Source organism: Sphingomonas aerophila (assembly GCF_014199305.1).
Lineage (GTDB): Bacteria > Pseudomonadota > Alphaproteobacteria > Sphingomonadales > Sphingomonadaceae > Sphingomonas > Sphingomonas aerophila.
Genome location: NZ_JACIJK010000002.1, coordinates 283,543 through 339,390, shown reverse-complemented (window position 1 = coordinate 339,390; position 55,848 = coordinate 283,543). Strand labels below are relative to the sequence as shown.

54 protein-coding genes and 1 tRNA gene (2 of these 55 cut by a window edge) are annotated in these 55,848 nt (G+C 65.8%); 27 read left to right on the top strand and 28 right to left on the bottom strand.

What is annotated here, in order from left to right; genetic code table 11:
- Positions 1–605, top strand: partial view of an acyl-CoA dehydrogenase C-terminal domain-containing protein gene (locus tag FHS94_RS04375; protein WP_184055043.1) — the 3' end only. The gene continues 1,198 nt to the left of window position 1, outside the view; only the last 605 of its 1,803 coding nucleotides appear in the window; the start codon falls outside the window, past its left edge; the stop codon is at positions 603–605.
- 18 nt (positions 606–623) lie between these two features.
- Here FHS94_RS04375 and FHS94_RS04370 read toward each other — a convergent pair whose 3' ends face one another.
- From FHS94_RS04370 to FHS94_RS04360, 3 genes are read right to left on the bottom strand one after another with little or no spacing between them, the layout of a single operon-like run.
- Positions 624–1,940: a cell wall hydrolase gene (locus FHS94_RS04370; protein WP_184055042.1), complete on the bottom strand. Its 1,317-nt coding sequence runs from the start codon at positions 1,938–1,940 to the stop codon at positions 624–626.
- A gap of 34 nt (positions 1,941–1,974) precedes the next feature.
- On the bottom strand, positions 1,975–2,895 hold the full coding sequence (gene cysK / locus FHS94_RS04365) for a cysteine synthase A (protein WP_184055040.1): 921 nt from the start codon (positions 2,893–2,895) through the stop codon (positions 1,975–1,977).
- Complete coding sequence (locus tag FHS94_RS04360; protein WP_184055038.1) at positions 2,892–4,244, bottom strand: MFS transporter; 1,353 nt, start codon at positions 4,242–4,244, stop codon at positions 2,892–2,894. The genes cysK and FHS94_RS04360 overlap by 4 nt, the downstream gene beginning before the upstream one ends.
- Before the next feature lie 205 nt (positions 4,245–4,449).
- Here FHS94_RS04360 and pdhA point away from each other — a divergent pair, with 205 nt between their 5' ends.
- Both pdhA and FHS94_RS04350 read left to right on the top strand, forming a co-directional pair.
- Entirely contained in the window at positions 4,450–5,493 is a 1,044-nt protein-coding gene (gene pdhA / locus FHS94_RS04355) for a pyruvate dehydrogenase (acetyl-transferring) E1 component subunit alpha (protein ID WP_184055036.1), read from the top strand.
- Position 5,494: 1 nt separating this feature from the next.
- A complete protein-coding gene (locus FHS94_RS04350; RefSeq protein WP_184055034.1) occupies positions 5,495–6,913 on the top strand; it encodes a pyruvate dehydrogenase complex E1 component subunit beta in 1,419 nt (472 codons plus the stop codon).
- Positions 6,914–6,937: 24 nt separating this feature from the next.
- Here FHS94_RS04350 and FHS94_RS04345 read toward each other — a convergent pair whose 3' ends face one another.
- From FHS94_RS04345 to FHS94_RS04335, 3 genes are read right to left on the bottom strand one after another with little or no spacing between them, the layout of a single operon-like run.
- A complete protein-coding gene (locus FHS94_RS04345; RefSeq protein WP_184055032.1) occupies positions 6,938–7,639 on the bottom strand; it encodes a TadE/TadG family type IV pilus assembly protein in 702 nt (233 codons plus the stop codon).
- Positions 7,636–8,244 (bottom strand): TadE/TadG family type IV pilus assembly protein, encoded by a 609-nt coding sequence (locus FHS94_RS04340; RefSeq protein WP_184055030.1) that lies wholly within the window; start codon positions 8,242–8,244, stop codon positions 7,636–7,638. Before FHS94_RS04340 ends, FHS94_RS04345 begins: the two co-directional genes overlap by 4 nt.
- Positions 8,241–10,211, bottom strand: a complete 1,971-nt coding sequence (locus FHS94_RS04335; protein WP_221234532.1) for a TadE/TadG family type IV pilus assembly protein — start codon at positions 10,209–10,211, stop codon at positions 8,241–8,243. Before FHS94_RS04335 ends, FHS94_RS04340 begins: the two co-directional genes overlap by 4 nt.
- A gap of 69 nt (positions 10,212–10,280) precedes the next feature.
- On the opposite strand from FHS94_RS04335, the gene FHS94_RS04330 reads away from it, so the two are divergent.
- A complete protein-coding gene (locus tag FHS94_RS04330; RefSeq protein ID WP_184055026.1) occupies positions 10,281–10,970 on the top strand; it encodes a squalene/phytoene synthase family protein in 690 nt (229 codons plus the stop codon).
- Here the strand turns inward: FHS94_RS04330 and FHS94_RS04325 are convergent.
- Genes FHS94_RS04325 through FHS94_RS04315 form a run of 3 tightly spaced genes read right to left on the bottom strand, consistent with a single transcriptional unit; the run spans position 10,967 to position 12,597 of the window.
- Entirely contained in the window at positions 10,967–11,416 is a 450-nt protein-coding gene (locus FHS94_RS04325) for a cytidine deaminase (RefSeq protein WP_184055024.1), read from the bottom strand. The two genes, FHS94_RS04330 and FHS94_RS04325, sit on opposite strands and share 4 nt — an antisense overlap.
- 16 nt (positions 11,417–11,432) lie before the next feature.
- Complete coding sequence (locus FHS94_RS04320; protein ID WP_184055022.1) at positions 11,433–12,110, bottom strand: GH25 family lysozyme; 678 nt, start codon at positions 12,108–12,110, stop codon at positions 11,433–11,435.
- 4 nt (positions 12,111–12,114) lie between these two features.
- Positions 12,115–12,597 (bottom strand): UPF0262 family protein, encoded by a 483-nt coding sequence (locus FHS94_RS04315; RefSeq protein WP_184055021.1) that lies wholly within the window; start codon positions 12,595–12,597, stop codon positions 12,115–12,117.
- 90 nt (positions 12,598–12,687) lie between these two features.
- Between FHS94_RS04315 and FHS94_RS04310 the strand changes: the two genes are divergently transcribed.
- Genes FHS94_RS04310 through FHS94_RS04300 form a run of 3 tightly spaced genes read left to right on the top strand, consistent with a single transcriptional unit; the run spans position 12,688 to position 15,338 of the window.
- A complete protein-coding gene (locus FHS94_RS04310; RefSeq protein WP_184055019.1) occupies positions 12,688–14,187 on the top strand; it encodes a replicative DNA helicase in 1,500 nt (499 codons plus the stop codon).
- Positions 14,188–14,245: 58 nt separating this feature from the next.
- Positions 14,246–15,001, top strand: coding sequence for a TonB family protein (locus tag FHS94_RS04305; protein ID WP_184055017.1), 756 nt, complete (start codon positions 14,246–14,248; stop codon positions 14,999–15,001).
- Positions 15,002–15,017: 16 nt separating this feature from the next.
- Positions 15,018–15,338, top strand: coding sequence for a hypothetical protein (locus FHS94_RS04300; protein ID WP_184055015.1), 321 nt, complete (start codon positions 15,018–15,020; stop codon positions 15,336–15,338).
- A gap of 89 nt (positions 15,339–15,427) precedes the next feature.
- Here FHS94_RS04300 and FHS94_RS04295 read toward each other — a convergent pair whose 3' ends face one another.
- From FHS94_RS04295 to FHS94_RS04255, 9 genes are all read right to left on the bottom strand, one after another.
- Complete coding sequence (locus FHS94_RS04295; RefSeq protein ID WP_184055013.1) at positions 15,428–16,426, bottom strand: SDR family oxidoreductase; 999 nt, start codon at positions 16,424–16,426, stop codon at positions 15,428–15,430.
- A 57-nt stretch (positions 16,427–16,483) separates the two neighbouring features.
- Complete coding sequence (locus FHS94_RS04290) at positions 16,484–17,230, bottom strand: phosphoadenylyl-sulfate reductase (protein ID WP_184055011.1); 747 nt, start codon at positions 17,228–17,230, stop codon at positions 16,484–16,486.
- Positions 17,223–17,681 carry a DUF934 domain-containing protein gene (locus FHS94_RS04285; protein ID WP_184055009.1) on the bottom strand — a complete coding sequence of 153 codons (459 nt, stop codon included), beginning with the start codon at positions 17,679–17,681 and terminating at the stop codon, positions 17,223–17,225. Before FHS94_RS04285 ends, FHS94_RS04290 begins: the two co-directional genes overlap by 8 nt.
- Positions 17,674–19,305, bottom strand: coding sequence for a nitrite/sulfite reductase (locus tag FHS94_RS04280; RefSeq protein WP_184055008.1), 1,632 nt, complete (start codon positions 19,303–19,305; stop codon positions 17,674–17,676). The genes FHS94_RS04285 and FHS94_RS04280 overlap by 8 nt, the downstream gene beginning before the upstream one ends.
- Positions 19,305–19,601, bottom strand: a complete 297-nt coding sequence (locus FHS94_RS04275; protein ID WP_184055006.1) for a DUF2849 domain-containing protein — start codon at positions 19,599–19,601, stop codon at positions 19,305–19,307. The genes FHS94_RS04280 and FHS94_RS04275 overlap by 1 nt, the downstream gene beginning before the upstream one ends.
- Positions 19,598–20,389, bottom strand: coding sequence for a uroporphyrinogen-III C-methyltransferase (cobA, locus tag FHS94_RS04270; protein WP_184055004.1), 792 nt, complete (start codon positions 20,387–20,389; stop codon positions 19,598–19,600). Before cobA ends, FHS94_RS04275 begins: the two co-directional genes overlap by 4 nt.
- A gap of 121 nt (positions 20,390–20,510) precedes the next feature.
- Positions 20,511–21,836 (bottom strand): glycoside hydrolase 5 family protein, encoded by a 1,326-nt coding sequence (locus tag FHS94_RS04265; RefSeq protein WP_221234531.1) that lies wholly within the window; start codon positions 21,834–21,836, stop codon positions 20,511–20,513.
- Between the two features lie 22 nt (positions 21,837–21,858).
- Positions 21,859–23,268, bottom strand: coding sequence for a succinylglutamate-semialdehyde dehydrogenase (gene astD / locus FHS94_RS04260; RefSeq protein ID WP_184055000.1), 1,410 nt, complete (start codon positions 23,266–23,268; stop codon positions 21,859–21,861).
- Positions 23,269–23,313: 45 nt separating this feature from the next.
- Positions 23,314–24,672: a protein adenylyltransferase SelO family protein gene (locus FHS94_RS04255; protein ID WP_184054998.1), complete on the bottom strand. Its 1,359-nt coding sequence runs from the start codon at positions 24,670–24,672 to the stop codon at positions 23,314–23,316.
- 41 nt (positions 24,673–24,713) lie between these two features.
- On the opposite strand from FHS94_RS04255, the gene FHS94_RS04250 reads away from it, so the two are divergent.
- The 4 genes from FHS94_RS04250 to FHS94_RS04235 all read left to right on the top strand — a co-directional run bounded on the left by FHS94_RS04250 (position 24,714) and on the right by FHS94_RS04235 (position 28,587).
- A complete protein-coding gene (locus tag FHS94_RS04250; RefSeq protein ID WP_184054996.1) occupies positions 24,714–25,565 on the top strand; it encodes an alpha/beta fold hydrolase in 852 nt (283 codons plus the stop codon).
- A gap of 5 nt (positions 25,566–25,570) precedes the next feature.
- Positions 25,571–26,707, top strand: a complete 1,137-nt coding sequence (locus FHS94_RS04245) for a glycosyltransferase (protein WP_184054994.1) — start codon at positions 25,571–25,573, stop codon at positions 26,705–26,707.
- A gap of 73 nt (positions 26,708–26,780) precedes the next feature.
- Positions 26,781–28,184, top strand: coding sequence for a nitronate monooxygenase (locus FHS94_RS04240; protein ID WP_184054992.1), 1,404 nt, complete (start codon positions 26,781–26,783; stop codon positions 28,182–28,184).
- Between the two features lie 100 nt (positions 28,185–28,284).
- Complete coding sequence (locus FHS94_RS04235; protein ID WP_221234529.1) at positions 28,285–28,587, top strand: PilZ domain-containing protein; 303 nt, start codon at positions 28,285–28,287, stop codon at positions 28,585–28,587.
- A gap of 27 nt (positions 28,588–28,614) precedes the next feature.
- On the opposite strand, the gene FHS94_RS04230 is transcribed toward FHS94_RS04235, so the two are convergent.
- On the bottom strand, positions 28,615–28,893 hold the full coding sequence (locus FHS94_RS04230; protein ID WP_184054988.1) for a hypothetical protein: 279 nt from the start codon (positions 28,891–28,893) through the stop codon (positions 28,615–28,617).
- Between the two features lie 279 nt (positions 28,894–29,172).
- Here FHS94_RS04230 and FHS94_RS04225 point away from each other — a divergent pair, with 279 nt between their 5' ends.
- On the top strand, positions 29,173–29,661 hold the full coding sequence (locus tag FHS94_RS04225) for an SH3 domain-containing protein (RefSeq protein ID WP_184054986.1): 489 nt from the start codon (positions 29,173–29,175) through the stop codon (positions 29,659–29,661).
- Between the two features lie 42 nt (positions 29,662–29,703).
- Here FHS94_RS04225 and FHS94_RS04220 read toward each other — a convergent pair whose 3' ends face one another.
- Positions 29,704–30,894, bottom strand: a complete 1,191-nt coding sequence (locus tag FHS94_RS04220; protein WP_184054984.1) for an acetyl-CoA C-acyltransferase — start codon at positions 30,892–30,894, stop codon at positions 29,704–29,706.
- 125 nt (positions 30,895–31,019) lie between these two features.
- Between FHS94_RS04220 and FHS94_RS04215 the strand changes: the two genes are divergently transcribed.
- From FHS94_RS04215 to FHS94_RS04175, 9 genes are all read left to right on the top strand, one after another.
- Complete coding sequence (locus tag FHS94_RS04215) at positions 31,020–31,793, top strand: prepilin peptidase (RefSeq protein WP_184054982.1); 774 nt, start codon at positions 31,020–31,022, stop codon at positions 31,791–31,793.
- Positions 31,790–32,206, top strand: coding sequence for a hypothetical protein (locus FHS94_RS04210; RefSeq protein WP_184054980.1), 417 nt, complete (start codon positions 31,790–31,792; stop codon positions 32,204–32,206). The genes FHS94_RS04215 and FHS94_RS04210 overlap by 4 nt, the downstream gene beginning before the upstream one ends.
- 134 nt (positions 32,207–32,340) lie before the next feature.
- The gene (locus FHS94_RS04205; RefSeq protein ID WP_343055156.1) at positions 32,341–34,485 is read left to right on the top strand and encodes an autotransporter assembly complex protein TamA; all 2,145 of its coding nucleotides are present in this window, start codon (positions 32,341–32,343) and stop codon (positions 34,483–34,485) included.
- Entirely contained in the window at positions 34,485–38,732 is a 4,248-nt protein-coding gene (locus FHS94_RS04200) for a translocation/assembly module TamB domain-containing protein (RefSeq protein ID WP_184054976.1), read from the top strand. The genes FHS94_RS04205 and FHS94_RS04200 overlap by 1 nt, the downstream gene beginning before the upstream one ends.
- Positions 38,733–38,790: 58 nt before the next feature.
- Positions 38,791–40,284, top strand: a complete 1,494-nt coding sequence (locus FHS94_RS04195; RefSeq protein ID WP_184054974.1) for an NAD(P)-binding protein — start codon at positions 38,791–38,793, stop codon at positions 40,282–40,284.
- Positions 40,285–40,305: 21 nt separating this feature from the next.
- A complete protein-coding gene (locus FHS94_RS04190) occupies positions 40,306–41,514 on the top strand; it encodes an HlyD family secretion protein (protein WP_246348340.1) in 1,209 nt (402 codons plus the stop codon).
- Positions 41,514–43,118 (top strand): DHA2 family efflux MFS transporter permease subunit, encoded by a 1,605-nt coding sequence (locus FHS94_RS04185; RefSeq protein ID WP_184054970.1) that lies wholly within the window; start codon positions 41,514–41,516, stop codon positions 43,116–43,118. The genes FHS94_RS04190 and FHS94_RS04185 overlap by 1 nt, the downstream gene beginning before the upstream one ends.
- Positions 43,118–44,662: an efflux transporter outer membrane subunit gene (locus FHS94_RS04180; protein ID WP_184054968.1), complete on the top strand. Its 1,545-nt coding sequence runs from the start codon at positions 43,118–43,120 to the stop codon at positions 44,660–44,662. Before FHS94_RS04185 ends, FHS94_RS04180 begins: the two co-directional genes overlap by 1 nt.
- Positions 44,663–44,763: 101 nt before the next feature.
- Positions 44,764–45,114 (top strand): response regulator transcription factor, encoded by a 351-nt coding sequence (locus FHS94_RS04175; RefSeq protein ID WP_184054966.1) that lies wholly within the window; start codon positions 44,764–44,766, stop codon positions 45,112–45,114.
- Here the strand turns inward: FHS94_RS04175 and FHS94_RS04170 are convergent.
- A complete protein-coding gene (locus FHS94_RS04170; protein ID WP_184054964.1) occupies positions 45,111–45,938 on the bottom strand; it encodes a methyltransferase domain-containing protein in 828 nt (275 codons plus the stop codon). The two genes, FHS94_RS04175 and FHS94_RS04170, sit on opposite strands and share 4 nt — an antisense overlap.
- On the opposite strand from FHS94_RS04170, the gene FHS94_RS04165 reads away from it, so the two are divergent.
- From FHS94_RS04165 to FHS94_RS04145, 5 genes are all read left to right on the top strand, one after another.
- Positions 45,937–46,707 carry a ComF family protein gene (locus tag FHS94_RS04165; protein ID WP_184054962.1) on the top strand — a complete coding sequence of 257 codons (771 nt, stop codon included), beginning with the start codon at positions 45,937–45,939 and terminating at the stop codon, positions 46,705–46,707. The genes FHS94_RS04170 and FHS94_RS04165 overlap by 2 nt on opposite strands.
- A gap of 31 nt (positions 46,708–46,738) precedes the next feature.
- The gene (grxC, locus tag FHS94_RS04160) at positions 46,739–46,996 is read left to right on the top strand and encodes a glutaredoxin 3 (RefSeq protein WP_184054960.1); all 258 of its coding nucleotides are present in this window, start codon (positions 46,739–46,741) and stop codon (positions 46,994–46,996) included.
- Positions 46,993–47,814 carry a nitrilase-related carbon-nitrogen hydrolase gene (locus FHS94_RS04155; protein ID WP_184054958.1) on the top strand — a complete coding sequence of 274 codons (822 nt, stop codon included), beginning with the start codon at positions 46,993–46,995 and terminating at the stop codon, positions 47,812–47,814. Before grxC ends, FHS94_RS04155 begins: the two co-directional genes overlap by 4 nt.
- Positions 47,811–48,245: a DUF1178 family protein gene (locus FHS94_RS04150; protein ID WP_184054956.1), complete on the top strand. Its 435-nt coding sequence runs from the start codon at positions 47,811–47,813 to the stop codon at positions 48,243–48,245. Before FHS94_RS04155 ends, FHS94_RS04150 begins: the two co-directional genes overlap by 4 nt.
- Positions 48,246–48,293: 48 nt before the next feature.
- Positions 48,294–48,370, top strand: a tRNA-Arg gene (locus FHS94_RS04145).
- An 8-nt stretch (positions 48,371–48,378) separates the two neighbouring features.
- On the opposite strand, the gene FHS94_RS04140 is transcribed toward FHS94_RS04145, so the two are convergent.
- The 4 genes from FHS94_RS04140 to FHS94_RS04125 form a co-directional block, all read right to left on the bottom strand.
- Positions 48,379–49,707: a sensor histidine kinase gene (locus FHS94_RS04140; protein WP_184055291.1), complete on the bottom strand. Its 1,329-nt coding sequence runs from the start codon at positions 49,705–49,707 to the stop codon at positions 48,379–48,381.
- A 43-nt stretch (positions 49,708–49,750) separates the two neighbouring features.
- On the bottom strand, positions 49,751–50,470 hold the full coding sequence (locus FHS94_RS04135) for a response regulator (protein WP_184055289.1): 720 nt from the start codon (positions 50,468–50,470) through the stop codon (positions 49,751–49,753).
- Between the two features lie 71 nt (positions 50,471–50,541).
- The gene (locus FHS94_RS04130; protein WP_184054954.1) at positions 50,542–51,018 is read right to left on the bottom strand and encodes an EF-hand domain-containing protein; all 477 of its coding nucleotides are present in this window, start codon (positions 51,016–51,018) and stop codon (positions 50,542–50,544) included.
- 117 nt (positions 51,019–51,135) lie between these two features.
- The gene (locus tag FHS94_RS04125) at positions 51,136–51,909 is read right to left on the bottom strand and encodes a thioesterase family protein (RefSeq protein WP_184054952.1); all 774 of its coding nucleotides are present in this window, start codon (positions 51,907–51,909) and stop codon (positions 51,136–51,138) included.
- Positions 51,910–52,102: 193 nt separating this feature from the next.
- Here FHS94_RS04125 and FHS94_RS04120 point away from each other — a divergent pair, with 193 nt between their 5' ends.
- A complete protein-coding gene (locus FHS94_RS04120; protein WP_184054950.1) occupies positions 52,103–53,206 on the top strand; it encodes a hypothetical protein in 1,104 nt (367 codons plus the stop codon).
- Between the two features lie 6 nt (positions 53,207–53,212).
- On the opposite strand, the gene FHS94_RS04115 is transcribed toward FHS94_RS04120, so the two are convergent.
- The 3 genes from FHS94_RS04115 to FHS94_RS04105 all read right to left on the bottom strand — a co-directional run.
- Positions 53,213–53,914, bottom strand: a complete 702-nt coding sequence (locus FHS94_RS04115) for a glutathione binding-like protein (protein WP_184054948.1) — start codon at positions 53,912–53,914, stop codon at positions 53,213–53,215.
- The gene (locus FHS94_RS04110; protein WP_184054946.1) at positions 53,911–55,128 is read right to left on the bottom strand and encodes a TCR/Tet family MFS transporter; all 1,218 of its coding nucleotides are present in this window, start codon (positions 55,126–55,128) and stop codon (positions 53,911–53,913) included. The genes FHS94_RS04115 and FHS94_RS04110 overlap by 4 nt, the downstream gene beginning before the upstream one ends.
- Positions 55,129–55,304: 176 nt before the next feature.
- Positions 55,305–55,848 carry the 3' portion of a TetR/AcrR family transcriptional regulator gene (locus tag FHS94_RS04105; protein ID WP_184054944.1) on the bottom strand. The gene runs 686 nt beyond the window's last position, so the window shows 544 of its 1,230 coding nt (coding positions 687–1,230); the start codon falls outside the window, past its right edge — the gene reads right to left on this strand; the stop codon is at positions 55,305–55,307.

Below are 55,848 nucleotides of genomic sequence, written 5' to 3'. Positions count from 1 at the left end.
ATGGCACCGATATGGGCTACAAGATCGCGACCGACGCGCAGCAGGTCTATGGCGGGCATGGCTACATCCAGGAATGGGGCATGGAGCAGTATGTTCGCGACGCCCGTATCGCCCAGATCTATGAAGGGACGAACGGCATCCAGGCGATGGACCTGGTCGGGCGCAAGCTGGCGCAGAATGGCGGACGGGCGATCCAGGCGTTTGGCCGCATCGTTGCCGAGGAGGTAGCGGCGGCGAAGGCGATCGACGCGACCGCAGACCTTGCGACCCGCCTGGAGAAGGCGCTGGGCGACCTTCAGGCCGCGACCATGTGGTTCCTGGCGAACGGTATGCGCAATCCGAACAACATCGGTGCGGGCGCTGTGCCCTATATGCACCTGCTGGGCATCGTAGCGACGGGGCTGATGTGGCTGCGGATGAGCACCGCGGCAGCCCGGCTGCGTGACGGTGGCGAGGGCGATTCGGCGTTCCTGGACGCAAAGCTGGTCACGGCCAGGTTCTTCGGCGAACGCATCCTGCCCGAAACCGGCGCCCTGCGCCGCAAGATCGAGGGCGGCGCAGAGACGGTGATGGCATTGGCGCCGGAGATGTTCCTGGCCGCCTGAACGGTGACGCCCCGGGGCTTAGGTTTGGGGCGTTGCCAAGGAGCTTGGGGAAGGCGCCGGCGCAGGCGTGCGGCGCCGAACTCCGGGCAGGTCCTCGGGAACGCGGGCCTGTCCGCCTGCGGCCGGAACAGCCCCGTCGTTCTTGGTGCCGGTTCCCGCGACCGGTGGAATGGTCAGTGCCACCTGCTGCTTCATGCAATCGCGTGGGTCCGCGCGCTTGAACTGGCGGCAATTGTACAACGCCTTCTCGAAGCCGCTTGCCCGATCGCGCAGATAGCTGAACGACATGAAATTCATCTGGTCGGGCGTGACCGCGTCGGCCGACTTGGGCACCTGCTGAGCGCTGACCCAGCCCAGGAACTTGCAATGCGGTCGGTCGCCGCAGGTCTGCTCGGCGGTCGCGCGGAACGTATCGGAAGGCGCGCGCGCATCCAGGACCGCGACAAAGCCATCCGCATCGGGGCCGGCATTGGAAGGGGTGCCCACGACCGCGGCAGCAAGGCTGGCGATCGCCGCCTCGCCCAGTGCGGCATCAGCCTCCGCCAGCGCCGCGCCCGTGCGGTGTGCGTCCGACAGAACGGCGAGCTCGGTTATGGTCGGCTCCGCGCCTGACTGGCTGCGGTTGAAGGCAGGCGGTGTGCCCCACCAGCCGGACCACCGGAAGAAAAGGTGGGTGTGAACCGCCGTGATCTTGTCCAGGCTCGCCTGCCAATAGGGGACCACCCAATCGGTATGGTAGTGGGTCGCGTAGCCGACCGGCTTGTACACGCTGCCCGCGAGCGCCGCGGCCGCGACTTCGCGCGCCCGGCGCCAGGCGGCCTCGTTCGGGGTCCAGCGGGTCAACGCATGATCACAGGTGAAGGTGAACTGACACCCGGTGGTCCGCTCGGCACCCTCGAACACCACGCCGCAGACCGTTTTCGGGAAGGCGGGATGGCGCAAACGGTTGAGGATCACCTGAGCGACCGCTCGCTCGCCGACCGCATCGTCCCCGGCCTCGTACACCACTGCTGCGGCAAGGCAGTCGGTAGCGCGCGCTCTTTCCTCGGGCTTGCCCAGGAAGCGGAACGGGCGTGCGGGCGGATTGGGCGCCGTCGAGAACGGCACGGTGGCGTTGAATGCGCGTGCCTCATCCGCGGGAAGGTCGACGAACTTGATCGGCTCGACCGGAGGCAGCTCCGTCGGTGCGACGACATGCTGGCGCAACCGGGCGAGTGCGGCCGGCCTGGCGCGGGCAGGCTCGATCCGCGGCGGATGCGACACGACCCAGGCAGGCACCGTGACCGCAAAGGTCGCGATGCCTGCCAGTGCGAGCAGGAGTGGGCGGGATGTCATTGCGCCCGATGGCCTGGCGTAAAGATCGGCAAGGTCAGCTTTCGGGCAGGAAGTCGGGCACCGACAGGTATCGCTCGCCCGTGTCGTAGTTGAAGCCGAGCACGCGTGCGTTGTCGGGGAGGTCGGGCAGCTTTTGCAAGATGGCCGCGAGGGTCGCGCCCGAGGAGATGCCGACCAACATGCCCTCTTCGCGTGCGGCGCGACGGGCCATGTCCTTCGCCACCGCGGCGTCGACCTCGATCACGCCGTCGATCGCATCGGTATGGAGGTTCCGGGGAATGAATCCGGCGCCGATCCCCTGGATCGGATGGGGCCCAGGCTGGCCGCCGCCGATCACGGGCGACGCCGACGGCTCAACCGCGAATACCTTCAGGTTCGGCCACTCCTTCTTCAGCGTTTCGGCAACGCCGGTGATGTGGCCACCGGTGCCGACACCCGTGATGATCACGTCGATGGGGCTGTCGCGAAAGTCGTCCAGGATTTCCTGCGCGGTGGTGCGCGTGTGAACCTCGACATTCGCCGGGTTCTCGAACTGTTGGCACAGCCAGGCCCCGGGCGTCTGGTCCACGATTTCCATCGCGCGTTCGATCGCGCCCTTCATGCCCTTTTCACGCGGGGTGAGGTCAAACGTCGCTCCATAGGCAAGCATCAGGCGCCGTCGTTCGAGCGACATCGACTCGGGCATGACGAGGACAATCTTGTAGCCCTTCACCGCGGCGACCATGGCAAGGCCGATGCCGGTGTTGCCGCTGGTCGGCTCCACAATGGTGCCGCCGGGCTTCAGCCGCCCGTCGCGCTCCGCCGCTTCGACCATGGCAAGCGCGATACGGTCCTTGATCGAGCCGCCGGGGTTTGACCTTTCAGACTTGATCCAGACTTCCGAGCCGGGGAACAGCCGCTGGACGCGGATGTGCGGCGTCTGTCCAATGGTGTCGAGGATGGTATTCGCCTTCATGGCTTGGCTTCTCCGTGCTGCGGTTCGATTGCGAGCATGTCGGGGGGATCAAAGGTCCGCGCCGCTCCAAGTTCCGGAAACAGTCGCGCCCAGCCCAGCGTGACGGCGATCGCTCCAACACCGCCGAACACCACTGCGCCGACCGGGCCCAGCACTGAGGCGAGCACGCCGCTTTCAAACTCACCCAGTTCATTGGAGGCGGAAATGGTCAACTGCGACACCGCGCTGACCCGGCCGCGCATCGCGTCAGGTGTATGGAGCTGGATAAGCGATTGCCGGACATAGACGGACACCATGTCCGCGCCGCCCGCGATGATCAGGGCGATCAGGCTGAGCAGGAAGGCGGGAGCGACGGAGAATGTCTCGCCGAACAGGTCAATCCTGCCGGGATAGAGCCCGAGTGCGTTGGTGATGGGCGTGGCAACGCCAAAGGTCAGAATGCCGAGCCCGAAGATGACGACGGAAATCAGCATTTTCACCCCGACATTGGTCGACATGGGCCGGAACGAGAAAAAGATGGCGGTAATCGCCGCGCCGATGCCCATTCCCGCCGCCAGCACACCCAGACCCTGCGATCCGACCTTGAGAATGTCGCGGGCATAGACCGGCAGCAGCGAGGTCGCACCGGCGAGAAGCACGGCGAAAAGGTCCAGCGTGATGGTAGCAAGGACCAGCCGGTTGCGGCGGACGTAGCGAAAGCCCTCCGCTATGCGCGCAAGCGGGCGATGGTCCGTTTGCGCCGGCGGTTGAGGCACCGGGCCAATCAGGAACATGAACAGCAGCGCGATCAGAAATAGCACGGTCGCAGTACCGTAGGCGACATCCGGATGGATCGCGTACAGTAGCCCGCCGACACTCGGCCCGGCGATGGTGCCGACTTGCCACGCGATAGAGCTGACCGCGATGGCGGTGGGAAGGCTTTCGCGGGGCACCAGATTGGGGGCCAGCGCCGAATAGGCCGGGCCTGAAAAGGCGCGCGCAACGCCAAACGCGACAGCGGCGGAAAACAGCGCGGAGAGGGTCAACTGGTCCGACCAGGTGAGGTAACCCAGGGTCGCGGCGGTCACGACCAGCAGTGTCGTGGTCGCGCGCACGATCCAGCGGCGGTCCACGCTGTCGGCAACCAGTCCCACGATGGGCGTCAGCAGGAACAAGGGCACGAACTGGGCAAAGCCGATCATGCCAAGCAGAAACGCTGCTTCGTTAACCCCCATGCTCAGCCGGGCGATGTTGTACACCTGCCAGCCGATCACGATCGACATGGCGCTGACGGCGATCGTGCCGGAGAAGCGCGACAACCAATAAGCGCGGAAGTTGTGGATCGTCAGCGGGTGTGGAGGTGCGGCCATCACGCGCGGCTTTGCCGGGCGGCGCGCGATCGAGCAAGTAATTGCGCCTTTGCCCCCGCCATGCCCAGCTGTGTGCCGTTCCGGGAATCGCATGGTCGGGGCGTTGTGATACAAAGCATGGCTGTGGCGGGGGGAATTGCCCTTTCTGGCGGCGGGCCTATACGCGACCCACTTCCCTTCCCGGATCAAACGAGGTTCGTTACCCGTGGCAAAACCCCCCGCCAGCGCTGCCGCAGAGCCGGCGATTCCCAATCGCGAACGCCCGGCAGAGCCGCAGCCCTATCAGGCGTCCAAGGATGAGCTGCTGCAGTTCTACAAGGACATGCTGCTCATCCGCCGCTTCGAAGAAAAGGCAGGGCAGCTCTATGGCCTGGGCCTGATCGGCGGCTTCTGCCACTTGTATATCGGCCAGGAGGCGGTTGCGGTCGGGCTCCAGTCCGCGCTCAGCGACAAGGACTCGGTGATCACCGGCTATCGCGACCATGGCCACATGCTGTTGTGCGGGATCGAACCGCGCGACGTGATGGCCGAACTGACCGGCCGCGCGTCGGGCATCAGCAAGGGCAAGGGCGGCTCGATGCACATGTTCAGCGTCGAGCATAAGTTCTACGGCGGCCACGGCATCGTCGGCGCGCAGGTGTCGCTCGGCACGGGCCTCGCCTTTGGCCACAAATACAGCGAAGACGGCGGGGTCTGCCTTGCCTATTTCGGTGATGGTGCTGCCAATCAGGGCCAGGTGTACGAAAGCTTCAACATGGCGCAGCTGTGGGGCCTTCCCATCATCTACGTCATCGAGAACAACCAGTACGCGATGGGCACTTCGGTCAGCCGTGCGAGCTCCGAGGACCAGTTCTACAAGCGCGGCGAAAGCTTCCGCATTCCCGGCATCCAGGTGGACGGCATGGATGTGCTCGCCTGCCGTGGCGCCGCGGAAGAAGCGCTTGCCTGGGTGCGCGCCGGCAAGGGGCCGATCATCCTGGAGATGAAGACCTATCGCTACCGCGGTCACTCCATGTCCGACCCGGCCAAATATCGTTCGCGCGATGAGGTCCAGGCCGTGCGCGACAAGTCCGACCCGATCGAATTCGTCAAGCGGTTGCTGGGCGAGCAGGGGGTCGGCGAGGACCAGCTCAAAACCGTCGAGCAAGAGATCAGGAAAACCGTGAACGAAAGCGCCGACTTCGCCGAAAGCACGCCCGAGCCGCAGCTGGGCGAACTCTACACCGACGTGCTGGTGGAGAGCTACTGAGATGGCGATTGAGATCAAGATGCCCGCGCTGTCCCCTACCATGGAAGAGGGCACGCTGGCCAAGTGGCTGGTCAAGGAAGGCGATCAGGTAAAATCCGGCGACATCATGGCCGAGATCGAGACCGACAAGGCGACGATGGAATTCGAGGCGGTTGACGAAGGCACCGTGGCGAAGATCCTGGTTGCCGAGGGTACCGACAACGTAAAGGTCGGCACCGTGATCATGCAGCTCACCGGCGAGGGCGAAGAGCCCGTCGCGACCGGCGAGGGCAAGTCCGAGGCCGAAGCACCCCGCATCGAGCAGGGCGAGGCGGCTGACCAGAAGGGTGAAGCGACCCCTGAGCCCAAGCAGGTTGAGACTGGCGCGCGTCAGCTGTTCGAGGCGGCAAGCCACACAGCTGAGGTCGACAGCCCGGAGGTGCCGGCCGGCACCGAAATGGTGAAGCTCACCCTTCGCGAGGCTCTGCGCGATGCCATGGCCGAGGAAATGCGCAAGGATCCGCGCGTCTTCGTCATGGGCGAAGAGGTTGCGCAGTATCAGGGCGCTTACAAGGTCACCCAGGGCCTGCTGGACGAGTTCGGCGACAAGCGGGTGATCGACACCCCGATCACCGAATACGGCTTCGCGGGCGTCGGCACGGGCGCGGCGATGGGCGGCCTTCGCCCGATCGTCGAGTTCATGACCTTCAATTTCGCCATGCAGGCGATCGACCACATCATCAACTCGGCCGCCAAGACCAACTACATGTCGGGTGGCCAGATGCGCTGTCCCATCGTGTTCCGTGGTCCGAACGGCGCGGCAAGCCGCGTGGGCGCGCAGCACTCACAGAACTTCGGCCCTTGGTACGCCAGCGTTCCCGGCCTGATCGTGATCGCACCTTATGATGCGCAGGACGCCAAGGGGCTGCTCAAGGCGGCAATCCAGACCGAGGATCCCGTCGTGTTCCTCGAGAACGAGCTGCTCTACGGTCGCACGTTTGAAGTGCCCAAGCTCGACGACTTCGTTCTGCCGATCGGCAAGGCGCGAGTGATGCGGGCGGGCAAGGACGTGACAATCGTGTCCTACTCGATTGGCGTGGGCGTGAGCCTGGAAGCGGCCGAGACGCTGGCGGCCGAGGGTATCGATGCGGAGGTCATCGACCTGCGCACGCTGCGCCCGCTCGATCGCAAGACGGTGCTGAAGAGCCTGGCGAAGACCAATCGCCTCGTCGTGGTGGAAGAGGGTTGGCCGACCTGCTCGATCGCGTCCGAAGTCGCGGCGTTCGTGATGGAAGAAGGCTTCGACGACCTCGACGCGCCGGTGCTGCGTGTCACGGACGAGGACGTGCCGCTGCCCTACGCCGCAAATCTCGAGAAGGAAGCGCTCATCAACGCGGACAAGGTCGTCCGCGCGGTGAAGAAGGTTTGCTACCGCCAGTAAGGCGGTAGCGGCCCATATGCTTTGTCAGCAGGTCGCGGGGGTGACCCCTGCGACCTTGTAAACGCCATCGGGATGCGTTGCGGCCGAGCCGGCACTGGAATCGCTGGTCAGGTCGCGGCGGTCGCGGACCGACATGGACGCGACCTCGGTTATGTTCTTCTCCGCGATCCACTTACCGGCGATCAGCGGCTGGTATTTGTAGAACACCTCAACGAACATGGTGGCGCCATCCTGAAGCGCGATCGTTTGTGTGTAGCCGCTGGCCAAGGCGGTGCTAGGTCCGACGCCCACAAGGTTCGTGTCGCCCGACCGCCCGAACGCAGACGCATGCGAGGTCTGATCGCCAAAGCAACGTTGCCAGCCGATCCTGTAGGTCGAGTTGGTGGAGGTGTTTGCGACGGGTTCGACGTCCGACAAGATCACGCGGCCGTTCTTCTTGAGATCGAGCCCCTTATCGCCACCCGACTCCATCTGGGCGCCCTGGAACAGGTCGTTGATGTCGACATCGGTGATCTTCTTTGCCGAGAGCTTCGAGCCGTTGCCCATCCGTGCTGCGTTGTCGGCGATCTGCAGCGCGATCTGGCTGATACGCATTCGCACCGTGATATAGTTGGCGAGCTCCGATCCGCCGAGTATCATCGTGATGAAGATCGGCGCCATCAGGGCGAACTCGATCAACGCCACGCCACGGTGCTGATCGCGCAGCCGGGCAAGCAAGCGAGTCATAGGCAGTTCCGGACGGTCTTGGTGACAGTGTAGGAGCCCTGGTCGGTATAGGGCTGGTTCTGGAGTACCGATTCCGCGACCACGGTCTGCGTCGCCGGAAGGCTGGGGACGAACTTGTGCAGCGGTAGCATGCGCGGGTAGGTGACCGTGACGGTGTACACGGTCTTGTCCTTGGCGCCGCCCTGACCGGCGTCGCCGCCGTCGTCGTCCCATGTGCTGTTGTTGTTCGTGTCGGTATACGGCTCTCCGGCGTCGCAACGGCCGTTGCCGTTGGTATCCGTCCAATCTTCCGCTCGAGCGGCCGCCGCGTCCGTAAAGCTGCGGTAGAACCGGCGCTCGAACTTGATGTCCGAATTGTTGACCAAGGCGCGAACCTGCGCGCGCACCTTGTTATCGATCAGTGCCTGGCGGTCCTCGTCTGAGTTCGCCTCCAGTCCGCTGTCACGCGACGTTTTCTGCACGACGCCCTGCAGGGTGGCACGCAGATAGAGGCTATGCGCAATGTCGAAGCCGCCGATCAGCATGCAGCAGAACACGGGCGCCATGATGCCGAACTCGATCACCGTGGCACCGCGTTCGTCGCGGGACAGCAAACCGCGCATCATTGCGTGAGCCTTAGCTGGGAGATCTGGTTCGCGATCGACGCGAATGTCGCCTGGATCTCCGCCGCATTGTTGGCGCTATAATAGCGGCCTGAGGTGGCGCACGCCGTAAGACGCGTCACCGTTGTTGGGTCGACATAGCCAAAGGTGATCACCCACAGAGTGATGTTCTTGTTCTTAATGGCATTGCAGACGGCGGTGGTGCGTGCGTTCACTTGCTGTGTTAGCACGCCGTTGTTGGTACAGCCTTCACTTGGAACGGTGCCGCTGTCCGTCTGTCGCCGATCGTACCAAGCAATACCATAGGCCTGGTAATTGGAACTGTCCGTGCACGTGTCGCCATCGGTCATGAAGATCATGTGCCGGTCGATCTCGCCGCCCTGTGGTGTGTACTTGTTCTCCGACGCGAACAGACCTCCGTTGCCGTTATTATCGCCGGCTGACATCAATCTGCCGCCCCAACTCAGGCCAATGTCATGGTATGTGTTTGGCCCCGCCGTCATTGAGTCGACATAGCCGCCGAAAAGGCCTGCATCGGGCCATGATTGCAGCTTCTTCGCTGCGAGCGGACAGCCGTAAACTGACCCATCCTTCGGCGTATCCCTGTTGTAGCGATCGGACATGGTAAAATTTCCGGCGTCATCACGGCGCGTGTAGATCATGCCAGGTAGGAGTGGCCCCCAAAGGCTGCCCGCATCGCCAGCGGTTGGGACAGAATCCAAATCAAGGTCGCGAGCTCCCGCCGGAATGGGGGAGTAGCTCGCCTGCTTGACTGTGGCGCGCTCCTCTACGCAGCCATCCCAGTTCATTGGCTTCTTCGTACCGTTATTGCCGATCCAGGCCGAAAGGCCCGTGTTGAAGCTGCTACCGTTCTTAAGGGCTGAAACCCTCTGGAAGAATTGGGAGTAGCGCCAGTCCCACCATTCGTCGCCCGCCGCTGGGTCCTCAAGCTCGGTCAGCGTGAACTCGTTATCCGTGACGGTTTGATCCGTGGAGCAGGTACTCTTTCCGTTGTTGAAATTCCAAGTGTAATTGCTGAGTTGCTCACTGTGAGTGGTTCTCTTGGTGCCGGTCGGGTACCATTGGTAAGACGTAGTCGACACGGACTCAGTGAACTTGTTGTATTTGTACAATGTTGCAGTGCTGTCATTGCACATCAATGACGGAACACCATCAACGCTGATCTTGGTAGTCTTGGCCTTAGCCTTGCTGGGGTCAATGTCCCACCAGCGACCGCGGCGGGACTGATAGGGCCAGGTGTCGGCAAGCCACTCGGGTTTGAGAAGGCCACCGACATTGACGTTGGTAGCGTAGGGCACAAACCCGAAGCGAATTTGTACCTGGTTACCAGTCCCGCCCGACGGCGTACCGGTCGTGCAATTTGCATCCGTATCGAGCCGCGCCACGATCTCGTAGAAGCACTTCACGGCGACCTTCAGGCTTTGCAGCTTGGTTTGCGTGTCGCCCGATGGGCGCTCGTTCATCGACCCGGTGTTGTCGAGCACGAACATGATATCCGTATTCGGCAGCCGCATCTCCGCGTCGCAACTGACGCTGAGTGTCTCCTGCTTGCGGCCAAGGACACGCATCAGCGTCATTGGCACCGTGGCACTGGCGCTACCGGTTACCTTGCCAGCATTCTCGGTGAATTCGCGGGTCAGGGCATTGGTGCCATACGCACCGGTCCGGTAGTTCGCGTTGAAGAAGCGGTTTGCGGCGGTCAGGTCGTCGGAGCCCCAGGTTCCCGATCCCATCTGCTTGCGGCCGGCAAGCGCGCCCGCGTCACATGCGTGCTGCAGCCGTGTCTTGGCGATGTACATGCGCGCAATGTCGACCCCACCGCCGACCATGCCGCAGAATGGAATTATGGCGATGCACATCCAGGCAAGGGCCGCGGCGCGCACGTCGCGGACGAGCCGCGCCAATACGCCGCCCCCGCTCTGGCCCCTGTTCACGACTGCCCTGGTCATCCGTTCTGCCCGCACCTTACAATTCCGGTCGGATATGGACCCGGCCCCGCTAAGGGCGTTTGAAGCGTCATGATTAAATCCGAGATAACCGCTGCCGAGGGGAGTGCAGCAGAGCAGGGCCTCGCCCTGCGCTATGTCCCTGCGGACCGGCGTGAGGGGATGGCAGCCCTGTTGGCGCTAGACCGGACGCTGGGCGGGATCCTGCGCTCCACGCGTGAGCCGATCGTGGGGCAGATGCGGCTGGTTTGGTGGCGCGATGCTCTTGAGGCACTCGACCGGTCCCCGCCGCCTGCCGAGCCGGTGCTGGCGGCACTGGCGGCGAAGGTGCTCCCTCATGGTGTCAGCGGAGCGCAGCTGGCGGCCGTGGTTGAGGGTTGGGAAGCGCTACTCGCGCCCGTGCTCGACGATGTGGCCGTGGACGAACACGCCCGCGCGCGTGGCGGTGGGCTGTTCACGGCGGCGGCGCGGATGCTGGGTGACGTTAGCTCAGCAGCAGCGGCGGCGGCGGCAGCGGCAGGGCAGGGCTGGGCGCTCGCAGACCTGTCACGCAACCTGTCGACGCAGGAAGTCGCAATGCACGCGCGAAATCAGGCTGCCGCACGATTGAAAGAGGCGTTTGCAACGCGCTGGCCCTCGCGATTGCGCGGGCTAGGCGCGCTGGCGATGCTTGCCCGGATGGACCTGGAACCGCATCCCCGGCCGCCCGGCCATCCGGCACGGGTGTGGCGGCTGCTGCGGTTCCGGGTGACTGGACGTTAGTCGATGCCCAGGTCCGCCGGTCCGAAGGCGTCGGGCAACAGCTCCGACAAACGGTAGCTGCGCACCGCATTGCCTTCGGCTGCGCCGCAATGAACCGGCAGGTCACGGCCGCCCATCTGGGCCGCTTCGTTGAGCACCTGCCGGCACCGGCCGCAGGGACTGACCGGAACGGCGCCCGTCGCGCGACCATCGGAGTCCATGGCCCCGCCGATCACCCCCACCGCCACGATCTCCCGCAAGCGCCCCTGGGCACTGGCCGTGGCGACCGCGACCGTTTCGGCGCACAGTGACAGGCCGTAGCTGGCGTTCTCAAAATTCGCGCCGGTCACGACGCTGCCATCCGCCATCAACAGTGCAGCACCCACCGCAAAGCGCGAATAAGGTGCGTGCGCATGGAGTGCCGCCGCGCGAGCCGCCTCGATCAGTCTGGTCTTGTCGTCGCTCATGCTGCCTCTCACGCGCTCAGGGCGCCACCACGTTCCAGCCCACCGGACCCTCTGTCCCGTCGATATGCCGCATGTCGGTCGCGCGCCACATCTGCCAGGTTCGCGCCGGGTAGCTGGGCGTGAGGATGTTGCCGACTGCCCACACGGGCCGGGGCAGCGCGGCGGTGATGCCGAATGCCCGATCAACGGAGCGCGACACACGCACCAGCACCGGCTTTCCGGTATGCGCCTCAACCGTCGAGAGAAAGCCGCGCAGGTCCGCAATCAGCTTCGCCGGTTCGGGACGATCGGCACAGTCTGGCCGGAACGAAATGTCGACCGCAGCGGGAAGGGCGTCATCCACGCGAGGCACCACGACGTTGAACGCATTCGCCTGGTCGACCGCGGGCTGGCAGAGCGAAAACAGGTGCACCGCGCCGCGCCGTAGCCCCGCGTCGGGCAATGCCGCCCAATTTGCCTCGAAATCCAGCGCGCGCCGACGCGCACCGTCGGTTGCGACGATGTACGCGAAGTCCGCGCCCGAGGCCCGCACGGTGCCCCAGTCGACCGGGCCCGGATCGATCGGCAGGTCGATCCCCTGGAGCGGGTAGCGCGCGATTGACGGGTGCCATCGAGTGGCGCCGATCCAGCCGCCCATGACCAATAGGCCGAGCGCGAGCAGCCACCCGATCGGGCGGGCAAGACCCCAGAGCATGTCGTCAGTTCCTGATGTGCAGCGCGCAAATGAGCGTGAAGAGCCGTCGCGCCGTATTGAAGTCCACGTCTATCTTTCCCTCCAGCCGCTCACGGAGCAGCTCGGCGCCTTCGTTGTGAATCGCCCGGCGCGCCATGTCCACCGTTTCGATTTGTCCGGCCGTCGCTTGCCGGATCGCGCGGTAATAGCTGTCGCACAAGGCAAAATAGTCGCGGATCAGCCGCCGGAACCGGCCCATGGCGAGGACCAGTGTTTCCAGGTGGCTGCCGTCAATGCGGTGCAGGCCCAGCCCCAGCCGCCCTTCCGCACTGGCCAGGTGCAGCTTGAACGGGCCGGCATAGCCGTCCGGGTAAAGACGTTGAGGCGCGAAATGATTGTTCTCGATCAGGTCCACGATCGCGACGCGGCGTTCCTGGTCCACGTCCCCCGAACGCCAGCCAATGCTGTCCTGGTCAAGCTCGACCTCGATGATCCGCGGATCGGCCATGCCGCCTCGTAGGACGGTTGCGACGAGCCGACAAACATTCTCGATCACGCCGGATGGTCGCGATGGGGCATCAAGGGATAAGGTGCGCGGATGGCCACACTCGCTTTTCCGATTCCCGCCCCCACCGCGACCCACGAACCCCAGCAGCTGCCCCGCAACGTCGAGGCGGAGGCCGCGATGCTGGGCGCCATGATGATCGACAATCGCCTGGCGGACGATCTGGTCGACCGGCTGGAGCCGGTTCACTTCTTTGAACCCGTCCACGGGCGCATCTTTGCCGCGATCAAGACGCTGCGCGGCAACGACATGCTCGCGACGCCAGTGACGTTGCGCCCGATGTTCGAAGCGGACGAGGGCATGAAGGAACTGGGCGGCCCCGCCTATCTTGCCGGCCTGACCGGCTCTGGCGCCGGGCTGATCGGTGCGCGCCAGTTCGCGCAGCAGATCTATGATCTAGCCATGCTGCGCGCGCTGGTCACCGTCGGCCGGACGCTGGTGGAGCGCGCGATCGACACCTCGGAAGAGGTGAACCCACGCGCGCAGATCGAGCTCGCGGAGGAGGAGCTCTACAAGGTCGCCGGAGAGGGCGTGACCGAGAACGCCGTCAAGACCTTTGCCCAGGCGACCACCATGGCGGTCAAGATGGCCGAACGGGCGCTGAACTCGGGCGGCAATCTGTCGGGCGTCACGACCGGGCTCGATTCGATCAATGCCAAGATCGGCGGCATGCACCATTCGGACTTGATGATCCTGGCGGGCCGGCCCGGCATGGGCAAGACGTCGCTTGCGACCAACATCGCCTTCAACGCCGCGCGCCGCTGGATGCGCGACATGGCGGACGGGATCGCGCCCAAGGATTCGGTCGGGGCCAAGGTCGCGTTCTTCAGCCTGGAAATGAGCGCGGATCAGCTCGCCACACGTATTCTGGCGGAGCAATCGCGGATCAGCTCCGAAAGCTTGCGCATGGGCAAGATCAGCAAGCAGGAGTTCGCGCAGCTGGCTGCGGCAGCTGCCGAGCTCGAGAACCTGCCCTTGTTCATCGACGACACCGGCGGCCTGTCGATCAGCGCGCTGCATACCCGCGTGCGGCGGCTGCAGCGGCGTCACAACAACGAGATCGGCCTGGTGGTGGTCGACTATCTGCAGCTGCTGACCGGGTCGGGCAAGGCGACCGACGGTAGTCGCGTGCAGGAAATCTCGGAGATCAGCCGTGGCCTGAAGACGCTGGCCAAGGACATGAACGTCCCGGTGCTTGCCCTTTCACAGCTCAGCCGTGCGGTGGAAAGCCGTGAGGACAAGCGGCCGATGTTGTCGGATCTGCGTGAATCTGGTTCGATCGAGCAGGACGCGGACATGGTCTGGTTCGTCTTCCGCGAAGATTACTACATGGCCGCCAAGGAGCCCAAGAAGCCCCAGGACGGTGACGACTCCAAGACGCATGAGGATCATGCGCGCTGGATGTCCGACATGGAGCGGATCTACGGCCTGGCCGAGTTGATCGTTGCGAAGCAGCGACACGGCGCGACGGGCAAGGTCTTGCTGAAGTTCGACCCGACGATCACCCGGTTCTCCGACTATGCCGGGTACTGAGCGGGGCTGACCAGGGGGGCGACTTGCCGCGCCGCTGGCGGGCGCCCACCTCCCGGACATGGCGTATCAGGTTTCACGGCGGGGACAGGCGGTGGCGGTCGTTCCCGCGGCCGTGTTAACGGCGTTGCTGGGCTGGCTGTTGCTGATCGGGTCGCGGTTCGACCAAAGCCGGAGCGAGGATGACGGGCTGGCCGTCTTCTCGCCCGAGCTCGAAACGCTGCCCAAGCCGGTTCGCATCGTGCCAGCGCGCCACAGGGTGCATCGCCGCCGGGGTGAGGCGGCACCGCCCAACCTTCGTTCCAATGCGACCGAACTCGTGGCCCCCGAGCCCGTCGTGCTCCCGATCCAGCCCCCGCCAATGATCGTCGCGCCGGTTGCGGGACTGGGTATGCAGGCGAGCCAGGGCGCGGCCCAGGTACCGGGGCCTGGTACCGGCGCGGGCGGGCACGGGAACGGCACGGGTAGCGGCGGGTCGGGCGACGGCGATGGTGATGGGCTCGACACCGCGCCCAGGCGGATCAAGGGCAAGATCACCGACCGCGACTGGCCTCCGGGCGCGGGCGACGCGGGTGAGGGCGGTGTCGTGTCGGTGCGCTATTATGTCGAGGTCGATGGCCGAGCCACCGGATGCCGGATCACTCATTCGAGCGGGAGCGTGGCGCTGGACGAAACGACATGCCGCCTGATCGAACAACGCTTCCGTTACCGACCCTCACTCGACGCTGATGGGCGGCCGGTGCGGTCGATCATCGTGGTTGATCATGAGTGGGTGAACGAGTTGAGCCTTGCAGACCGGGAGGCGGCGCGGCGTTGACGTTCGGCCCGCGTTCATGGCGCAGATCAGAGCATTGAAGCGCAATTTGGGGAGCCTTGATCAAGCGCTCTCTCGTTTTCCTACTGCACCGCTTACCGTGCCCGCAGGCGCGCAGTTTACTGGAAGGACTGGAAGCTTTGGCGGGCCGGTCGAGATGCGCGCGGTCACCGGCGAAAGTCGCGATCCAGGCGATCTCCGTGAGCGAATTCACGACGGGCGCAACAATGGCCAGTCGAGCAAGAGCGCGGCCTTTCGCTTGCCGCGTGAGGCGGACATTGTCGGCGGCATGGCGGTCCGTTTTGTGTTGGACGGGCTGTCCGACGCGGAGCAGCGTTAGCTGGATGATCGCACCACGGTGCTTCGCGATCAGGTGAACGCGCGGCGCCTGGGCGTGGGCACGCCACCGCCCAGGCGCTGATCGTCCGGTCAGGGCTGGCCCGTGCCGCCCGCCGCGCCATAGACCTGGCCGGTCGCAAAGCTGGCGTCGGCGGCGGCGAGCTGGACGTAGATGGAGGCAAGCTCGACCGGCTGGCCAGGTCGGCCAAGCGACGTGTCCCCGCCGAACTGCTTCAGCTTCTCCGCGGTTGCGCCGCCTGCGACCTGCAACGGCGTCCAGATCGGGCCGGGCGCGACGCCATTGACGCGGATGCCCTTGGGGCCAAGCTGCTTGGCGAGGCTCTTGGTGAAATTCATCATCGCCGCCTTCGTCATGGCGTAATCGACCAGGTTCTCCGACGGGTCATATGCCTGTTCGGAGGTCGTCTGGATGATGGTGGAGCCGGTGGGCATGTGCGGCAGTGCCGCCTGCGTGATCCAGAACATCGCATAGATGTTGGTCTTCATGGTCGCGTCGAAGTCATCGCTGGTCAGTTCGGCCAGCGATTGGCGCTGCTGCTGGCGGCCGGCATTGTTGACCAGTATGTCCAGCCCGCCCAGTTCCTTGACAGCGCGGTCGACCATGGTGCGGCACCATTTCTCGTCGCGGATGTCGCCGGGCAGCAGCACTGCCTTGCGGCCAGCGGCGCGAATCAGGTCGGCGACCTCCTTGGCGTCGGGCTCCTCGGCGGGAAGGTAGCTGATCGCGACATCGGCGCCCTCACGCGCGTAAGCTATGGCAGCAGCGCGGCCCATGCCGGAGTCGCCCCCGGTGATCAGGGCCTTGCGGCCCTGCAACCGGCCGGACCCCTTGTAGCTTGTTTCGCCATGGTCGGGACGCGGGGTCATCTTGCCGGCAAGCCCCGGGAAGGGCTGCATGCCGGTTGAGAAAGGCGGGCGCGGATATTTGGTTGTCGGGTCAGTCAGCGGGGCAGCGGTGCTTTGCGCGGTCTGCGCGCCCGCGTCGCTGCTGACGCCGGCCGCGGCGATCCCCACGGCCGCGCCGCCCATTACGTCGCGTCGTGACATCCCAATTTCCCCATCAGCCATCGGTGAACTCTCCATTCGGTCCGACGGGCAACGAATTGGGGGCGCCAGGGTTGCCGGTCAGCGTTGCCCCAGACTGGATACCTGGTGAATACCGCACTCGATCTTGTCGAACCCGCGCCACCGCCCTGCGCGCGGGTCTTCACCGGGCCTGACCGGGCTGGTGCAGGGCATGCAGCCGATCGACGGATAACCCTGAGCCTCGAGTGAATGGCGGGGCAGGTCGTGGCGCAGGAAATAGGCCTCGAGGTCGGGTTTCCGCCAATCGGCGAGCGGGTTCAGCTTCAGCCGCCCGTCCTCCGCCTCGAAGCGCGGCAGGGCGCGTCGGGTGCCGGCCTGGAAGCCTTTGCGTCCCGAAAGCCACGCATCGAATGGAAGGAGAGCGCGGGTAAGCGGCTCCACCTTCCGTATCTCGCAGCATCCGTCAGGATCATAGGCATAGCGTTCATTCGACGGGTCACGCGCGGCCAGGCGGACCGCATCGGGAGCAAAGACGCGAATGTTTGTCAGTCCCAGATGCTCGACCAGCCTGTCGCGGTAGCTCAACGTTTCGGGGAACATGCGGCCGGTATCGGTGAAGATGACCGGGGTCGCGGGATCGACCGCGGCGACCATGTGGAGCAGCACCGCCGACTCCGCGCCGAACGACGACACTGCAGCGATGCGGCCGCGCATCTCGCCCAGCACCACGCGCAGCATGTCCGGCGCGGGGACACCGGCAAAGCGGTCTTCCAGCGCCTCTGCTTCCACAGCGGAGAAGGCCGGTGCCGTGTCGATCACGTCAGGTCGGCGGCCGGCTTCAGCCATGCCGACGTTTCCACACGGGCACGGCCGTGTCAGCGGCTCGCTGGTAGACCTGGTCGTAACGCGAAAGGCTGCGGCGGAGCGTGGCGGCGTCGATCTCCGCTTCGGGCGCGAAGCTGTCAAAGCCGCAGCGGCGCATGTGCGGCAACTGGTCGACCAGCACGTCACCTGCTGCCCGCAATTCGCCCTTATAGCCGGCCTCGCGAAGGATTCGCCCTGAGGAATAACCGCGGCCGTCCCGGTAGGTCGGAAAGCTCACCTCGATCAGCGCCAGCCGATCAAGGTACGGCAGGAGCGCGCGAGCATCGTCGCCGGCTTCCAGCCGCACTGCCGTGGCATTCGATTGTTCGACGAGGAACGCGTCGAGCGTTACCGCCGGCTCGTCATGGGGCTGGTCGTCGCGGAAGCGCAACTCGGGTTCGCCGCCGATGTCGGTCTGATCGGCATCAGCCATAGATAGCCTCCTTGAACGGCTCCATGCCGACGCGGCGATAGGTGTCCAGGAAGCGTTCGCCCTCCGTCCGGACCGCGAGATAGCGGTCGGTGACGCGTTCGATCGCGTCGACCACACCGTCTTCGGAAAAGCCCGGCCCGGTGATCTTGCCAAGGCTGACATCCTCCGCACCCGACCCGCCGAGCAGCAACTGGAAGTTTTCGGTGCCTTTCCGGTCGACCCCCAGAATGCCGATATGGCCGGCATGATGGTGGCCGCAGGCGTTGATGCAGCCTGAGATCTTGAGCTTCAGTTCGCCGAGATCCCGCTGTCGCTCCGGGCTGGCGAAGCGGGTCGCGATCTTTTGCGCGACCGGGATCGAACGGGCGTTAGCGAGGCTGCAATAATCAAGGCCGGGGCAGGCGATGATGTCGCTGATCAGGTCGAGGTTCGCCTCGGCCAGCCCAGCCTCGGTCAGTGTCTGCCACACCGCTGCCAGGTCGGCGATGCGGACATGCGGCAGGACGATGTTCTGCGCGTGGGTAACCCGCAGCTCGTCGGCGCTGTAGCGCTGCGCCAAGTCAGCCATGACGTCGATCTGGTCGGCGGATGCATCGCCCGGGATACCGCCCACCGGCTTCAGGCTGATCGTCACGATGGCGTAGCCGGGTTGCTTGTGAGCGCGGGTGTTCTGGTCGAGCCACACCGCGAAATCGGGATCGCTGCGGTCGACCTCTGCCGATGCATTCGCGTCGAAGGGCGGCGGCGCGAACATGGCGCTGATCCGCTCTAGCTCGGTCGCTGGCGGGTCGATGCCGAGCTGCTTGACGAGGGCGAACTCCTCCTCGACCTGACGGCGATACTCGTCCGCGCCGATCTCGTGCAGCAGGATCTTGATCCGCGCCTTGTAGATGTTGTCGCGCCTGCCGTAGCGATTGTAGACGCGCAGGCACGCTTCCAGATAGCTCATCAGGTCGTCCGCGGGCACGAAGTCGCGGATTTCGGGCGCGATCATCGGTGTCCGGCCCATGCCGCCGCCGACAAAGATGCGGGCCCCGACCTGGCCATCCCGGCTGACCAGCTGAATGCCGATGTCGTGCAGGCGCATGGCGGCGCGATCCTCGTCCGCCGCAATCACGGCGATCTTGAACTTGCGGGGCAGGTAGCTGAATTCGGGGTGGAAGGTCGACCATTGGCGGATCAGCTCCGCCCAGGGCCGCGGGTCCGTCACTTCGTCCGCGGCAGCGCCGGCGAACTGGTCGGACGAGATGTTCCGGATGCAATTGCCGCTGGTCTGGATGGCATGCATCTCCACCGTCGCAAGCTCGGCCAGGATGTCCGGCGCGTCCAACAGCTTGATCCAGTTGTACTGGATGTTCTGACGGGTGGTGAAATGCCCGTAGCCGCGGTCGTACTTTCTTGCGATGTGGCCGAGCATTCGCATCTGACGGCTGTCAAGCGTGCCATAAGGGACCGCGACGCGCAGCATATAGGCGTGCAGTTGAAGGTAGAGCCCATTCATCAGCCGGAGCGGCTTGAACTGGTCCTCGGTCAGCTGGCCGGACAGGCGGCGCGCCACCTGGTCGCGGAACTCGTCGACCCGGGCATCGACGATGCCCTGATCATATTCGTCATAGCGATACATCAGATTACCCAGGCACCGGCATCGGGATCGGCCGGCTTCAATGTCAGGTCAGGGCGCACGGTGGGGCCAAGCGCGCGGATGCGGTCCTTGATATGCGCGGGGCGGGGCCCCTCGGGGCTTGGCGTCGCGTCAATCACGTAGGGGCCGTTCACGCGGCGGGCACCTTCTTCGGCCCGGGCGACGGCCTCACCATTGGCCCCGACATCGGCAGCGTCGGCCAGATGACGGGACCAACCGGACCCGGTCCACCAGACCACATCGCCCGTGGGCAGGTCGTTTCCGGTAAGGAGCTTCATGCCGACAGCCCTTCGGCGACGCGGGCCCAGCGGGCAAGCCGGTCCTCCGCGTCCGACAGGAGCACCACCTCACCCACGACGATGATCGCCGGGCTGACCACCCGTTCGCGCGCCACCATAGGTCCGAGGTCCGCCAGCAGCGTGCGCAGCGCGCGATGGCCGGCGAGCGTACCTTTTTCCAGCACCGCGACCGGCATGTCGGGGGCAACCCCGTCCGCCATCAGCTTGTCGGCGATATCGCCCGCGGTCGCGACGCCCATGTAGATGACAAGCGTGCGGCCCTGGCCGGCAAGCCCCGACCAGTCCTGCTCGGACAGGCCCTTGCACTGGCCGGCGACGAACGACACCGCCGAGCTATGATCGCGATGGGTCAGCGGCAACATGGCCTCTGCCGCGCAGCCAAGCGCCGCCGAGACACCGGGAATAACCTCAACCCGCAGGCCCGCTGCACGGACCGCCTCCACCTCTTCGCCGCCGCGGCCGAAGATGAAGGGGTCGCCGCCTTTCAGGCGCACCACGATCGCGCCCGTCTTCACGTGCGCGACGATCAGGGCGTTGATTGCTTCCTGGGGCAAGGTGTGACGGTTGCGGCTCTTCGCGACCGAGATGCGCTGTGCGGTCGAGGGTGCGAAATCGAGCACGCGCGGATCGATCAGGCCGTCATGCACGACCACATCAGCCTCGCGCAGCGCCTCCACGGCGCGAACGGTGAGCAGGCCGGGATCACCGGGCCCAGCACCGACCAGGATGACGCGACCGCGACTGGCAGGATCGAGAAGGCTTGTCATGATCGGGGGATTTGCTCCCCCGGGCCGCAACCCGCAACCGCCTGCCTGCTTGTGTGGAGGTAAGGGCAGCTTTGCACAGCTGCCCGGCCCGCCAGCGGCAAAGGCGCGACAGCCCGACCGTTCAGGTCAGCCGGGCCAGGGCCGCCGCGTGATCGCGGATGATCGCTCGTGTCGAGTTGTCGGTGTCGAACACGCTGTACCAACCCTGCGGTTCGTGCGGCGGATCGCCGAGGTAGCTGTGGTCGCCACGCTGGAACCGGAAGTCCGGATGCTCGGCCCGGCCCTCGCCGCCCCAGCCCCAGAAGTTCGAACCGGCAACCGGGCCGTTCGGACCGGTGCCGGCCATCACCGCCGCATAGATCTGCTGGTAATAGCGGTCGCGGAACGCGGTGCTGGCCGAGGGAGAATAGCCAACGTCGCGGGGGAAGCCGAATTCCTCTATGACCAGCGGCTTCCCGATCTGTCGGGCAAGCGCGACGTGACTATCCAGGTAATCGGCAACCTTGGCGGCGCCGGCCTTCTCGGTCCCGGCCAGGTCCTTGTCGTCCACCCAGGTCCAGTTGAGCGGCCACACGTGGGCCGTGCAATAGTCGATCTCCGGTGCCTGATGAACCTGCGTGTAGATCGCGGCGTCTTCCAGCGAACCCTTCAGTCCCTCGCTGCCCGTTGATACGAGGTGATTGGGGTCGATCGACTTGATCAAGCGTGCGGTGCCGCGCACCCAGGCCGTGAAAGCAGGCAGATTGCGGCGACCCACCGCTTCGCTGCCGCCCGGCCGTGCTTCATTGGCAAGCTGCCACGCCATGATCGCTGGGTCATCGGCATAGCGCTGGCCGGTGATCGTGTTGGTTCGCCCGACGACGCTGCGAACATAATCATGGTATAGCGCGACCGCGGCGGGCGTGGAATAAAAGGCCGACGTCCGGTCCGCGAACTCCGGCCAGGGGTGGGCCGGGTCGTTCATGTCGATATACTGGCCGCCGTTGACGTAGCTGAGGTACGTCATCATGCCGCCCGACCATTCCCAGAAATTCGTCAGGTACAGCACGCCCTTGATGCCACGCTGGCCCATTTCGGCGAGGCAGTAATCAAGGCCAGCGAGCAGGGTGGGGTCGTAGCTCTTGGCCGCAGTGCGGAAGGCAGGGCGCACCGAGTTTTTGAGAGGGCCCTCTTCGGCCGAGGCGAGCAGGCGCAGGTTCGTCACTCCAGTCGCAACCAGGGCATCGAGCTCACGGCGCAAGCGGTCACGGTTGCCGAACGGGCCATCAGCGCCAAGATATGCGCCCGACCACATGTTCGCGCCAACAAAGCGGTAGCGCCGGCCGGCAACCACCAGCCGGGTGCCCTGACGCCCGACGATGCCTTTGCGCGACTTCGCTTCAGCCGGCAGAGCGTCGCTGGCAGCTAGGGCCAGGCCCGCCCCGATACAGGCACGACGATCGATCAAGGTTCTTTCCTTCTTTGAAGCGTCAAAGGTCGCGCAAGCCAATGCCGATCGTTGCGCGCGCGGCATCGGCTTCGTTCGACACGACCGGGTAGGCGCAATAATCCGCGGCGTAGAAGGCACTCGGCCGGTGGTTGCCCGACCAGCCGACCCCGCCGAACGGCGCGTTGGAGGATGCGCCATTGGTGGGGCGATTCCAGTTGACGATCCCAGCGCGAATGTTGGCCCAGAACCGGTCGTATAGCGCGGGCGTCTGGCTGATCAGAGAGGCGGACAAGCCATAGCGGGTGTTGTTCGCTTCCGCGATCGCAGCATCGAAGTCATCGGCGCGGATGATCTGGAGGATTGGGCCGAAAAGCTCCACGTCCGGCTTTTCGGCGACCTTGGTCACGTCAATCAATGCCGGCAGCAGGAAGGGGCGGTCGGGAACGGGCCGTTCGGGATGCCGGATCGGGCGGCCGCCCTGCATCATCAAGGCGAGAAAGCTTTCGGTCAGCTGATCGGCGGTGTCGTTGTCGATCACAGGGCCCATGAACGGGGCAGGATCCGCATGCGGCTCCCCCACGATCAGGCGCGACAAGATCTTTGCAATCTCGTCAAGCAAGCCGTCGGCCAGGCTTTCCTGCACGATCAGGCGTCGCGCCGCAGTGCAGCGCTGGCCGGCGGTGGCGAAGGCCGACTGCACCACCAGCACGGCGGCCGCGTGGAGGTCCGGCGTGTCCCAGACCACCAGGGGGTTGTTGCCGCCCATCTCCAGCGCCAGGATCTTTTCCGGCCGATCGGCGAACAGGCGATTGAGGTTCAGGCCCGTCCTTGCCGCCCCCGTGAACAGGAGGCCGTCGATGTCACGGTGCGCGGCCAGCGCCTTGCCCTCCGCGGGGCCGCCCAGAAGCAGGCGAATGCAATCGTCAGGCACGCCGGCGGCTAGGTAACAGTCGACCAGGAACGCGCCGGTCGCGGGTGTCTTCTCCGACGGCTTGAACACCACCGCGTTGCCCGCGATCAGCGCCGGGACGATGTGGCCGTTGGGCAGGTGCGCGGGGAAATTATACGGGCCGAGCACGGCCAGCACGCCGTGCGGCTTGTGGCGCAAGGCCATGCGGCTGCCCATCGGGGAGTCGAGCCGGCGCTGAGCCGTCCGCTCGGCATAGGCGCTGACCGATATGTCGACCTTTGCGATGACGCTGTCGATCTCGGCGCGCGCCTCCCACAACGGCTTTCCCGTCTCCCGGGCGAGGATGTCGGCAAATGCCTCATGCCGCTGGCGCACCACGTTGGCGAAGCGACGCAGCGTTTCAATGCGGAAGGTGACGGGCTTTGCGGCCCAGGCCGCCCAGCCGGAGCGGGCGGCGGCGATCTCTCCATCTACATCGCCCGTTTCACCCTGCCAGAGAAGGGCGCCGGTGGCGGGTTCGTGCGAGGAAAGAGCGGCCATGGCGAGGATGTAACCGCTCGCGCACCCGCCGTCACCCCGGCGACATCAGGAGAGCGCGTCACCCATGGCGCGCACTGCTGCAACCTTGCCGCAGAAGGAGGACCAGTCGTCTGCTGCTGCGATCGGTGCCCAGATCGCCTCCACCTCGTCGATCAGCATCGAGCAAGGCTGCCCCGACCAATAGGGGTGATCGCGTCCCTTACGGGATGGATAGCTGGAGAGGGCACCGCGAACCTCCTGCCAGGCTTCGCCATAGGAAGCGGGAAGGTCGCCACCGAAAACGTCGAAGAAGAATTGGTCGAGCGGCGCTTTCGTGGCCCGCAACGCCCGCTCCACAGCGCGAGCAAGGGCCCGATCGCGCTCGGGGTCCCGTGGTAGCACGCCCATCCGCCAAAGGACTGCGTCGGCCAGCGCAGGCTGGAAGCGGCTGGCAAAGCTCTCAAGCTGCTCGATCAGCCGATCGGACTCGGCGATCAGGCGAAGCGATGCGGCCAATTGCATGACGTTCCAGTGGATGGCCTCCGGCTGGCGGCCAAAGGCATAAAGGCCGCTGGCGTCGAAATAAGCGGCCGTGAACGCCGGATCCCATGTCGGGGCGAAACGCCAGGGACCATAATCGAAGCTCTCGCCCGTGACGTTGATATTGTCCGAGTTGAGCACGCCGTGGACGAACCCCGCCGCCATGTAGCGGGAAGCAAGCGTTGCCGTGCAACCAACGATCAGTTCGAGCAGACGGACGGGATCGTCGCTCCGCTCTCCGAAGAGCTCGCTCAGGCTGTAGGCCACGAGGCGACGCATGTTCTCTTCATCGCGGAAATAAGCGAGCCGCTGAAAGGTGCCGATGCGGACGTGGCTGTGGCTTAGCCGGACCAGCACCGCTGAGCGCGTGGGCGATGGTTCATCACCGCGGTCCAGCCCCTCGCCGGTCTCAACAAGGCTGAGCGTGCGCGACGTCGGGACGTTAAGGGCCTCCAGCATCTCGGTCGCCAGCACCTCTCGGACGCCGCCCTTCAGCGTCAGCCGGCCATCGCCGAAACGGCTCCATGGCGTCTGGCCCGACCCCTTTGTGCCCAGGTCCATGAGCCGGCCGGCCTGATCGCGCATCTGCGCAAAGGTGAAGCCCCGGCCATCGCCCAGGTCCGGGCTGTAGGAGCGGAACTGGTGACCGTGGTAGCGCATCGCCAGCGGGCCGGGCAGGGTGCCGGGCAGCGGCTTGAACCGGGCCAGGTGGCGCAGCCACTTTTCCCCGGCGAGCGTTGCCAAGCCGATCTGCGCCGCCGCGCGATCGTTGCGGAAGCGCAGCACCGTTTCAGGAAAGCTGGCCGGCGCCACGGCATCGTAAAACTCTTCGCCAAGCGAGAGAAGCGCGCGCGACGGATGGTACGCTTGCGGGGACACGAGCATCCCGCGATATGGGAGGCGCTATCGGGGACGTGCAACCAGCCATGTCGGCTTTCGAAAATCGCTATTGGTCGAATGACGGCCTGAAACTTCATTACCGGGACTATGCCGGCGATCCTGCTGTCGCTCCGGTCATCTGCTTGCCGGGACTGACCCGCAACGCGCGCGATTTCCACGACCTCGCATGTCGGATCGACGGGTCGCGGCGGGTGCTGGCTGTGAACCTGCGTGGGCGCGGTGGCAGCGAATATGCACGCGATCCGCAGAGCTACCAGCCCGCCTGCTACGTCCGCGATCTGCAGGCCCTGATCGACGACCAGGCACTCGACCGTTTTGTCGTGATCGGAACGTCGCTTGGCGGGATCGTGGCCATGCTGCTCGCCGGGGCTGGTGCACCGGTTGCGGGCGCGGTGCTGAATGACGTCGGGCCTGACCTGGAGCCCGCTGGTCTCAGCCGGATACGCAGCTATGTCGGCCGGGGATCGAGCTTTCCGACATGGATGCACGCCGCCCGCGCGGTGTGGGAAACAAACGCGGAGGTTTACCCTGACTGGCAGATCGCGGACTGGCTGGCGATGGCCAAGCGTTTGTACCGGTTGACCTCTGCGGGCCGCATCGTGCTCGACTATGACCTGAAGATCGCCGAACCGTTCAAGCTGCCCCCGCCGGACACGCCGCCCGACATGTGGGGCGCGCTGGCTGCGCTGTCGGGCAAGCCCGTACTGGTCGTCCGGGGTGAACGCTCCGATGTGCTGAGCCAACGAACGGCAAGCCGGATGGCGGATGCGCTCGGCACGGCGGAACTGGTGACCGTGCCGCGGGTCGGCCACGCACCCACATTGGCGGAGCCGGAGGTCGTGCCAGCCATCGACCGGCTTCTGGCGGCAGCAAGGTAGGGCGCATGGCCGGACCGATCCGCATCCTGCATCTTCATTCCTCCTTCTCGCTCGGCGGCAAGGAGGCGAGGGCCGTTCAGTTGATGAACGCCTGGGGCGACCGCGCGCGCCACGTGATCGTGTCCGGCGTGCCGGAGGCGGTGGGCGCTCAAGACGCTATCGCCAAAGGTGTCGCGTTCGAAATTGCGCAGAACCCGCCACCGCTCAAGGGCAAACCGTCCGTTGCACGCTATGAAGCGATCGCGCGCTTCATGCGCGGCTTCGACCTGGTGTTGACCTATAATTGGGGTGCGATCGACGGCGTCATGGCGCGGCGGGTGTTCGGCAAAGGGCTGCCCCCGCTGATCCATCACGAGGACGGCTTCAACGAAGACGAGGCGTATGGACTGAAGCGCGAGCGCAACCTGTACCGTCGCATCGCCCTGTCAGCCGCCCACGCGCTTGCCGTGCCGTCGCAAACGCTCGAAACCGTCGCGCTCACCGCCTGGAAGCAGCCGCGCGAGCGGGTGCGGCGGATCGCGAACGGCGTCGACACGGCATTATACGCCGAAGCACCGCAGCCCAAGGCGATCCCTGGCCTGGTGCGGCGCGAGAAGGAAATCGTGATCGGCGCCATCGCCGGATTGCGCGCGGTCAAGGACCTGCCGCTGCTGGTACGCGCATGCGGCGGCCTGTCGGGCCGTTTCAAGCTGGTGATCGTCGGTGAGGGGCCCGAGCGCGATACGATCACTCAATCTGCGGCGGCAATGGGGATCGCGGACAAGCTGCTGCTGCCTGGGTTCCTCGATCGGCCGTATCGCTATGCGGGGCTGTTCGACATCCTGGCGCTGTCGTCACGATCGGAGCAGTTTCCGATTTCGGTGGTCGAAGGCATGGCGGCGGGGCTGCCGATCGCCAGCCCGGCGGTGGGCGACGTTCCCCGCATGGTCGCGCCTGAGAACCTGCCCTTCATTGCCGAGCACGGGACGGAGGTTCGATTGCGCGATGCCATTCAGCCGTTGGTCCTTGATTCCGACCTGCGAAAGCGCGTGGGGGCCGCAAACCGCGCCAAGGCGGAAGCAGAGTTTGGAGCATCGCTCATGATCGAGCGTTATCAGTCGTTGTATGAGGAAGCGATGGGGCGTCCCGGGGCGCTCGACTGATCGGTAATAGCCTCTGGTCGATCGAAACTCATACGCTATACGGCAAAGATTGCGTCCGAAAGGTGTTCATCTCGTGTTCAAAGGCCTGACTCCGATCCTATACAACGGCCGAGAGGTCTGGCCGCTGGTCGAAGGCGGAAAGGGTGTTGCGGCCACCAATCACGCATCGGCAGGCGCTTGGGCTGCGGCCGGGGGCATCGGCACTGTGTCGGCGGTCAACGCCGACAGCTATGATCCCGATGGCAAGATCATCCCGCAGGTGTACCGCGCGCTGACCCGGCGCGAGCGGCATGAAGAACTGGTGGAATACGCGATCGAGGGTGCGGTCCAGCAGGTCAAGCGTGCCTGGGACATTGCGGGGGGCAAGGGCGCCATCAACATCAACGTTTTGTGGGAAATGGGTGGCGCACAGCGCATCCTGCACGGCGTCCTCGAGCGGACCCGTGGGCTGGTCGCGGGCGTCACCTGCGGCGCGGGTATGCCATACAAGCTGAGCGAGATCGCCGCCTCCTACCAGGTCAACTATCTGCCCATCGTCAGTTCCGGCCGCGCTTTTCGTGCGCTGTGGAAGCGCGCCTATTCAAAGGCAGCCGATTGGCTCGCTGCGGTGGTGTACGAGGATCCGTGGCTGGCCGGCGGCCACAATGGCCTGTCCAATGCAGAGGATCCGCTTCGTCCTGAGGATCCATACCCGCGCGTGAAGGCGCTGCGTGAAACGATGCGCGAAGGCGGGATCCCCGATTCAACTCCGATCGTGATGGCGGGCGGTGTCTGGTACCTGCGCGACTGGAGCAACTGGATCGACAATCCCGAACTGGGCCAGATCGCTTTCCAGTATGGCACCCGTCCGTTGCTGACCCAGGAAAGTCCCATCCCGCAAGGGTGGAAAGATCAATTGATGAAGCTGGAAGAGGGCGACGTTCTGCTCCACCGCTTCAGTCCCACTGGCTTTTATTCGTCGGCAGTCCGCAATCCGTTCCTTCGTTCCTTGGAAGGTCGGTCGGAACGGCAGATTGCCTTTTCGACTCAGGAAGCGGGCGATCATGTCTTCCAGCTCGACGTGGGCGTGAAGGGCAAGAACTTCTGGGTCACCCGCAACGACCTGCTCAGGGCGCGCGAGTGGTTCGGCGCCGGATACCAGACCGCGCTCAAGACGCCCGACAATACGCTGGTGTTCGTCAGCCCTGAAGAGGCGAAGGAGATTCGCAAGGATCAGGCCGACTGCATGGGCTGCCTGTCGCAATGCCTGTTCTCCAGCTGGGCGGATACGGAAACGAACTCGACCGGCCGGCTGGCCGATCCGCGGTCGTTCTGCATCCAGAAGACGCTGCAGGACATCGCCCATGGCGGCGATACAGACGCCAACCTGATGTTTGCGGGCCACTCCGCCTTCAACTTCAAGCGCGATCCCTTCTACTCGAACGGATTCGTGCCGACGGTGAAGCAGCTGGTAGACCGAATTCTGACCGGCGACTGATCGGAAAGAGAAGTCAGGGTTTCCGCCTTGTTCACCCTCTGCCTTAGGGGGTGGGCAATCACGCAAGTGCCATCACGACAGCATGGGTGACTTATCCGCTATGCGGCTCGATGAAGAGCATCCGCAGCGCCGTACGGCGCGGCTGAAGCTGTTTGAGCCGGCGGAGATGAGGCACGGCACGCAGGTCCAGCGGGTTCACCTGCTCGACCTGTCGGTGGCGGGCGCCTTGTTACACACGACCGAGCCGCCGGAAGCTGGATCAACTGTGATGCTGGTCTGTCCGAAGTTTACTCGAATGGCCAAGGTTGCCTGGATCAAGGAGAGGCGCATCGGCCTTTCCTTCATTCGGACACTCGGGAAAGCGGAGCTTGCGGAGACGATCAGTCCGCCAGCCGCGCGTTGATTGCTTTACGCGCTCAGGCTGAAACGATCAGTTCACCCGGCGAAACAGGCGAGCGATTTGACTAAGCAGTGAAAGCTCCCGCCCTGTGTCAGCGGCGCATGGTGGCCCCTCTGATATCAAGCGGTCGTTGCCGTCCCGTTCATACGGCTGATGTGCAAGCTCCACCATCAAGGTGGTTATGCGTGGCTGAAGATCTTCCCCGTCAGGCGCAGGGAAGGTCGTGCGTAATGATCGCCCAACCGGATAAAGCTTGGACGCCTGATTGGCCTGTAATTCTTCCTCAGCGCTATCGTAGCCGTTGCTCATCGCTGCACCTCCGCTCCTCAACGGTGCAATGGCATCGTAGTTTCACCCAAACTTGATCCAGGTTCGAATTAAGTCATTCTTTCTGTCGTTTACTCATCACAACGACGGAACATCGTCGCATGGGCGGATCGGTTGCTGGCCATGGGTCGGGCGAGAGATGCCGCAGGGCGTCTAGCGGCGTCCAGGCGACCCCAGGACGGATTGCCTTACGAGGCGGCGTAAACGCGGTTGAATCGGACGGGCGCGCACGCGTAGGACGTTGGCAGCAGGAGTGTTTTGATGCGTAATGTCGCCCGCTTTGCCATGGGGGCAATCGCTGTTGCATTGATGGCGCAGCCCTTGGAGGCTGCCCCAGACAGGAAGCCGCCATTCTGGGGCTCGATTGCAGCCGGGCGCGCACGGATGCGGACGGGCCCCGCTCGCACCTATCCAGCGAGTTGGCTCTACCAGCGTGCTGATCTGCCGATCCGGGTGCTCAAGGTGTTCAAGGAATGGCGGCAGGTCGAGGATCCGGATGGCACGCAAGGCTGGATGCAGGGAAACCTGATCAGCGAGCGCCGTACCGCCATCGTCCGCGGCAGCGTGCCAGCAGAGATGCTTGAGCGGCCGTCTGCGGGGGCTCGCCTGTTGTGGCGCGCTGCGCCGGGTGTTGTCGGGCGGGTCAGCCAGTGCGGTGATGGCTGGTGCCGGCTCGACGTGAAGGGGCAGTCTGGCTTCGTCGAAACCAGCCATCTTTGGGGTGTGGAGCCGGGCGAAAACCTGCCCTGACAACGGCCGCGCCACGCCGACGGGCGCGGCCGTTGCCCAAGCTCAGCGGATCAGTTCAACGGCCATGGCGGTAGCCTCGCCGCCGCCAATGCACAGCGACGCCATGCCGCGCGTGCCGCCGGTAGTCTCCAGCGCCGACAACAGGGTTGCGAGCACGCGCGCGCCCGAAGCGCCGATCGGATGGCCAAGCGCGCAGGCGCCGCCATGAATGTTCAGCTTTTCCGGATCGATCGCGAGATCATGGATGGCAATCATGGACACCGCGGCGAATGCCTCGTTCACCTCCCACAGGTCGACCTCGTCCTTGGTCCAGCCTGCGCGTTCCAACGCCTTTTGCATCGCGAAGACCGGGGCCGTCGTGAAGCGGGCGGGCTCATGAGCATGGGCGGCGTGGGAGACGACGCGCGCGATCGGAGTCAGGCCCAAACGCTCCGCCACGGAGGCGCGGGTCATCACCAGCGCCGCGGCGCCATCAGAGATGGAAGACGCATTAGCCGCGGTGATCGTGCCTTCCTTTGAGAAAGCAGGCTTGAGCGTCGGGATCTTTGATATGTCACCACGTGCGGGCTGTTCGTCGAGCGTGATCGTGTCGCTACCCTTGCGGCTTCGCACCTCAACCGGCACGATCTCCCGCGCGAAGCTCCCGTCCTGCTGCGCCTTTTGCGCTCGCGTCAGGCTGCGGATGGCGAAGTCGTCCATCGCGCTGCGAGTGAATTGATATTCCTGCGCCACGTCCTCGGCGAAGTTGCCCATCAGCCGGCCTGGCTCATAGGCGTCCTCCAGCCCGTCCAGGTACATGTGATCGTAGAAGGTGTCGTGGCCAATCCGCGCGCCGCCGCGATGCTTCTTGGACAGAAAGGGCGCGTTGGTCATGCTCTCCATCCCGCCCGCGACCAGCAGGTCGACCGAGCCGGCGGCGAGCGCATCCGCGCCCATGATTGCTGCCTGCATGCCCGACCCGCACATCTTGTTGACCGTGGTCGCTTCGACATGCGTGCCGAGGCCCGCCCCGATTGCCGCCTGGCGCGCCGGAGCCTGGCCAAGGCCGGCGGACAGGACGCAGCCCATGTAGACTCGCTCTACCTGATCGGCGGAAACGCCGGCGCGTTCGACTGCGCCCTTTACGGCTGCGGCGCCCAATTCGGTCGCTGAAGCACCGCTAAGGCTGCCCTGGAACGAGCCCATCGGTGTGCGGGCATAGGAAACGATGACGATGGGATCGGCGGCGGGCATGGGACAGCTCCGAATGGTGGTCGGTCGCGATTTAGGACCATTCCCGACGCTTTACAAACCGCGGCTAGGTCGCGGTGCTTAGTCGGGTGACGAGCCTTGTGCGGTCGCTTAGAGCTGGACCTGTGATGCTTGGAACTGATCTTGACGGCCAGACCGGCTTATGGGCCGCGGGCCTGGGCGTCCTGGGGGCGATCGTCGGTAGCTTCGTCGCGGCGCTGGTCCTGCGCTGGACGGCGGATCGGTCCGTTATACACGGACGTTCGGCTTGCGATAATTGCGGTCGAACGCTGGCCGCTATCGACTTGATACCGGTGCTGAGCTTTGTGGTGCTGCGTGGACGTTGCAGAACCTGCCACACTCCGATCGATCGCAGTCACTTGGCCATCGAACTGTTGGCGGTGACGATCGGCGTGGTTGCTGGCTTGACGTCACCTGGCCCCACGGGCGCAGCGGGGGCCGTGTTCGGCTGGCTCTTGCTAGGGCTTGGCGCGCTTGATCTGGCCGCATTCTGGTTGCCGGACCGGCTGACAGCAACGCTTGCAGCGGGCGGCCTCATAAGTGGCTTCGCAGGACTCGCGCCCGATCTGGAGGAGCGGCTGTGGGGCGGCATCGCCGGCTTTGGCGTGCTTTGGCTCGTGGGCGAGGGATACCGCCGCTTTCGCGGGCGTGAAGGACTCGGCGGAGGGGATCCAAAGCTGCTGGGCGCGATCGGATTGTGGCTCGGCTGGCGACTGCTCCCTGCGGTGCTGTTGATCGCGAGCCTTTTCGGCCTGGGGGTGGTCATGGGTGCGGCGCTCCGCGGGCGACCAATGGCGCGCGATGTCGCCCTGCCGTTCGGCGTATTCCTGGCTGCGGCGGCTTACCCCGCCTGGGTGGTGATGATAGGCTTTGCGGCATGACCTTCCTGGCTCTCGCGCTTCTTCAGGCTGTTCCGGCGCTTGGTGCCATCGGCCCCCAAGCCATGCCGGCCACCGGCTGCGCCGCCTTTCTCTGGCAGACGGCGCCGACCCCACCGCAATTGATCGCGATGGCAGGTGCAACCCCGGCGACGCTGCGGGTGACGCTGGACGACAGGCCCATGATCCTGGCTCGGACGGCAGCGCGCGGCGACGCGCGGTTCGGCCTGCCGGCAGGTACTGATTATGCGGGCAACGACATCACGGCGACGCTCGAGCTGACGATCACGGAAGCCAGCGACCTGTCCGACGGGGCGCGGGTTCCTGCGGGAACGCTGACGGTAGCCAGGAAGGGAAGCGACACGGTGGTGCTGCCAGTCGCGGGGCTGATCGGATGCAGGGCGGCAAGGCGCTGAAGATGCAGGAACAAGGAACTTTTTGACGGCTTGACCGCTATGTTAACGAGTGGAGTTGAGCCGATCACGGACAGTTCCGCCTGGGGGGTTGATTTCGTTTGACTGGTTTTCACCGCCGCCATCACTGGTTAGCCGTGGCGCTGCTTGCCCAAGCGCCGGCCTTTGCACAGCTTCAGCAGCCCGGTGTTGCGCCCGCGCAGGGCCCTGATGCTCCCCGCCCGGCCGCTCCCCCGACGCCCGGCTCGAGCCCTGCGCAGGCTGACGAGAACGCACCGATTGTTCCTGACAGCGAGTTCACATCAGCGCTGCCACCCCTGACCAACGACCTGAATGCCCCGCTGGAGCCGCTGCCGGCGCAAGCGCCAACTGCGCCCGCGACCCAAGCGATCCCAACGCCCCAAGGCGAGGGCGTCGCGACGCCCGACACTTCGCTCGCGCCGATCGGCCCAGAGGACCCGCAGCTCGCGCAGCCGCTTACGCCCCTTGGCACCTTCAACTCCGTGCCGCTTGAAACGGCAGAGACGCAGGACAAGGACGCGCCCGACATCCGTTATACGGTGGAGGTGACAGGGCTCGACAAGCTGGGCCTGGACGACGAATTCAAGTCGCTGTCGTCGCTTAAAGAGGGTGGGGGCAAGGCGGCAAACGCGACGCAGGTCGCTGCCCGAGCAAGCGAGGACGAGCGTCTTGCCGTCCGGCTGATGCACAGCCTGGGCTATTACGACGCGACCGCCACGTCGCGGACTGAGCAGAACCCGGCCAACTCGGGACGACTGCGTGCAATCATCGCGGCTTCACCCGGTCGATTGTACCATCTCTCGTCCGTCACCGTGCAGGCTGGCCCGACCGTGCCAGAAGATTTGGTCCGGCGCGAACTGCCGTTGAAGGTGGGCGATCCGATCGAGGCGGCGCGGATTCAGGGCGCAGAAGCGAATGTCAGCCTTCAACTGCCTCGGCGTGGCTATCCCTTCGCCAAGGTCGGCGAGCGCGACATCCTGCTGGAAGATCAGTCCCCTGACGCGGTCGGCGCCTATACCCTGCCGGTCGACACCGGCCCGCGTTCCAGCTTTGGGCAACTGACCACGGTGGGCGACCCGGTATTCGGCCTCGATCATCTGAACGTTTTCCCCCGCTTCAAGTCGGGCCAGCTTTATAACAGCCAGTTGACCGACGACCTGCGCGATGCCCTGGTCGGGACCGGGTTGTTCAACGGCGTTTCGGTCGAGCCGCAGCGGACCGGACGCCCCGGCCCGGATGGGACGGAGCAGGTCGATCTGCTCATTCGCCAGACCAAGGGGCCTGCGCGCAGTCTGGCAGGCGAAGGAGGCTATTCGACCGGACAGGGATTGCGGCTCACCGGCAGCTGGACCCATCGAAACCTGTTCCCGCCCGAAGGGGCGCTGATCGCGTCAGTCGTAGCGGGTACGCAGGAACAGGGCGTGTCCGGCACCTTCCGCCGATCCAATGCGGGGCGGCGCGACCGGACCTTCACTGCGATCGCCTCTGCTGACCATTCGAATTACGATGCATTCAATGCCTTTACCGGCACCTTGTCCGTGCGCTGGAGCTATGACTCCACGCCGATCTGGCAGAAGCGCTTCACCTACTATTATGGCGCGGAGTTGGTCGGCACCAACGAGAGCGTCTTTGATTTCGGCCGCGGTGAACGGGTGCGGCGGACCTATGGTATCGCGGCTTTGCCTGGGCAGGTGCAGTTCGACACATCGGACAATCTGCTCAATCCCACAAAGGGTTACCGGCTGAAGCTGAACCTGTCTCCAGAGTCGGCGGTGGGTGGCGGCGGCTTCCGCCCCTACGCCCGCACGATGGTGGAAGGCACCTACTACTACGGCGTCAGTCCCAGCCTGGTGATCGCCGGCCGGGCGCGCGCCGGATCAATCGTCGGGATCTCGCGCGACAATCTGGCGCCCTCCCGACGCTATTATGGCGGCGGTGGCGGGTCGGTTCGCGGCTATGGCTTCCAGCGTCTCGGGCCGTTCGATCCGAATGGCGATCCGGTCGGCGGGCGCAGCGTCAACGAGTTCTCGCTCGAGGCCCGATACCGGTTCGGCAACTTCGGCATCGTGCCCTTCCTTGACGCGGGCAACAGCTATGAATCGAGCTTACCAAAGGGTTCGGACCTACGCTTCGGCGCGGGTATAGGCGGGCGTTTCTACACCAATTTTGGGCCTTTACGCCTGGATGTCGCGACACCGTTGAACAAGCGTGAGGGCGACGGCCGGATCGCGCTCTACATCTCCATCGGGCAGGCATTCTGATGGCGATCGAGCCGGCAGGTAACGTGAACGCGAACGAAACCACCATCGTCATCGAGCGACGGCCGTTGTGGCAGCGCATCCTGAAATGGAGTGCGATGGCGCTAATTGGCCTGGTGCTGCTGCTTGCCGCCGTGTTGTTCGGGATCAATACCGACCCGGGTCGTCGCTTCGTCGCGGACCAGATTGGCGGTTACAACACCGCGTCAGGCCTGAATATCAAGGTCGGTCGGATCGATGGGTCGCTTTATGGGCGCATGATCCTGTCGAATGTGCGGGTGTCCGATCCCAAGGGCGTGTTCCTGTCGTCGCCTCGCTTGTCGGTCGACTGGCGGCCATTTGCCTTCTCACGCAACCATGTTGACGTGCGGGAACTCGACACGCCACTGGTCCAGCTTGATCGCAAGCCCGAGTTGAAGGCTACGCCGCCATCGCCTGAGAACGCGCCGCTGCTGCCCGACATCGACATCGACGTGAACAGGTTGCGCGTCGGCCGGCTTGTCGTCGGCCCGGCGGTGACGGGTCAGCGGCACGTCGTAACGATTGCCGGCGCTGTCCACATTGCCGACCGACGTGCTCAGATTGATGCGGATGCAACGGCTCTGATCGGGGCGGGCATCAAGGGTGGCGATCGGCTGCGGCTCAAGTTGGACGCCGTACCTGATGCGAACCGCCTCGCTGCTACCGTCCGTCTGACTGGCCCAACGGGTGGCGTCATTTCAACGCTGGCCGGGTTCAAAGCGCCGTTTGCGCTATCGGTCGACGGCCGCGGCGACTGGAAGGCGTGGCAGGGACGCGCGATTGCCACGTTGGGCGGCGGGCAGCTCGCCAACCTCGGCCTGACCGCACGCAGCGGCCATCTTCAGGTTCGTGGCTTCACCAAGCCGGGCCTGTACCTGGAAGGGCCGGTCGAGCGGTTGACGTCACCACAGTTGGACGTGGCGATCGACTCCACGCTTCAGGATCGCACGGCCGACACGCGGCTGACGTTGCGGTCGTCGGCGCTGGCGGTGGATGCCGGCGGTCTGCTTGATCTGGCCAACAGCCGCTTCGGAAACTTCGCCGTCGACGCGCGGTTGCTGACGCCCGGCGCGATCCTGCCCAATTTGCGCGGGCGCGACGTCGCGGCGCGAGTGGTGCTCGACGGTGCATTCCAGACCCCGACCGTCAACTACAAGCTGCGCGGTGGCCTCATCGGCTTTGGCACTACGTCAGTCGAGAACGTCTATGCCGAAGGGCTGGCGCGGGTGAATGCTGACCGCATCCTGGTACCCGTGCATGCGCGCGCGCGGCGTATCGTGGGGCTGAACGCGGCGATCGGCGGGCTGGCCACCAACGTCCGGATCGACGGTGACCTGGCGTTGTCCTTGCCCCAGATCCTGTCGGACAATTTGCGCATCCGTTCGGACCGGATCGACGCAACAGCGATCATTGCCGCCAACATGCAGACCGGCCGATACACGGGCGCGCTGAAGGGGCGGATCAATAACTACCGCGTTGAGTCGATCGGCATCATCAATCTACAGACCGATGCGAAGCTGGTGCCCGGACCCAATGGGGGCTTCGGGATCACCGGCCGGGTTGTTGCCCGAACCTCTCAGCTGTTCAACGCTGGCGCGCGTAACTTCCTGGGTGGAAACGCGATCGTTCGTGCTGACATCGGTTACAGCCCCGAAGGCGTGGTGACCTTTTCCGGCCTGAAGCTGAGTGCACCCAAGTTCCGGATCACCAGCGGCAGTGGCCGCTATGATCCGGCATCCGGCGCAGTCCTGGTCAACGCCGACGCGTATTCCAGCCAGTACGGGCCGGTCAGCGCCCGTATAACGGGCAGCCAGACCGCGCCGGTGGTCGTCATCCGTGCAGCCCGGCCGGGCCTCGGCGTGGGGCTGGCGAATGTGCAGGCGCGCATTGTCGGACGGGGTGGCGCCTATGCGGTGACCGCGAGCGGGGCCACCAACTACGGGCCGTTTACGGCTGACGTGCTGGTCCGTCCGGGAAATCAGCTGGCCATCGATGTACGCCGGGTGGTGTTCGCGGGCATCGCGGCGAACGGGCGACTGGAGCAGACCGCGGCCGGACCGCTCGCGGGTACGTTGCAGTTCGCCGGGCAGGGCCTGTCCGGCACCGCGCGCCTTGCTTCACAGGGCGGCTATCAGCGTGCCGATGTGGCGGCGCGGGCGTTCAACTACACGGCGCCCGGGCCGATCGATTTCACGATCGGTCGCGCGATCGTCAACGCCAGTGTCGTGCTCCTCCCATCCGCTCCACAGGTCGTTGCGGATGCGCAGGTGGCGGACACCCGATATGGCCCGACGGTAATCGAGGCGGCGCGGGTCAAGGTGAACTATGTCGGGGGTCGCGGCACGGCGCAGGCGCTGTTGACGGGGTCGAATGGCGTCCCCTTCCGGGTCGCGGTCAATGCCCGGCTTGCGCCAAACGACTATCTGGTGGCGGCGCAGGGTCAGGCGAACGGAGTACCATTCCGCACCGTCAACCCGGCGCGGATCACGGGCGCGGCTGGTGGCTATCGTCTCGCTCCGACGCGCATCGACTTCGGCGGCGCAAATGGCGGATCGGCGCGGGTCGCGGGCAGCTTCGGCCGGGCAACCCAGATCCAGGCACGGCTGGACCGAATGGACCTGAGCTTTGTGTCCGCGTTCATGCCGGGGCTGGGCTTGTCGGGTAAGGTAACGGGCAGCCTCGACTATACGCAGGCGAGTGGCGCGAGCGTGCCGACGGCGAACCTTCGGGCCACGGTGACCGGTTTTCAGCGGACCAGCCTGGCTGCCGTCTCCGATCCGGTCGACGTGGTTGTCGCGGGCCGGCTTGATCCGTCTGGTGCCGAGGCGCGCGCGTTGATCCGGCGCGGGCCGACGGCGATCGGGCGGTTGCTGGCGACGATGCGGCCGCTGGGCGGCGGCGCGTCCTGGACGACTCGCCTGCTGAATGCGCCGGTGGGCGGAGGCATCCGTTACAATGGGCCGTCCTCGGTTCTGTTCAGCTTTGCCGGGCTGGCCCAGCAGCAATTGTCTGGACCGATAGCGATCGGCGCCGATTTCTCGGGGACCGGCTCCGCTCCACGGCTCAACGGCCTGATCCGGGCCGACAACCTGACCTATGACAACGAGACCTACGGGACGCGTCTGTCGCGGATGCGGGTTGCCGCACGGTTCAACAACGACCGGCTTGAGCTCACGACGCTTCAGGCACGCGCGGGCGATGGGACGGTGCAGGCCCAGGGTTCGGTCGGGCTCGCGGCGGCGGCGGGCTTCCCGATCGACCTTACCGCGACGCTCAACAATGCACGGCTGGCGGAAAGCGATGCGCTGGCGGCGACCACCACCGGGCGCATCCACCTGACCAATGGGCCGAACGGCGGGTTGATCCAGGGTGACCTGCAGATTCCCGAAGCGCGCTATCAGATCATCCGTCAAGGCGCGGCCGAAGTGCCCGAGCTGACGGGGATCCGTCGCCGCAGCCAGATCCGTGTGGCACGCCCGACCGATAGGCCGGCGCCCGCTGCGCCACCGGGCCTATTCAAGCTCGACATCCGGGTTCGCGCACCGAACCAGTTGTTCGTGTCGGGCATGGGACTCGAGTCAGAATGGGAGGCGGACCTGCGCGTGGGCGGCACCAGCGCGGCGCCGCAAATCTCGGGTGGGCTCGACTTGGTGCGGGGCACGTACAGCTTCGCGGGCAAGCGGTTCGAGGTGAACCGTGGGCAGATCCGCTTCCGTGGCGGGGCGCTGACCGATCCGGATATCAACATCCAGGCGACCACCACGACCAACGGCATCACGGCGGTCATCAACATCACCGGCACGGGTCAGCGACCGCAGATCGCCTTCACCTCCACGCCACCGCTGGCGCAGGACGAGGTGTTGAGCCGCCTGCTGTTCGGGACCAACCCGGAGAACCTGTCTGCGACGGAGGCGATCCAGCTTGCGAGTGCGCTGAACTCGCTTCGCGGGTCGGGCGGCGGAGGGCTTAATCCGCTTGGGAAGCTGCGTTCGGCGACGGGCTTTGACCGGCTGCGCATCCTGGGTGCGGACGAGGCGAGCGGCCGCGGAACGGCTCTGGCCGCTGGCAAGTACATCACCGACAACATCTATGTGGAGGTGGTGACCGATGCGCGGGGCTTCACGGCGACCCAGCTCGAGATTGCGTTGAGCAAGGCGTTGAGCGTGCTGACCTCCACCGGGTCGTTCGGTGGGTCGGACGTGCGGCTGCGCTATTCGAAGGATTATTGAGGCCATCCGGCCGCCTGTGAGCGACCGATCACCAAGCGCGTTGCATCAGGGAAGACCGGTGGCCGAGCATGTGGACGTCATCATCGTGGGTGCGGGGCTGTCCGGGATCGGGCAGGCCCGCCACCTGCAACGGGACTGCCCCGATCGCAGCTTTCTGATCCTGGAGAGCCGTGAAGCGATCGGGGGCACCTGGGACCTGTTCCGGTATCCCGGCGTCCGTTCGGACTCCGACATGCATACCTTGGGCTACAGCTTTCGGCCGTGGACCGGTGGCGCATCCTTTGCAGATGGCACCTCGATCCGAACCTATATCGCCGACGCGGCGCGGGAGGGCGGGCTCGACGCCCTGATACGGTTCGGCGTCCATGTCGAAGCCGCAGCCTGGTCGACCGACGACACGCGATGGACGGTGACGGCGAGGCGGGCCGATGGTGAACGGATCACCTTTACCTGCGGCTGGCTGTGCATGTGCTCGGGATACTACAATTACGCCCGCGGGCACGCGCCCGACTTTCCCGGCGCAGAGGAGTTTGGCGGACTCATCGTCCATCCGCAGTTCTGGCCGGCGGACCTCGACTATGGCGGAAAGCGCGTGGTCGTGATCGGCAGCGGCGCGACGGCGGTGACGCTGGTGCCGGCCATGGCGAAGCAGGCGACGAGCGTGACCATGCTCCAGCGCTCGCCCACCTATGTCGTGGCGCTGCCCGGGGAGGACAGGGTCGGACAATGGCTTGGGCGGTGGCTGCCCAAGGCGGCGGCACGGCGCTTAACCCGGTGGAAGAACATCCTCCTCAGCATGATCTTCTACCGTCTCGCCCGCGCACGTCCCGAGGCCATCAAACGACGTATGATCAAGGGCGTTCGCGACCAACTTGGCGCAGGTTATGACGTCGAGACACATTTCACGCCTCGCTATGCACCATGGGACCAGCGGGTCTGTGTGGTCCCCGATGCAGACCTGTTCGCTGCCATCAAGGAGGGGCGGGCCGAGGTGGTCACCGACACCGTGGAGCGGTTCACCACGTCGGGGCTTCGGTTGGGATCGGGTCGCGAGCTGCAGGCGGACGTGGTCGTCACCGCCACGGGGCTCGAGATCCAGTTGCTCGGCGATGTTCAGTTCACGCTGGATGGAGCGCCAATCGAACTCTCTCGATCGGTACAGTATAAGGGGCTGATGTTTTCGGACGTGCCAAACCTGTCCTTCACGTTTGGCTATACCAACGCATCCTGGACGCTGAAGGCCGATCTGGTCGCGCGCTACGTCTGCCGCCTGTTGAACACGATGCGGCGCCGGGGCGTGCGTCAGGCGACGCCCCACCTTGGCGATCCGGAAATGGAACGCTTGCCCGCGGTGGACTTCTCGTCGGGGTACATCCAGCGCGCGCAAGGCAAGCTGCCGCAACAAGGGGCCAAGCGGCCGTGGCGACTGCACCAGAATTATGCGCTGGATCTGGCCACGTTGCGGTTCGGGTCCGTAGACAACGAGATGGTTTTTTTCGAATCCGGTCGCGAACGACCTCGCGCGGCGCGCCGGGGGGGGGGGGCGCGGTGACGAATGCATAAAGGAACAGGGATGAGCGAACCGCGCCACGATGACGAGGGCGATCTCGACCAGCAACGGTCTGAGGATGAGAAGGGGACGCGCGAGAATACCCGCCGTGACGACGTCGCAGACGGTCAGGAACAAGACGGCTCGGATGGCGACGACGACGATGACGAGAAGGAGGCCAAGCCTCCGGTCTACAAGCGGCCGCTGTTCTGGTTCATCCTGATCCCGGTCGTCGCCGCGATCGTGATCGGGGGCACACTGTACTGGCTGCATGCGCGCAAGTTCCAGTCCACCGATGACGCGTTCGTCGATGCTCACATTGTTCGCATCTCTCCCGAGGTGGCCGGGCAGCTTATCGCAGTAGAGGACGTCGACAACCGGCACGTCAAGGCAGGTCGCCTGCTCGCCGTGGTCAAGCCTACAGGCGCACAGGCGCAGCGAGCAGAGGCGCAGGCCGGCGTGGTCGAGGCACAGGCGCAATATGCCCAGTCGCTCGCGCAGATCGAGGCGGCGCAGGCAACCGCTCGCCAGCAACAAGCGGCCGCGCGCGCGCCGCTCGCGGCCGCGGTCAAGGCGCAACAGGACCTGGCGCGGTATGAAGCCCTGTTGAGGGCCGATCCCAATGCGGTCGCGGCGCAACAGCTGGACCAGGCGCGCGCAACCGCCCGGCAGACCGCCGCAGAGGCTGCCGCCGCGAGGCGTCAAGCAGCAACGGCACTGACCCAGGTGGTCGTCGCCCGTCGCGGTGCGGAGGCGTCGCGGGCCGGTATCAACACTAGTCGCGCGCGGGTGCAGCAGGCTGACGTCACGTTGTCGGACCTACAGCTGCGAGCGCCGGTTGCGGGCCAAGTGGTGAACCGGACGGTCAATGTCGGCAGTTATGTCTCGCCCGGGACCAACCTGATGGCGGTGGTACCCGACCGGATGTGGATCACGGCCAATTTCAAGGAGACCCAACTGACCCTGATGAGGATCGGCCAGCCGGTTACCATCAAGGTCGACTCCTTCCCCGACGTCGAGTTTCACGGCCATGTTGATTCCATCCAGCGCGGGGCAGGGCAGGCGTTCTCTGTGCTGCCTCCGCAGAATGCGACGGGCAACTTCGTGAAGGTCGTCCAGCGAGTACCCGTGCGCATCGAGTTCGACCGTGGTCCCGACGGCAAGGCGCCCGACCCACGCCAGTTCCCGCTTGGCCCCGGCATGTCGGTCGTACCAACCGTGAAGGTGCGCTGATGGTAGCCGCCAAGCGTGCCGATGGCTGGGACCCCAGCAGGTCGGTCGCGGGACGCTATTCGCCGTGGCTGATCGTGGCGATCATCTCCATCCCGACGTTCATGGAGGTGCTCGACACGTCCATCGCCAATGTCGCGCTTGATCATATCGCGGGCGGGTTGTCGGTCTCCAACGATCAGGCAACCTGGGTGCTGACGAGCTATCTGGTCGCCAATGCGATCGTGATCCCGATCTCAGGCTGGCTGTCCGACGCGATCGGCCGCAAGCGGTACTTCCTGATCTCCATAGCGCTGTTCACGGCGTCGTCGCTGATGTGCGGGCTGGCGCCCAACCTCACCACGCTGGTCATCGCGCGGGTGCTGCAGGGCGTCGGCGGCGGCGGGCTGGCGCCGGTCGAGCAATCGATGCTGGCGGACACCTTCCCACCGGCAAAGCGCGGCATGGCCTTTGCCGCGTTCGCCATCGTGGTGGTGGTAGGGCCGGTACTGGGCCCGACGCTGGGCGGATGGATCGTCGACTATTCGACCTGGCACTGGGTGTTCCTGATCAACGTTCCGATCGGGATTGGAGCCTGGTTCCTGGCCGAGTTGTTCGTGGACGAGCCTGAGCCGCTGGTGAAGGAGCGCCAGAAGCGGCTGAAGAAGGGCCTGCGCATCGATTATGTCGGCGTGGCGCTGGTCGCGCTTGGGCTAGGCTTCCTGGAGATCACGTTTGATCGCGGTGAGCGGGAGGATTGGTTCTCAAGCCCCATGATCCTGGGGTCGGCGGTGATCGCCGGCGTGTCGCTGATCGCGCTGTTCGTGTGGGAGTGGAACCATGAGGATCCGGTCGTCGACCTGAAGCTGCTGAAAAATCGCAACTTCTCGCTGACGCTGACCGTCATGGCCATCACCGGCCTGATTCTGTACGGTACGACACAGCTGATACCGCAGCTTTTACAACAGGTTCTGGGATATTCCTCGCTCGACGCTGGATTGGCGTTGACCGCGGGCGGTGTGGCAACGCTGGTGATGGTGCCCTTCGCTGGAAGGCTGAGCGGGGTGGTCGATGTGCGTTTCCTGCTCTTCCCCGCGCTGATCGTGCAGGCGGCCGCGTTGTGGAACATGAGCCATCTCGACGCGAATATCAGTTTTTGGGATGCGGCGGTCGCGCGGCTGTACCAGGCGATGGCGCTGCCATTCCTGTTCGTTCCGATCAACGCGATCGCCTATGTCGGACTGCGACAGAACCAGACGGCACAGGCCTCCGCGTTGCTCAACGTGGCGCGTAATCTGGGCGGTACCTTTGGCATCTCCATGTCGCAGATGATGTTGCAAAACCGGCTGCAGGTGAACCAGTCGCACCTGGTCGAGGGCCTCAGTCCGATAAACCCGAACTACAATGAGTATCTCGGCACCGTCCGCGGCGCGGTAGCGGGGGTGGGCAATGATGCGAGCGGAGCGCCGCTGGGGGTCGTTTATGGCGAGGTTCAGCGACAAGCGACCATGCTTGCCTTTCTGGACGTATTTCGGACGTTGATGATCGTGGTGCTGGTGGTCGCGCCAGTCGTGTTCTTCATGCGATCGGGCAAGATGGGCGGCGGCCAACAGGGAGGCATGCATTGATGCGGCGGTGGTTGAAGCGGGCGAGCGGACCGCTAGCCGCGGCGGCGTTGGCGAGCGGGTGCACAGTAGGACCAAACTATCGGCCGCAAGATGTTGCCGTACCAGCGAAGTTTGTTGAAGCGCAGGCCATCCCCGCGCCGGGTGCGTCGATCGATCCCGCGACGTGGTGGCGCGCGTTCAATGACCCGGTGCTCGACAGGCTGGTCGAGCGGGCTCTGGCCGACAGCCCTGACATGGCGATCGCGGCATCACGGGTGCGGCAGGCGCGCCTGCAGGAGATCGCGGCCCGGTCGGCGGGGCTGCCACAGGTGAACGCCTCGACAGAGGCGACCCATGTCGAGTTCAGCAAAAACGCCGGCTTTTCCTCGATCGCCCGGTTGTTCTCCGGCGGGGGCGGCGGTGGAGCGTCGGGCGGTGGCCAGACCGGCGGCACCGGTGGCGGGCAGGGCGGCAGCAGCGGCATCGCGCTGCCTGGCAGCGGGATCACGACCTATGCCGCGGGCTTCGACGCCAGCTGGGAACTCGACATCTTCGGTGGTGTGCGACGGCAGGTCGAGGGTGCCCGCGCCCGAGCCGAGGCCGCCGAATGGAGCCGCCGCGATGCCGCGGTGACGCTGAGCGCGGAAGTGGCGCAGGCCTATTTTGCCCTCCGTCTCGACCAGATTACGGCTGCCACGATCGAGGCGGAAATCGCGCGCCAGACCCGCGCTCTGGAGATTGCGGGCAACATAGCACGCGCAGGGCTGGTCCCGCAGATCGACATTACCCGCCAGCGCGGGCAATTGACGAGCACGCAGGCGCGACTAGAGCCGGTGCAGGCCGACGCGCGCGTCCGCCTCCATGCGCTGGGCCTGCTGGTCGGCGGAGATCCGAGCGCCGTGGCAGCGGATCTGGCCGGGCCCGCCCCGACAGTGTCACCCGTGCCGATCATACCAGCGGGCTTGCCATCGGACTTGCTGCGCCGTCGTCCGGACGTGCGGGCGGCGGAGCGGGCGCTGGCTGCTTCAACTGCCGATATCGGCGTCGCTGTCGCCGACCTTTACCCGCGCTTCAGCCTGACGGGGGTGGCGCAACTGATCTCCACGTCTTTGTCGACCTTGTTCGAGCGTGACAGTCTGCAACTGACCGGTACGGGATCGGCACGCTTTCCCCTGATCGACTGGGGGCGGCGGCAAGCGACGGTGAAGATGCGGCGTGAGGACCGCGAGCAAGCCTATCAGCAATACCGCCAGGCGGTGCTGGGCGCCTTGCGCGATGTCGAGGACCCGCTCGCGCGGTTAGACGCGGAGCGCCGCCGTAATGAGGCACTACGCCGGGCCGTGGCCGATAATGAAGTCAGCGCCCGCGCGACGGAGGCGCAGTACCGCACGGGCTTCGTCGCGCAGGATGCCTTGCTGAACGCGGAAACGCAGGTGCTTGCGGCCCGCGAACAACTGGCGGCGAGCGACGCCCAACTACGGCAATCGACGGTGTCATTGTTCAAGGCCATTGGAGGGGGTTGGAGTGAGGACACCCCGCTTCCGCCAACCCCGTCCACCTCTTAGGAAATGGGTAAAACGGCCCGCAGCCTTGCTCTTGTAACCGTTTTCACCCATAGAAGTTCAATGCAACATAGATTATCGCAAGGCGCCGGGGCGCACTGCTCGTGACGATTTTGTTCGTCGAGCAGGACTTTGCCCGGCGACGAATGGTGAAGGACATGTTGGCGGCGTCGGGCGCCGTGTCAGTGGAGGTTCGCGGAGCGGCCGATCTGGCCGGAGCGAACGATGGCGGCATCAGCCTGGCGGTGGTTGAGGTCGAGAGCGACGGCGACGGGCTGACCGCGATCGAGCGCCTCCACCAACTCGGAGTAGTCCGCCCGACCATCATCGCGTTGGCGCAGGATGCCGATCTGATTCAGCCGAGCCGTTCCTTGGGCGCGGACGAAGTCCTGGTGGAACCGGTATCGATCGCCACGCTCTTCGAAGCGATTGGGCGACACCTGTCCCCGGCCTAATCCGTCTTCTTCAACACGGCGGCAAGCGATGCGGTTGCACTGCCGCGACGGGCGGGCTGGGGCTGCGACGCGTCTGGCGCCCAGCCCGTCAGATAGACCAGCGACAGATGCTCACGGGCGCGCTCACCGTCAGTCGTGAACGCGGCCGCGGTGCGGGCCAGTGCCGCGCGGCCAAGCGGCTGGCGCCCGACCAGGACGTTGGTGGACGCAGAGCCGCGCAAATCGGCCAGAAGTCGGCCGAGATCGCCATAGCCGATGTCGAGCGCCTCGCTGTCCGCGACAGGCAGCGCAAACCCTGCCCGCATCAGCAAGTCGCCTGCAGAGCGTACGTCGATCTGCGGGTGCAGCCGGGCGGCGGGGCGGTCCGGCTCACCGGCGCGCAGCGCGGCCCGCAGGGTCGGGAGGCTGCCCGCTCCGACAAAGGCACCCAGGAACAGCCCGTCCGGTCGCAACACGCGTCGAACAAGGGTCAGCGCGCCGGGGAGGTCGTTGACTTGATCGAGCACGCCGGCGCTGATCACCAGGTCGAAGCTTCCGTCTGCAAAGGGCAAGCGGTCCTCGTCGCCCTGCACGCCGCCAGCCGCGCGTGCGAAGCCGAAGCCGGCGTCGAGGCGGGCGACGCGGGTGCCGGGCCCGAGATCAAGCGAGCCGTCGAAACAGCCAAGGTCCAGGGCATCGTGGAACTCGCGTCGCACCGCGGCCAGGCGCTCAAGGATTCCCTCCACCATCATCTCGCGCACGAAAGCATGGTCGGCGAAGTGTTTTGCGGCCCGATCACGGTGTCGGCGGCGGGCGGAGCGGCTGAAGATCTCTGGCGGGGTCATGCGTGGACTGCTTGTGGCGCCGGCGCCAACCGGCGACAAGGGGCCGGTGAACCGCGCAGCCATCCTGCTGGCCCGTACCGTCGTCGACTTGGCACTCCCGCCGCGCTGCCCAGGCTGCGGCGCGATCGTCACTGCGCAGCATCGCTTCTGTGCCGGATGCTGGGGCGAACTGCGCTTCCTGGGGCCGCCATGGTGCGCGGGGTGCAACCAGCCGTTCGATTTCGACCGCGGTGACGAAGCGCGCTGCGCCGCTTGCCTGGAACGCCCGCCGCGCCACGCTGGCGTTCGCGCCGCCGTCGCCTACGGGCCGGTCGCCCGTACGCTCGCCCTTCGGCTGAAATATGCGGGGCGGCTGGGCTTTGCCACGGCCGCAGCGCAGGCGATGGCGCGACTGGTGCCGGACCGGGCGGAACTGCTGGTACCGGTGCCGCTGCACCGCTGGCGTCTGTGGTCTAGGGGGTACAACCAGGCGGGCCTGATCGCGTCGGCGCTGGCGCGCGCCAGCGGCGTGCCGTTTGACCCGGCCGGCCTGAACAGGAAACGGTCGACCAGTGTCTTGCGCGGCCTTGGCCGGCGCGGGCGGGCCAGGGCAGTTGCGGGGGCCTTTGCCGCCAGTGATCCGGCGCTGATCAAGGGCCGGTCGGTGGTGCTGGTCGATGACGTCTATACGACCGGGGCGACCGCTGACGCTTGCACGGCGGCGCTACTGTCTGCGGGTGCGGCGTCCGTCACCATTCTCTGCTGGGCAAGGGTTCTGCCCGACGATTGACAAGCTTGGCCGCAGACCACACCTGCCACGCATGGCACGGGTCGAAATCTACACCAAATCATTCTGCCCTTACTGCTCGCGGGCGATGAACCTGCTGCGGAGCAAGGGCGTCGAACCTGAAGAGTTCGACATCACCATGGGTGGCCCGAAGCGTGGCGAAATGCTGGGTCGGTCGAACGGACGCACCACCGTGCCGCAGATCTTCATCGACGGGCGGCATGTCGGCGGGTCGGATGACCTTGCCGCGCTGGACCGGGCAGGCAAGCTCGACCCGCTGCTGGCGGCATGAAGGTCGCCCTGCTGCAGATGACGGCGGGCATTGACCCAGCCGTCAATGCGGCGACCCTGAGCGATGCTGTGGCTGAGGCAGCCGGGGCCGGCGCGGCCATGCTGTTCACGCCCGAAATGTCGGGCCTGCTAGACCGTGATCGCGAACGGGCCGCGAGAAGCATCGTGGCGGAGGCGGATGACCCGGTGTTGGCGGCCGTACAAGCGGCGGCGGCGCACCACCACTGCTGGGTCCATCTGGGCTCGCTTGCCGTGCGGCGTCCGGACGGGCGCTACGCCAATCGCGGGTTCGTAATCGATGACGCCGGGGCGATCCGGGCGCGCTATGACAAGCTGCACCTGTTCGACGTCGATCTGCCCACGGGGGAGCGCTGGCGCGAGTCGGCTGCCTATGCGCCGGGCGAGAGTGCGGCCGTGGTGGACACGCCCGTCGGCTCTCTCGGTCTGTCGATCTGCTACGACTTGCGTTTCGCATTGCTCTACGCCGCGCTGGCTGATGCCGGCGCGGAGGTGCTTGCGATACCGGCCGCGTTCACCAGGCCAACGGGCCAAGCGCATTGGGAGACGCTGTTGCGGGCGCGCGCGATCGAGAACGCGTCCTTTGTGATCGCCGCCGCGCAGACCGGTGAGCACCAGGACGGGCGTGCGACGCACGGACATTCGCTAGTGGTGGACCCGTGGGGCAAGGTGTTGCTCGACATGGGCGAGGCGGCCGGGCTGGGCTTCGTTGCGCTTGACCCGGAGGTCACGGCGGCGGCGCGGGCTCGGGTTCCTGTCCTGGCGCATCGTCGCAGTATCCCGACGGTCACGCGAGCATGATCGTCTTCGACCTGCGCTGCAGTAGCGGCCACGTGTTCGAAGCGTGGTTCGGCTCGACAAGCGCCTGGGAGGAGCAGCGCGATGCGGGCCAGGTCCGCTGCCCGATGTGTGACAGCGCCTCAGTGGAAAAGGCGCTGATGGCGCCGAATGTGGCGGCAAAGTCGAACGGCCGCGCACAGCCGCCGGTGGATCCGGCCCAGGCCAAGGCGCTGCTCACCGCGCTTGCCGCGGCGCAGGCCAAGGCGCTGGAGGGATCAACCTGGGTAGGCGGCACCTTTGCAAGCCGCGCCCGGGCGATGCACGACGGGGAGGAGCCCGCGGCACCGATCCACGGCCAGGCGAGCCTTGCCGAAGCGAAAGCGCTGGTCGACGACGGCGTGCCCGTAGCCCCCTTGCCGCTGCCCGTCCCGCCGCCTGACAGGGTCAACTGACCCGGCGCTAGACCGGGCGCAAACGGCCGAGTATGGATGCGCTCGCGTGACTCCGTAGCTCAGCAGGATAGAGCATCAGATTCCTAATCTGAGGGCCACTGGTTCGAATCCAGTCGGGGTCACCACCTGATTTTCACGGTACGCGCGGCAAGGTGATCGTGGCGTCCAGGCCACCGCCGGCGCGGTTGACAAGGGTGATGTCTCCGCCAGCGTCACGGACGATCGCGCGGGCGAGTGTCAGGCCCAGGCCGCTGCCGCCAGTATCCCGATTGCGGGATGCTTCCAGCCGGGTGAATGGCTCGAACACGGTTGCGAGATGATCGGCGGGGATGCCGGGCCCGTCGTCTGCAACGGTGATTGCCACTCCATTGGGAGTTGCGTCGAGGCGCACGCGGGCGGTGCGGCCGTACTTCACCGCGTTCTCGACCAGATTGCGAAGCGCACGGCGCATCAGGGCGGGGCGAAGCCGCAAGGGCAGGCGATCCGTTTCCGGGAAGTCCACGTCCTTGCCCAAGTCGCGGAAGTCCTCCACCACCGCGTCGACCAGCGCGGCGAGGTCCACCTCTGTCGGCGGCTCGGACGGGCGGCCAAGTCGGGCGAGTGAGAGGATGTCGTCCAGGGTGCGGCTCATCTCCTCGATCGTATCGGCCATGCGTGCGCGATCAATATCGTCCTCGACCGACTCGATGCGGACGCGGAGCGCTGCGAGTGGTGTGCGCAGATCATGGCCGATCGCGCCGAGCATCCGGTCCTTTTCCTCCAACATAGCCGTAACTCGCAGTCGCAAGTTGTTGAAGGAGCTGACAAGCGCCGCAATGTCATCTGGCCCACGCACCGCCACGGGCGCGGCGTTGTCGCCGGGGCCGAAGCGCTCGGCCGCATGGGTCAGGTCTCGCAACGGGCGGGACAGTCTCCGCGCCGCCCACAGCACCGGCACCAGAATGGCGGCGTAAAGGATCAGGGTCTGCGCAAAGAGCCGCCAGAAGATGCGCATCCCGCCGCCATCATCCCAGGGGACAACGATGCTGAGCCAGCCGCGACCGGGCTGCTCGATCGCGATCAGCAACGCTTCGGTCGGACGATTGACGAAGCCGCGTGGCGCCCCGCCGCGACGCCCGCCTGCGCGGCCGAACAAAGCGTCGTCCGCCGCCGTCCAGGCACGAACGCCGGTGTCAATGCGACCTGCCTCGACCCCAAGTTCGCGCAATTGATCGTGGAGTTCGCGCGCAATCTCACCCTGGCGTTCAAGGCCGGGGGGAACGGCGTTGCGCCCTACCCGGCGGATGCGGCCACGTTCGCGGGTCAGGGGCCGACCCTGCGCTTCCCGCTCCAGCGCGTCGACCACGCGGGTCGCCACCGGCCGCGTCGCCTGCGCGAGGCGGAACTGAGCCCGCTCCCGAAGAACAAGGGTGAAGTTGACCGCCTGCGCCACGAACAAAGACAGCGCGATCAGCACCGCCATCTGCCCGGCGAGGCTGCGGGGCCAGAGCCGGATCACCGGCGGCTCACAAGCGGGTCACCTCTGCCGCGAGCGTGTAGCCGCCGCCCCACACCGTTTTGATGATCTCCGGCGACTTGGGATCGGCCTCGATCTTGCGGCGCAGGCGGCTGACTTGGTTGTCGATGGCGCGGTCAAAGGCGGCGGCCTCTCGACCTTGCGTCAGGTCGAGCAGCTGATCGCGGGTGAGGACCTGACGTGGGCGCGTAATAAGCGCCAGCAACAGGTTGTATTCGCCCGTTGATAGCGGAACGGAGACGCCGCCCCGATCGACCAGGACGCGCTCGCCCGACCGCAACAGCCAACCGGCAAATGCGTAGGATCCGCTTTCGGGTGCATGCTGGCGCGTGCCGCCGGCATTGGCGCGCCGCAGCACCACCTTGACCCGCGTCGCAAGCTCCCGCGGGGAGAACGGCTTAACCACATAATCGTCCGCGCCCATTTCCAGCCCGACGATGCGGTCTGTCTCCTCCGCCTTGGCCGTCAGCAGGATCACAGGCGTGTCGCTGGTTGCGGCGATGTGGCGGCACAGCGACAGCCCGTCCTCGCCCGGCATCATGATGTCGATGATGGCGAGGTCGATCGCATAGGCGGTGAGCCGCGGCCGCGCGCTTTCTGCATCGGCCGCCTGGGTGACACGAAAGCCCTGGCGGGTCAGATATTGGGCGAGCGGCTCCCGGATGGAGCGTTCGTCATCAACGAGGAGCAGGTGGGGTGTGTCGCCCATGGCGTCCGCATGTAGCATGGCAGCGGCTCCAGGTAAGCGCCTGCGGGCAGGGATGCCGCCCGCAGGCCTGGTCAGTGTTGCTTGGCGCCGTTGACGGGCGGCGGGGGTGGAGCCGATCGGTCGTCAGAGCCCCGGTAAGGGCGTGCCGCGGCCATCTCGTCTGCATCGATGTTTCCATCATGGTTGGCATCGATCCGGTCGAAGCGGCTCATCGACAAGGTGCGAAACTGGTCGCGGCTGATCGGACCGCTGGGCGGGGCAGGTGGAGTGTTGTTGACGCGCGGTGGGGGGACGTCGGTTGTCATTGAGCGCCGGCCCATGCCGCGCATCGGCATCTCATCATTGCCCAGCAAACCGTCCCCGTTGACGTCCAGGCGGGCAAAGCGGCTATCGACCTGCGCCTGATATTCGGCGCGGCTGATCTTGCCATCGCCGTTTGTATCCGCCCGCTGCATCCCGCCGCCACGCGGGGCCGGCCCCTCCTGAGCCGCGGCCCCGGCCGCAAGGGTCGCCGACCCGAGCGCGACTGCCCACACCCACTTCACCATCCTATAGCTCCTCACGTCAGGGCACATTGCCCGGCATGTGCTTGGTAGATGGGCGCTTTATGTCGCGATCATATGTCATGCCGGGCGCGAAGTGTCGCAAATTGTAGCGCCGGCGGGTCAGGCAAACAAAGCAACGCTCTGCATCTGCTCCGCCACGGGGGCGCCGCTAGCGGACCAGATGGCCATGTTCTGGCTCGACGTGCCAGCACGCGTGAAGTCGCTCGTCGTGCGCATCAGGAACCAGCCCTGGTCAGTCTTCGGTTGGGCGAGCAGGTTGAGCTGCCATGTCATTGAGCTGACCGGGGCATGGCCGCCGACGAGCCGCAACGCCGCGGGTGGCAGGCAATCGGCGACTGCGACCAACTCTACCTCCGGATCAAGTCCGTCGCGCTCCGCCAGGCGAACCCAGCGCAGCCAGTCGGCGGGGCCGAGAGTGGCGTCGCGGCAGTCGAGCATCTCGAAATGCTGGGTGAACGCGACCTGTGGCAGGCCGCGGCTGATCGGATCGCCGGGTTCTGGCGACGCGACGGCCGGTGCGGTCGCAGCGACATGATGGACGGCGGACTCGAGCGCACGCATGAAAACGAACGTGGCGGTCAGGCCGAGACCCGCCTCACTGGCCACATCCACCCGCACGAAGGCAGCGTTGCGCCCTCGCCGGAGCAGCATGGGGGACAGTCGGACCTCTCCGGCGAGTGGCCCGACAAAGGCGACCAGCGCGGAACGCAGCGGTGGCAGGTCGGGATGGGCGAGCTTGGCCGCGTGGAGGGCAAGCGCTGTCGAGAAGCCGCCATAGGCGGTACGACCCTGCAACCAGCTGTCGGGCACGCCCGCACGCCAGCCATCGCCATCGGACTGTAAGGCCGCGAGGACGGCGGCTAGATGGGTCATTGCTGTTGGTGCCGCCGGGCGGAGTGGATCGCAACGTCGGTGGGCGCGAACGGGCAGAGCATGGCGGAGAAGCTATGCCATGCAGGACGCGGGCGCCATACTTCCCTTGGTAATCGCGCCGGTAACGATGTTCGGCAGCGCAGCCTTCAGCAACCACGACCTAGTGAGCCCCGATCAGAACGGGGACACTTGCATGAAGCGGTACGTGACAGCGGCGACGGCCGCCTTGCTGGTGCTTGGCTCGGCGCAGCCAGCCTGGGCGGGCGACGTTGTGCTGCAGCCGGTGCCGGTCGGGCGCGAAACCATGCGCTTCGACCACGGGATTGTGACGTTGGACTTACAGGGGCGCGGCGCGGCGGTGCAGGTCACGCCGCGTGGACAGCAGCATGGCAGTTGGGTGTTCGACGTCGCAGTGCTGAACACGGGCACGTTGCCGGTCAACTTCAGCCGGGACAACATCTCCGTCGCCACTGGTACGCTGCCCGTTGCCCTGCTCACCCCGCAGCAACTGGTGCACAAGGCCAAGAAGCGCGCTTTCTGGCGGGCGATGGCGGTGGCGGCGGTAAGCGGCATCGCTGCGGGTGTCATGGCCAGCCAGGACGCCAGCTACAAGACGCGCACGAACTGGTCCGCCGGCGGTTCGCGCGGATCGTTCCGGTCGGTGACGACGGGCCCCAGCCTGTTCGGCCAGCTTCAGGCGGCGCAGCTTTCCCAGGATAGCAGGTTCGCGATCGCGGCGATCCAGCTCCAGCTCGACAGGACGCGTCAGGACATTGGTGACCGGGCCGTTGAATTGACCACCGTCGACCCAGGCACCAGCTATGGCGGGCAGATCGTGCTCGACAAGCTGAAGCCCGGTGCGTTGCCGCAGCAGGTCGCGATCACGGTGGCCTGGAACGGCGAGATCTTTCCCTTCGCCTTCCAGCTTGCGCCCGCTGGCACGCCGCAACAGGCGTTCCCGACGACGATACCCCTCACTTCACCCGCCGCCACGCCGATCCCGGCCGTGGTGCCGGCCGCAGTCCCTGTCGCGCCCGAGCCGATGCGGGTCGCGGCCATGGCTCCGGCGCCGTCGGTGGCGGCGGTCAGGGCGGCTACGGCTCGTGCCGCTGCGCTGGCGCCAGTGCCGGTCGCTTCCGTGCCGGTCCCTTCCATGCCGATCACGGCACTAGCGGTGTCCGCGCCCGTGCCCGTCGGGGGCGGGCTGACCGAGGCGGAGCGGTATCAGCAGCGCCTGGCTGCCGCCCGCGGGGTGCGCGGGCGGGAAGCGCGTCAGGGCTGGACGATCAGCGACTGATCCTGCTCAGCGGGTGCCGGTGGTCGCGTCCTGACCGAACAGGACGCGCCGCTGCTCGTCCGTCATCGGGGCGGGTGCAGGCTGGATCTCCGCACCCCTGGCATAGGCGGCCTGCGTGGCGGGCCGGGCGGCGATCGTGTCGAACCAGCGGTGGAGGTTGGGGAAATCCTCCAGCCGCTGCCCTTGCGCCTCAAATGGTACAATCCAGGGATAGGCGGCCATGTCGGCGATCGAATGATCGCCTGCCACGAACTGCCGGTCGGCCAGACGGCGGTCGAGCACGCCGTAGAGCCGGTTCGTTTCCTTGACGTAGCGATCGACCGCGTAAGGGATCTTTTCAGGTGCGTAGCGGGCGAAATGGTGGTTCTGACCCGCCATGGGGCCAAGGCCGCCCATCTGCCACATCAGCCATTGCAGTACCTCGAACCGCCCGCGCGCATCCGCCGGCAGGAAGCGGCCGGTCTTTTCGGCGAGATAGATCAGGATCGCGCCCGACTCGAAGATACTGATCGGTTCGCCCCCGCCGATCGGGTCATGGTCGACGATCGCCGGCATCCGATTATTGGGTGCGATGGCGAGGAAGTCGGGCCGGAATTGCTCACCCGTGCCGATGTTCACGGGGTGGATGGTGTAGGGGAGTCCCGTCTCCTCAAGCAACAGTGTGATCTTGTGGCCGTTGGGCGTGGGCCAGTAATGCAAGTCGATCATGCAGCAACTCCGGGTGAACGAGCTGCTAACTGGGATGCGGGCACCAGCAGCGCAATGATCAGGCCGGTGGAGGCGATCAAGGCGGCGGCCACCAGGAACGCCGCGCCGTCCAGCCCATGGCGGGCGCCCCAGCCCAGCGTTTGCGCGGCGATCAACGGGCCGATGATGGCGGCCACGGAGTTCATGGAGCCGATACCACCCTGCAAGGAACCCTGGCGTGTCGCGTCGACCATGCGGGAAAGCAGCCCGTTGAGCGCGGGCCAGGTCACCTGTCCCAGCGCGCCGATCAAGAAGAACGCGTAGACTTGCCAGCCTTGGGTGGCGAAAGCGTTGGCGACCAGCGTTGCTGCCCCGCTGAACAGGCCAACCAGCGCGGTACGCCGCTCACCCAGCCGTGCCACGAGCCGCTTGGTGACGAACACCTGGACCAGCGCCGACAGTAAACCGACCCAGGCAAGGCTGAGGCCGATCGCGGTGGCGTCCCAGCCGAAGCGGATCGCCGCCCAGAACGCCCATGTCGCCGGGTACACGACGCTGCCCAGCTGCCAAAGAAACCACCCGACGAGCAGCGGCCCCGCGTTTCCTGCCTGGAACAAGGGGCGGAACGCCCCCACCACATGCGCGTCGCGAAGCCGGAACGGGCGGCGGTTTTCTTCCTTCAGGGTTTCGGGGAGGAAGAACAGCATCAGCAACGCGTTGATGCCCGCCAGGATCGCAGCGACCACGAACGGTGCTCTTGGGCCAAGGTCGGACACCAGCCCGCCCAGCGCAGGGCCGATGATGAAGCCCACGCCGAACGCTGCGCCCAACAGGCCAAAGCTGCCGGCACGCTTCTCTGGTGGGGTGGTATCCGCGATCACTGCGCTCGCCGGGGCGATCGTGGCCCCGGCCAGCCCGGCGATGAAGCGGCCGACGAACAGCCACAGGAGGTTGGGGGCGAGCGCCATCAGCGCGCAGTCGATGGCGAATGCGGTCATCGCGCCCACCAGCACCACGCGCCGCCCGAAGCGGTCGGACAGGTTGCCGAGCACCGGGCCTGCGAAAAACTGCGCAATTGCGAAGGTCGCCATCAGCCAGCCTGCAATACGGCTGGCAGAAGGCAGGTCCATATGCCCGAGATGAGTCACCAGCGTCGGCAGCACGGGCATGACGATTCCGAACCCGACAATGTCGATCGCCACGCCGGTGACGGCGAGCGCAACGGCGCGGTTCATGGGCGGGCCCCGGCACGATGTGACATGCACGCCACCTACGCGATCCGGTGCCGGCACGCGACGGGTTTCCGCTGGCGTGGGCGGGCCTGGAGCGGCCAGCGTCCAGTCAGCACGCCCGTACAATCCTGGCGATGCCAGCTCTCCTTGCCGGTCAATCAACCGAGCAACTTACCGGATCAGTCGGTCAGCACGCGATCATCGAACAGCCCGAACAGAATCGTCGACGCGTACATGGCGATCGCACGCGAGCGCGGCATGGTGGCGGCCCATTTCCGCATGTCGAACGCCGCATTCTGCATCGCCATCAGCGCTTGCGCCGCGATCAGCGCGTCCACCGCGCGGCAGGAACCCTCTGCCACGCCGTCCATGATCGTTCCGGCATAGCGGCGGGCGATGCCGTTCGACCGATCGATCATCGCCGCGCGCACAGCTTCGGGCAGTCCGGACAGCGCCGTGGTGCGCAGCAGGGGAGCGCGTTCCGCGAACTGGATATCGAGCAGTGTTGCAACAATGCTCGACAGACGCTGCCAGTAAGTGCCGCCCTCCCGATCGGCCAGGCGCTGTGCATCGACGATTGTGTCAAAGCTGCGCTGGTAGCAGGCGATTACCAGCTCATCCTTTGCGTCGAGATGGTGGTAGAAGCTGCCCTTGGTGACGTTCAGTTCGGACGCGATGCGCTGGACGGAGGCGCCGCGGTAACCGCGTTCATTGATCAGGCGC

Bases quoted from the DNA above. Each gene is read 5' to 3' on its own strand.
- FHS94_RS04290 (WP_184055011.1), bottom strand. From the start codon at position 17,230: ATGGCTGAAGCCGGCCGCCGACCTGACGTGATCGACACGGCACCGGCC.
- FHS94_RS04360 (WP_184055038.1), bottom strand. From the start codon at position 4,244: ATGGCCGCACCTCCACACCCGCTGACGATCCACAACTTCCGCGCTTAT.
- FHS94_RS04335 (WP_221234532.1), bottom strand. From the start codon at position 10,211: ATGACCAGGGCAGTCGTGAACAGGGGCCAGAGCGGGGGCGGCGTATTG.
- FHS94_RS04340 (WP_184055030.1), bottom strand. From the start codon at position 8,244: ATGATGCGCGGTTTGCTGTCCCGCGACGAACGCGGTGCCACGGTGATC.
- FHS94_RS04215 (WP_184054982.1), top strand. From the start codon at position 31,020: ATGCTTGGAACTGATCTTGACGGCCAGACCGGCTTATGGGCCGCGGGC.
- astD (WP_184055000.1), bottom strand. From the start codon at position 23,268: ATGGCCGCTCTTTCCTCGCACGAACCCGCCACCGGCGCCCTTCTCTGG.
- FHS94_RS04230 (WP_184054988.1), bottom strand. From the start codon at position 28,893: ATGAGCAACGGCTACGATAGCGCTGAGGAAGAATTACAGGCCAATCAG.
- FHS94_RS04300 (WP_184055015.1), top strand. From the start codon at position 15,018: ATGGCGCAGATCAGAGCATTGAAGCGCAATTTGGGGAGCCTTGATCAA.
- FHS94_RS04135 (WP_184055289.1), bottom strand. From the start codon at position 50,470: ATGGGCGACACACCCCACCTGCTCCTCGTTGATGACGAACGCTCCATC.
- FHS94_RS04310 (WP_184055019.1), top strand. From the start codon at position 12,688: ATGGCCACACTCGCTTTTCCGATTCCCGCCCCCACCGCGACCCACGAA.
- FHS94_RS04305 (WP_184055017.1), top strand. From the start codon at position 14,246: ATGGCGTATCAGGTTTCACGGCGGGGACAGGCGGTGGCGGTCGTTCCC.
- FHS94_RS04200 (WP_184054976.1), top strand. From the start codon at position 34,485: ATGGCGATCGAGCCGGCAGGTAACGTGAACGCGAACGAAACCACCATC.
- FHS94_RS04120 (WP_184054950.1), top strand. From the start codon at position 52,103: ATGAAGCGGTACGTGACAGCGGCGACGGCCGCCTTGCTGGTGCTTGGC.
- FHS94_RS04275 (WP_184055006.1), bottom strand. From the start codon at position 19,601: ATGAAGCTCCTTACCGGAAACGACCTGCCCACGGGCGATGTGGTCTGG.
- FHS94_RS04225 (WP_184054986.1), top strand. From the start codon at position 29,173: ATGCGTAATGTCGCCCGCTTTGCCATGGGGGCAATCGCTGTTGCATTG.
- FHS94_RS04350 (WP_184055034.1), top strand. From the start codon at position 5,495: ATGGCGATTGAGATCAAGATGCCCGCGCTGTCCCCTACCATGGAAGAG.
- FHS94_RS04190 (WP_246348340.1), top strand. From the start codon at position 40,306: ATGAGCGAACCGCGCCACGATGACGAGGGCGATCTCGACCAGCAACGG.
- FHS94_RS04185 (WP_184054970.1), top strand. From the start codon at position 41,514: ATGGTAGCCGCCAAGCGTGCCGATGGCTGGGACCCCAGCAGGTCGGTC.
- FHS94_RS04315 (WP_184055021.1), bottom strand. From the start codon at position 12,597: ATGGCCGATCCGCGGATCATCGAGGTCGAGCTTGACCAGGACAGCATT.
- FHS94_RS04345 (WP_184055032.1), bottom strand. From the start codon at position 7,639: ATGACTCGCTTGCTTGCCCGGCTGCGCGATCAGCACCGTGGCGTGGCG.
- FHS94_RS04165 (WP_184054962.1), top strand. From the start codon at position 45,937: ATGCGTGGACTGCTTGTGGCGCCGGCGCCAACCGGCGACAAGGGGCCG.
- FHS94_RS04155 (WP_184054958.1), top strand. From the start codon at position 46,993: ATGAAGGTCGCCCTGCTGCAGATGACGGCGGGCATTGACCCAGCCGTC.
- FHS94_RS04235 (WP_221234529.1), top strand. From the start codon at position 28,285: ATGCGGCTCGATGAAGAGCATCCGCAGCGCCGTACGGCGCGGCTGAAG.
- FHS94_RS04370 (WP_184055042.1), bottom strand. From the start codon at position 1,940: ATGACATCCCGCCCACTCCTGCTCGCACTGGCAGGCATCGCGACCTTT.
- FHS94_RS04295 (WP_184055013.1), bottom strand. From the start codon at position 16,426: ATGGCTGATGGGGAAATTGGGATGTCACGACGCGACGTAATGGGCGGC.
- FHS94_RS04220 (WP_184054984.1), bottom strand. From the start codon at position 30,894: ATGCCCGCCGCCGATCCCATCGTCATCGTTTCCTATGCCCGCACACCG.
- FHS94_RS04115 (WP_184054948.1), bottom strand. From the start codon at position 53,914: ATGATCGACTTGCATTACTGGCCCACGCCCAACGGCCACAAGATCACA.
- FHS94_RS04140 (WP_184055291.1), bottom strand. From the start codon at position 49,707: ATGGCGGTGCTGATCGCGCTGTCTTTGTTCGTGGCGCAGGCGGTCAAC.
- cysK (WP_184055040.1), bottom strand. From the start codon at position 2,895: ATGAAGGCGAATACCATCCTCGACACCATTGGACAGACGCCGCACATC.
- FHS94_RS04280 (WP_184055008.1), bottom strand. From the start codon at position 19,305: ATGTATCGCTATGACGAATATGATCAGGGCATCGTCGATGCCCGGGTC.
- FHS94_RS04330 (WP_184055026.1), top strand. From the start codon at position 10,281: ATGATTAAATCCGAGATAACCGCTGCCGAGGGGAGTGCAGCAGAGCAG.
- cobA (WP_184055004.1), bottom strand. From the start codon at position 20,389: ATGACAAGCCTTCTCGATCCTGCCAGTCGCGGTCGCGTCATCCTGGTC.
- FHS94_RS04285 (WP_184055009.1), bottom strand. From the start codon at position 17,681: ATGGCTGATGCCGATCAGACCGACATCGGCGGCGAACCCGAGTTGCGC.
- FHS94_RS04210 (WP_184054980.1), top strand. From the start codon at position 31,790: ATGACCTTCCTGGCTCTCGCGCTTCTTCAGGCTGTTCCGGCGCTTGGT.
- FHS94_RS04125 (WP_184054952.1), bottom strand. From the start codon at position 51,909: ATGACCCATCTAGCCGCCGTCCTCGCGGCCTTACAGTCCGATGGCGAT.
- FHS94_RS04180 (WP_184054968.1), top strand. From the start codon at position 43,118: ATGCGGCGGTGGTTGAAGCGGGCGAGCGGACCGCTAGCCGCGGCGGCG.
- FHS94_RS04255 (WP_184054998.1), bottom strand. From the start codon at position 24,672: ATGCTCGTGTCCCCGCAAGCGTACCATCCGTCGCGCGCGCTTCTCTCG.
- FHS94_RS04130 (WP_184054954.1), bottom strand. From the start codon at position 51,018: ATGGTGAAGTGGGTGTGGGCAGTCGCGCTCGGGTCGGCGACCCTTGCG.
- grxC (WP_184054960.1), top strand. From the start codon at position 46,739: ATGGCACGGGTCGAAATCTACACCAAATCATTCTGCCCTTACTGCTCG.
- FHS94_RS04245 (WP_184054994.1), top strand. From the start codon at position 25,571: ATGGCCGGACCGATCCGCATCCTGCATCTTCATTCCTCCTTCTCGCTC.
- FHS94_RS04325 (WP_184055024.1), bottom strand. From the start codon at position 11,416: ATGAGCGACGACAAGACCAGACTGATCGAGGCGGCTCGCGCGGCGGCA.
- FHS94_RS04110 (WP_184054946.1), bottom strand. From the start codon at position 55,128: ATGAACCGCGCCGTTGCGCTCGCCGTCACCGGCGTGGCGATCGACATT.
- FHS94_RS04250 (WP_184054996.1), top strand. From the start codon at position 24,714: ATGTCGGCTTTCGAAAATCGCTATTGGTCGAATGACGGCCTGAAACTT.
- FHS94_RS04150 (WP_184054956.1), top strand. From the start codon at position 47,811: ATGATCGTCTTCGACCTGCGCTGCAGTAGCGGCCACGTGTTCGAAGCG.
- FHS94_RS04320 (WP_184055022.1), bottom strand. From the start codon at position 12,110: ATGCTCTGGGGTCTTGCCCGCCCGATCGGGTGGCTGCTCGCGCTCGGC.
- FHS94_RS04170 (WP_184054964.1), bottom strand. From the start codon at position 45,938: ATGACCCCGCCAGAGATCTTCAGCCGCTCCGCCCGCCGCCGACACCGT.